Origin of the sequence: Enterobacter cloacae complex sp. S2 (genome assembly GCF_015159675.1) — a bacterium.
Lineage (GTDB): Bacteria > Pseudomonadota > Gammaproteobacteria > Enterobacterales > Enterobacteriaceae > Enterobacter > Enterobacter intestinihominis.
Window position 1 is genome coordinate 1 of record NZ_JADDTS010000009.1, and the last position, 57671, is coordinate 57671.

The following is a 57671-nucleotide window of genomic DNA, read 5'->3' on the forward strand; positions in this document are numbered from 1 at the left end:
TCCTCCAACACCGAGCCGGTGGTGCGCCTGAACGTGGAGTCCCGGGCTGATGCGCCACTCATGAAAGAAAAAACAGAGGAAATTCTTGCGTTGCTAAGAAAGTGATTATCAACGCCTGCATTTTTTGGCGGTTTAAATGTACCAGGATTATGCAATCGATGTGACATAGGTCAGCAAAAGCTATTCTTATCATCCGATCCTGAGTTAACATCAGATACACATTTCAAGCCGCGCAACAGTCGCGGCGACCACACCTGACAGGAGTATGTAATGTCCAAGCAACAGATCGGCGTTGTCGGTATGGCAGTGATGGGGCGCAACCTGGCGCTCAACATCGAAAGCCGTGGTTATACCGTCTCCGTTTTCAACCGCTCCCGTGATAAGACCGAAGAAGTCATCGCTGAGAATCCAGGCAAAAAACTGGTTCCTTTCTATACGGTTAAAGAGTTCGTTGAGTCTCTGGAAACGCCTCGTCGTATCCTGTTAATGGTGAAAGCGGGCGCAGGTACCGATGCAGCTATCGATTCACTGAAACCGTATCTGGATAAAGGCGACATCATTATCGATGGCGGCAACACCTTCTTCCAGGACACCATTCGTCGTAACCGTGAACTGTCTGCTGAAGGCTTCAACTTCATTGGTACCGGCGTATCCGGCGGTGAAGAAGGCGCTCTGAAAGGTCCATCCATCATGCCTGGCGGTCAGAAAGAAGCGTATGAACTGGTTGCGCCAATTCTGACCAAAATCGCTGCGGTTGCGGAAGATGGTGAGCCGTGTGTGACTTATATCGGTCCTGATGGCGCTGGTCATTACGTGAAAATGGTTCACAACGGCATTGAATATGGCGATATGCAGCTGATTGCTGAAGCCTACTCTCTGCTGAAAGGCGGCCTGAACCTCTCCAACGAGGAGCTCGCAGAGACCTTCACCGAGTGGAACAAAGGCGAGCTGAACAGCTACCTGATCGACATCACCAAAGATATCTTCACCAAGAAAGATGAAGAGGGTAAATACCTGGTTGATGTGATTCTGGATGAAGCCGCGAACAAAGGCACTGGTAAATGGACCAGCCAGAGCTCTCTGGATCTGGGTGAGCCATTGTCCTTAATCACCGAATCCGTATTTGCACGTTATATCTCTTCTCTGAAAGAGCAGCGTGTTGCGGCATCTAAGGTGCTGTCTGGTCCTCAGGCCAAACCCGCTGGTGATAAAGCGGAGTTCGTTGAGAAAGTCCGTCGTGCACTGTACCTGGGTAAAATCGTCTCTTACGCGCAGGGCTTCTCTCAGCTGCGTGCGGCATCAGACGAGAACAACTGGGATCTGAACTACGGTGAGATCGCGAAGATCTTCCGTGCCGGCTGTATCATTCGCGCTCAGTTCTTGCAAAAAATCACCGATGCCTATGCTGAAAACGCGGGTATCGCAAACCTTCTGCTGGCACCTTACTTCAAACAAATTGCTGACGAATATCAGCAGGCGCTGCGTGATGTTGTTGCGTACGCGGTGCAGAATGGTATCCCGGTTCCGACCTTCTCCGCTGCGGTGGCATATTACGACAGCTATCGTGCTGCCGTTCTGCCAGCGAACCTGATTCAGGCACAGCGTGACTACTTCGGTGCGCATACCTATAAGCGTACGGATAAAGAAGGTGTGTTCCACACCGAATGGCTGGATTAATCTGATTTAACTCAGTCTGATAGCATGGCCCGGTGAGACTCACCGGGCTTTTTTTATCGCTTTCAGTCCCATGTTGACTTACTTTCTCCAGCCAACCACTTTCATTGCCGCATAAATCACTACGTTTATCCCTTTCTGAAGCAAGGCATTCGCCTTGACAGTCCCTCAACTTAAGAGGTAAAAACCTCAACAGTTGTTTATTGCGGTGGTGTGCTTACGCCTCCAGAAACTCAAACTTGAAGAAGTTAAACGAATGAAAATAACCATCTCCGGAACAGGCTATGTTGGTCTCTCAAACGGTATTCTGATTGCACAAAACCATGAAGTGGTTGCGCTGGATATCGTGCAGGCAAAAGTGGACATGCTTAACCAGAAGAAGTCCCCGATCGTCGATAAAGAGATTGAAGAATACCTCGCGACCAAACCGCTGAACTTCCGCGCTACCACGGACAAAGAAGATGCTTACCGCGATGCGGATTTCGTCATCATCGCCACCCCAACCGACTACGATCCTAAAACTAACTACTTCAATACATCAACCGTTGAAGCGGTGATTAAAGACGTTACGGCAATCAACCCGAACGCAGTGATGATCATCAAGTCGACAATTCCAGTGGGTTTCACCAAATCGATTAAAGAAGAGTTGGGTATTGATAATGTCTTCTTCTCGCCGGAATTTCTCCGCGAGGGCAGGGCGTTATACGATAACCTGCACCCATCCCGTATCGTGATTGGCGAGCGTTCCGAGCGCGCAGAGCGTTTTGCTGCGTTGCTTCAGGAAGGCGCAATCAAAAAAGATATTCCGGTCCTGTTCACCGATTCCACCGAGGCAGAGGCCATTAAGCTTTTCGCCAATACCTATCTGGCGATGCGTGTGGCTTACTTCAACGAACTTGACAGCTATGCCGAGAGCTTAGGTCTGAACACCCGTCAGATCATCGAGGGCGTGTGTCTTGACCCGCGTATCGGTAACCATTACAACAACCCGTCCTTCGGTTACGGTGGTTACTGCCTGCCAAAAGATACCAAGCAGCTGCTGGCTAACTATCAGGCGGTGCCGAACAACCTGATTTCCGCCATTGTGGATGCCAACCGCACGCGTAAAGACTTCATCTCGGATTCCATTCTGGCGCGTCAGCCGAAAGTGGTGGGCGTGTATCGCCTGATCATGAAGAGCGGTTCCGATAACTTCCGCGCTTCTTCCATTCAGGGGATCATGAAGCGTATTAAGGCGAAGGGCGTACAGGTCATTATTTATGAACCGGCCATGCAGGAAGACGAGTTCTTCCACTCTCGCGTCATTCGCGATCTGGATGCATTCAAGAAAGAAGCGGATGTAATTATCTCCAACCGTATGGCGGAAGAGCTGGCGGACGTGAAAGATAAAGTCTATACCCGCGATTTGTTCGGCAGCGACTGATTAAAATCGTGATATAAAAAAACCCGGCAATCTGCCGGGTTTTTTGTTTTTAAACGTTATAGAAGTTGCGGTACCAGTCGACGAAGTTTTTCACGCCTTCTTTGACTGAGGTTTGTGGTTTAAACCCAATAACGTCATACAGCGCTTTGGTGTCCGCACTGGTCTCCAGCACGTCCCCCGGCTGGATCGGCATCATATTTTTCACCGCTTCTTTGCCCAGCGCCTCTTCAAGCGCGGTGATGTAATCCATCAGTTCGACAGGTGAACTGTTACCGATGTTATACACGCGATACGGGGCAGAACTGGTTGCTGGCGAACCGGTTTCGACCGTCCAGTCGGCATCTGCCTGAGGAATGACGTCCTGTAGGCGAATAATCGCCTCCGCAATATCATCGATATAGGTGAAGTCGCGCTTCATCTTGCCGTAGTTGTATACGTCGATGCTGTTGCCTTCAATCATGGCTTTGGTGAATTTGAACAGCGCCATGTCCGGGCGCCCCCACGGGCCATAGACGGTAAAGAAGCGCAGGCCAGTGGTCGGCAGGTTATACAGATGCGAATAGGTATGCGACATCAGCTCATTGGCTTTTTTGGTTGCGGCATACAGCGATACCGGATGATCTACGGAGTCGTCAGTAGAAAACGGCATCTTACGGTTGAGGCCGTACACAGAGCTGGATGACGCATACAGAAGATGCTGAACCTTATTGTGGCGACAGCCTTCCAGCACGTTCAGGTGACCTACCAGGTTCGCATCAGCGTAGGCATGCGGGTTTTCCAGCGAGTAACGCACGCCCGCCTGTGCGGCAAGATGGATTACGCGGTCAAATTTCTCATTGGCGAAGAGCGCAGCCATGCCGTCGCGGTCCGCTAAGTCCAGCTTGTGGAAGGTGAAACTCTCGGATTTGAGCAGTTCGAGGCGAGCGAGCTTGAGGTTAGGATCATAGTAATCATTCAGATTATCAATCCCAACAACCTTATGCCCTGCATCAAGCAGGCGCTTGCTGACATGAGAACCGATAAAGCCCGCCGCGCCCGTTACCAGAAATTTCATAGCTTCCCTCATTCACAGTGTTCTTGTTGATGTCCCAGGACATCAGAATCCGACTATGATAGCGCGTCGCACTTCACTTACATAACCCATCTTTCCGATATAACTCATCGGATTCTTATAGAAAATTCTTCAGCAACAGATACACTAAGGAAACAAGATTGTTTTTGCCCTTTTTCATCTGTTAGGGATTGTATGACGCACAACAACGATAACCTGGTCACACGTAACAATGACCCGGAGCAAATTGATTTACTGGATTTAGTGCTACAGCTGTGGCGTGGTAAGTGGGTAATAGGGGCATTTGTTGCTGCTTTTATCGTTCTCGCCGTTATTTATATCACTGTAGCCAAAGAGAAATGGACGTCATCTGCTATCATTGCTCAACCTGATGCTGCACAAATAGCTACCTATTCCAATGCGTTGAATATTCTTTATGGCGGTGCTGCACCGTCGATGCTTGATATTCAGAATCGTGCAATAGGTCGTTTCAACTCCTCGTTCTCTGCATTAGCCCAGGCGCTTGATAATCAGGAAGATCCAGAAAAACTGACAATCGAACCGACTGTTAAAGGACAGGGATTACCCTTAACGGTGACCTATCAGGGCGAATCGGCTGAAGCGGCTCAAAAACAACTTGCTCAGTACATCCAGCAGGTCGACGAACAGACGGCCAAAGAGCTGACGCTTGACCTCAGAGACAACCTCAAGCAACAGATCACAACCCTGAACGACTCTCTTCTGAACCAGGAGAAAGTGGCACAGGAGCAAAAAGATCTGCGTATCAAGCAAATTTCTGAGGCGCTTAAGAACGCGGAAGCGGCGAAAATTAGTACACCGCAGCTCCAGCAAACGCAGGATGTTACTCAGGAAACCATGTTCCTGCTGGGCACCGTAGCGCTCAAATCAATGGTTGATAACGAGGCGTCCCGTCCGCTGGTCTTTCCTGGCTCTTACTATCAGACCAAAAAGAACTTACTGGATATTGAAAACCTCAATGTTAACCCAGACACAGTACACGTGTATCGTTACGTGATGAAACCAGATCTGCCAATCAAGCGTGACAGCCCTAAAAAGGCCCTTACCCTCATCCTTGCCGTTCTCCTCGGCGGGATCATCGGTTCTGCTGTCGTCCTCGGCCGTAACGCGCTGAGAAACTACAAGCCAAGAGCCTGATTTACGCACAAAAAAAGACCGGGTCTCCCCGGTCTTTTTTTATTTATGTCGTTTCCGCAAATTCTCAATCACCGTCGTTAAATCCAGCTCCTGATCCTGAAGCAGCACCAGCAGGTGATACATCAAATCCGACGCTTCGTTCGTCAGCTCCTCACGGTCATGCACGGTGGCCGCCAGCGCCGTTTCAACGCCTTCCTCACCCACCTTCTGCGCAATACGCTTGGTGCCGCTGGCGTACAGTTTCGCCGTGTACGAGCTCTCGGGATCCGCTGATTTACGCTCTGCCAGCAGCTGTTCCAGCTGATAGAGGAACAGCCACTGGTGGCTCGCCTCGCCGAAGCAGCTGCTGGTGCCTTTGTGGCAGGTAGGCCCAATCGGGTTGACCAGCACCAGCAGGGTGTCGTTGTCGCAGTCTGGCGTAATGCTGACCACATTCAGGAAGTGACCCGAGGTTTCCCCTTTCGTCCACAGGCGCTGTTTGGTGCGCGAGAAAAACGTCACCTTGCCGCTGTCGATCGTTTTTGTCAGTGCCTCCTGGTTCATGTATCCCAGCATCAGCACTTCGCCTGAAACGGCATGCTGTACAACCACCGGCAGTAATCCGTCAGTTTTTTCCCAGTCCAGCTGCGCCTGTTGTTGCTCTGTTAACATACCCTGATCTCCACGCCCTGGTCGGCCAGGTACGTTTTTAACTCACCAATATTGATAATCTGTTTGTGAAATACGGAAGCGGCCAGCGCGCCGTCTACGTTCGCATCGCGGAAGGCTTCCAGGAAGTGTTCCATGGTGCCCGCGCCGCCGGAGGCAATCAGCGGAACCTGGCAGACCGCGCGCACTTTTTTCAGTTGCTCTAGGTCGTAACCGTTGCGTACGCCGTCCTGGTTCATCATGTTCAGCACAATTTCACCCGCGCCGCGTTTTTGCACTTCCTGCACCCAGTCCAGCGTCTCCCATTGGGTGACGCGCGTGCGGCTTTCATCGCCGGTGTACTGGTTAACGTGATATTTGCCCGTCGCGGTATCAAACCAGGTGTCGATCCCCACGACAATGCACTGCACGCCAAAGCGGTCCGCCAGACGCGTAATCAGTTCCGGATCTGCAAGCGCAGGGGAGTTAATCGAAATTTTGTCCGCACCGAAAGAGAGAATTTTCGCCGCATCGTCAGCAGATTTAATCCCGCCCGCCACGCAGAAGGGAATATCAATCACCTCTGCCACGCGCGCCACCCAGCTTTTGTCCACCACGCGGCCATCGCTGGAGGCGGTGATATCGTAAAATACCAGTTCGTCTGCGCCTTCTTCGGCATAACGTTTTGCCAGCGGAACGATGTCGCCAATGATCTCGTGGTTGCGGAACTGCACGCCTTTTACAACCTGACCATCACGCACGTCCAGGCAGGGAATTATCCGTTTTGCCAGCATTGAATCGCCTCCTTCACCGTAAATTTGCCTTCAAGCAGCGCGCGACCCACGATCACGCCACGTACACCGGTTCCGCGCAGAGCGGCGATATCCGCCAGGTCGCCGATACCGCCAGAGGACTGAAACGCCACCTGCGGATAACGCGCGCAAACCTCTTCATACAGCGAGACGTTAGAGCCTGCGAGCGTACCATCGCGTGAAATATCCGTGCACAGGACGTGCTTCAGCCCTATGGGGAGATACATCCCGACCAGCTCTTCCAGCGTTACGCCGGAGTTTTCCTGCCAGCCGCTGACCGCGACCTGCTTGTTACCCTGCGCGTCAATGCGCACATCCAGCGCCAGCACCAGCGCATCCGCACCGAAGCGGCGGAACCAGCCCTTGACACTCTCAGGATCTTTCACAGCGGTCGAACCCACTACCACGCGCGCCACGCCCGCGTCCAGTAAGGCGGCAACATCGGCTTCCGTACGCACGCCGCCGCCCACCTGCACCGGGACGTCCACGCCAGCCACCAGTGTTTTAAGCAGTGGGATCTGGCGTTTGGCCGGATCTTTCGCGCCGGTCAGATCGACCAGGTGCAACACCTCAGCGCCCTCGGCGGCGTAAGCCTGTAACCGCGGCAGCGGGTCGTTGCCGTAGTCGCGCTGCTGCCCGTAATCGCCCTGGTGGAGACGAACAACCGTGCCGTCAATTAAATCTAAAGCGGGAATTATCATCACATCTCCAGGAAATTTTTCAGCAGTTGCGCACCGGCGGCGCCGGAGCGTTCCGGGTGAAACTGCACGCCGTAAAAGTTATCTTTCTGCACGGCGGCGGTGAACGCCTCGCCGTAATTGCACTGGGCGATGGTGTAGGCATTCACGGGCATGGCGTAGCTGTGAACGAAATAGAAGTACGCGCCGTCGTCAATACCCTGGAACAGCCTGTTGCCCGCCTTCGGATAAACGCGGTTCCAGCCCATGTGCGGCAGCGGCAGGCCGTGGTCGGTCATTTTCGGCACGTCTTCTTCAATAATGCCCAGCAGATCAACGCCGTTGCTCTCTTCGCTGCGGCGGCCAAGCAGCTGCATGCCGAGGCAAATGCCCAGCACCGGTTGAGTACAGGCTTTGATGAGATCTACCAGCTCGCGCTCATGGATCTGATCCATCGCCGCCTGGGCGGTGCCAACGCCCGGCAGAAAGAGTTTATCCGCACGCAGCACCACGTCCGGGTCGCGGCTCACCACCGGCTCGTAGCCGTGGCGCATAATCGCCGACTGTACGGAGTTCAGATTGGCGCATCCGGTGTCCAGAATCACCACGTTCATTACAGCACTCCTTTCGACGAGGGCAAGGCGTCACCTTCCACGCGAATCGCCTGGCGCAGGGTACGGCCAAAGGCTTTGAACAGGCTCTCGACGCGGTGGTGATCGTTTTTGCCTTTGGTTTTCAGGTGCAGCGTCAGGCCCATGGTGTAAGAAAGCGAGCGGAAGAAGTGTTCCACCATCTCGGTGCTGAGATCGCCCACGCGCTGGTAGGTAAAGTCGGCTTTGTATTCAAGGTGCGGACGCCCGGAGATATCCATCGCGCAGCGCGCCAGGCACTCGTCCATCGGCAGAACAAAGCCGAAGCGGTTGATGCCGCGCTTGTCGCCGAGCGCCAGCTTCAGGGCTTCGCCCAGCGCCAGGCCGGTATCTTCCACGGTGTGGTGATCGTCGATATACAGGTCGCCCTTAACGGTGATCTCCATACGGAAGCCGCCGTGAGTGGCGATTTGATCCAGCATGTGGTCAAAGAAACCGACGCCGGTGTGGATCTTGCTGCCGCCTTCGCGGTCGAGCCAGACCTTCACGTCGATCTGCGTCTCTTTGGTGTTGCGTTCAACGTGGGAATAGCGGTCGCGTCGGGTGAGCTGCTCGCCAATCATCGCCCAGTTTAGCGTGTCGCGGTTATAGCGCAGGCCCGCAATGCCCATGTTGTCCGCCAGCGTGATATCCGTGACGCGATCGCCGATCACATAGCTGTTGCTTTTATCCAGCGCCTCTTCCGCCAGATAACGTTCAACAAGCTTCACTTTTGGCTTGCGGCAGTCGCACTCGTCGGCAGGCATATGCGGGCAGATCAGCACCTCGTCAAAGGCGATACCCTGCGAGGTCAGCACCTGCATCATCAGGTTGTGCGGGCCGTCAAAGTCCGCCTGCGGGAAGCTGTCGGTGCCCAGACCGTCCTGGTTGGTGATCATCACCAGCTTATAGCCTGCTTTCTGAAGCTTCAGCAGCACCGGGATCACGTCGGGTTCAAACGCCAGCTTGTCGAAACGATCGACCTGAAAATCGCTGGGTGGCTCCGAGATGATGGTGCCGTCACGATCGATAAAGAGATACTTCTGACTCATACTTTCTCCGCTTTCAGGGCGTCAATCACGCGCTGGCTCTCTGCACGGGTGCCGACGGTAATACGCAGGCAGCCGCTCAGGGTAGGTTGTTTATTCTGGTCTCGTAAGATAATGCCCTGATCCCACAACGATTTAAATATCGCGCTTGAGGCGGTGAAGCGCACCAGGATGTAGTTGGTTTCCGAGTCGAACACCTGCTCCACGCACGGAATCGTTTTAAGGGCATCAACAAGATACTGACGCTCTTCCAGGATCTGCGCCACACGCTCGCGCATCGCGCTGATGCCCTGCGGGGCCAGCGCCTGTGCCGCAATATCGGCAACCGGCGTTGAGAGCGGATACGGGGCAATCACTTTCAGCAGCAGGTCGATAACCGCTTTATTCGCCAGCGTAAATCCACAGCGAAGGCCGGCGAGGGCGAAGGCTTTGGAAAGGGTACGCAGCACAACGAGATGCGGATACTCCTCAAGCCAGCCTGTCAGCGTCGCCTGCGGGCAGAACTCAATGTAGGCTTCATCAGCGACGACCAGCGCCTTGCCGCGCGTCATCTCCAGCAGGGTGCGGATATCCTGCGGATGAATAATCTGCCCGGTGGGGTTGTTCGGGCTACAGACAAACACCACCTTCACGCCGTCAAGGTTATCGGCGATGCCCTGCAAATCCAGCTGCCAGTTGTCGAGCGCCTGCACGTTGCGGCAGGCCACGCCAAAGGTTTCGGCGCTCACGCTGTACATCCCGTAGGTGGGCTGGCAGTACATCACCGCGTCTTTACCCGGCTCACAGAAGGCGCGGATCAGCAGCTCAATCCCTTCATCAGCCCCACGGCTGACCAGCACCTGCTCAGGCTTCACGCCTGCATACTGCGCATAGTTCTCGATCACCGCTTTCGGCTGACACTCCGGGTAGCGGTTCAGCGTCTGCTGCGAAAGCTCAAAGACCACCGCCGTGGGATATTCATTGGCATTCAGCCAGACGTCACCGTTCCCGCCCAGACGACGCGCAGACTGATAGGGCGTCAGGCGACGGACATTTTCGCGGGCTAATTCTTCGATGTTCATGCTTGCTCCTTCAGGGCGGCAACGCGCAGCGTCACGGAATTTTTGTGGGCAGTCAGGCGCTCGGCGGCGGCCAGGGTTTCAATGGTCGACGCCAGCGAGGCAAATCCCTCGCGGGAGAGTTCCTGCACGGTCATGCGCTTCTGGAAATCCGCCAGCCCCAGGCTGGAGCAGGTTGAGGTATAGCCATACGTCGGCAGCACGTGGTTGGTGCCGGAGGCGTAATCCCCGGCGGATTCCGGTGACCAGTCGCCGAGGAACACCGAGCCTGCGCTGGTTATGCTGTCGACCAGTTCGCGCGCGTTGCGGGTCTGAATAATCAGGTGCTCAGGACCGTACTGGTTGGAGATGGCGATGCACTGGTCAAGATCGCGGGCCACAATCAGGCGGCTGGCGGATAGCGCCTGACGCGCCGTTTCCGCACGCGGCAGGTCAGCCAGCTGACGCTCAACGGCGTCGCCCACGCGTTTTGCCATGTCGGCATCTGGCGTCAGTAAAATCACCTGCGAGTCAGGGCCGTGTTCGGCCTGCGAGAGCAGGTCAGAGGCCACGAAATCCGGTGTAGCGCCGCTGTCGGCAATCACCAGCACTTCAGAAGGACCGGCAGGCATATCAATCGCCGCGCCGTCCAGACGCTGGCTGACCTGACGCTTCGCTTCGGTCACGTAGGCATTGCCCGGGCCAAAGATTTTGTCGACCTTAGGAATGGATACTGTCCCGAACGCCAGGGCAGAAATCGCCTGCGCACCGCCCACTTTATAGATCGCCTGCACGCCGCACAGCTTCGCCGCGTACAGGATCTCATCGGCGATCGGTGGCGGAGAGCAGAGCACCACCTTCTGACAACCGGCAATACGTGCCGGGGTGGCCAGCATCAGGACGGTCGAAAACAGCGGGGCAGAGCCGCCGGGAATATAGAGGCCAACGGACGCCACCGGGCGTGTCACCTGCTGGCAGCGTACGCCGGGCAGGGTTTCCACATCCACCGCCTGCAATTTCTGCGCGGTGTGGAAGGTATCAATATTTTTCACCGCGACGGCCATCGCCTGTTTGATGTCATCACCCAGACGATTGCTGGCATCAATGATTTCCTGCTCGGTAACCTGTAACGCGTCGACCTCCGTTTTATCAAACTTCGCGCTATACTCGCGCAGCGCGTCGTCCCCGCGGGCTTTGACGTTATCAAGGATCTCCGCCACGGTGCGGGTGATGCTCTCCGAGGCGGAAATTGCCGGGCGCATCAGCAGCTCGCGCTGTTGCGCGTCGCTACAGGTATTCCAGTCGATGATTGTGTTAAAGCTCATGGTCGTTACTCCATCATCTTCTCAATTGGCAGCACCAGAATGGAGCTTGCGCCCAGCGCCTTCAGTTTTTCCATGGTTTCCCAGAACAGGGTTTCGCTGCTCACCATGTGCATCGCCACGCGCTGCTGGTCGCCCGCCAGCGGCAGAATGGTTGGGCGCTCAGCGCCCGGCAGCAGGGCAATCACTTCCTCCAGGCGCTCGGTTGGTGCATGCATCATGATGTATTTGGATTCACGCGCCTGAATCACGCCCTGAATGCGGGTCAGCAGTTTGTCGATGAGCTGCTGTTTGGCGTCGGCCATCTCGCCGTCGCGCTGGATAAGGCACGCTTTGGAGCGGTAGATCACTTCCACTTCGCGCAGGCCGTTCGCTTCGAGCGTGGCGCCGGTGGAGACGAGGTCACAGATGGCATCGGCCAGGCCCGCACGCGGCGCCACTTCAACAGAGCCATTCAGCAGACAGGATTTAAACTGCACGCCTTTTTGATCGAGGTAACGCTTCAGCAGGTGAGGGTAAGAGGTGGCGATACGTTTGCCGTTCAGCGCGGCCGGGCCGTCCCAGGCTTCATCGACCGGCGTAGCCAGCGACAGGCGGCAACCGCCAAAGTCCAGACGACGCAGGGTAAAGTAGCGCGGATCTTCGCCCTGCGCGCGGCGGGTTAATAACTCTTCTTCCAGTACGTTTTCGCCGATGATGCCGAGATCAACGACGCCATCCATCACCAGGCCCGGGATATCGTCATCACGTACGCGCAGAATGTCGATCGGCATATTTTCAGCCAGGGCGATCAGGCGCTGGGTGTGCAGGTTGATTTTAATCCCGCAGCGGGCCAGCAGTTCGCGTGAATCGTCGCTTAAACGGCCTGATTTTTGAATAGCTATGCGTAAACGTGAGTTATCTAACATTCTGTGTTCCTCGTTAACCTGTTTTAACCTGTCTGAATGCGGTCCAAAAAAAAGCCCCCGGAAGAAGATCTTCCGGGGGCTTTTTCATGCGTTCATGCACCACTGGAAGATCCAAACGTCTTCCAGCACACATCGCCTGAAAGACTAGTCAGGATGATGGTGATGATGGTGGTTTTTAAAAGGAACGCGTGTCATATAAATTCTCGTTGAATGCTTATGCATTTGATGTCTTTTAACCTAAACCAGTTGTACTCCATAAAGCAAGGGCTTTTTTTGATCATTAATTCATTTCATATTGATGGTATGAATTGTGCGTTCCACCAGGCTGGCGTAGCCTTATAACAGGCATCGTTAAGCGGAGAATGTAATGAAAAAGGTCGCGATTGTCGGGTTAGGATGGTTAGGAATGCCACTGGCGATGTCATTAGCCGCGAAAGGCTGGCAGGTGACAGGGAGTAAGACCACCCGAGATGGGGTTGAAGCGGCACGCATGTGCGGCATTGATGGTGTCGAGCTGCGTCTCGAACCCGAGCTTATCTGCGATACCGACGAGCTGGATGAACTGATGAATGTGGACGCGCTGGTCATTACCTTACCGGCGCGGCGCAGCGGCCCGGGTGAGTCTTTTTACTTGCAGGCGGTGCAGGAGATCGTCGACAGCGCCCTGGCGCACCATATTCCGCGTATCATTTTCACCAGCTCCACCTCCGTCTATGGCGATATCGACGGTACGGCGAAAGAAAACACCGAGCGCCGTCCGGTGACCGCCAGCGGCCGGGTACTGAAAGAGCTGGAAGACTGGCTGCACAATCTGCCTGGCACGCAGGTGGATATCTTACGTCTGGCCGGGCTGGTGGGGCCGGGCCGTCATCCGGGGCGCTTCTTTGCCGGTAAATCTGCGCCGGATGGCCAGCACGGGGTGAATCTTGTGCATCTTGAGGATGTTATCGGCGCAATAGAACTGCTTTTGCAGGCTCCGAAAGGGGGGCACATCTATAATATATGTGCGCCTTCGCATCCGCCGCGCAGTACCTTTTATCCGCTGATGGCGCGCCAGCTGGGTCTGGCGCCGCCGGTATTCAGCGAGGCGCAGGGGGAACGCAAAGGCAAAATTATTGATGGCAATCGTATTTGCCATGAACTGGGATTTGAATATCAGTATCCCGATCCGCTGGTTATGCCCATGGAATAATTGCGCCGGCGGAGACAATCGCACACCGCAAGGGGGCGAATATGAAACCGCTGCTGGATGTTCTTGTTATTCTGGATGCGCTGGAAAAAGAGGGGAGCTTTGCCGCCGCCTCGGCGAAGCTCTATAAAACCCCTTCGGCTCTGAGCTACACCGTGCAAAAGCTCGAGAGCGATCTTAATATCCAAATCCTTGACCGCACCGGGCATCGCGCGCGTTTCACCCGTACAGGGCAGATGCTGCTGGAAAAAGGGCGTGACGTGCTGCATACGGTTCGCGAGCTGGAAAAACAGGCCGTCAAACTTCACCAGGGTTGGGAAAATGAACTGGTGATTGGGGTTGATGATACATTCCCTTTCTCCCTGCTTACCCCGCTTATTGAGGCGTTCTATCAGCGCCACAGCGTCACCCGGCTGGTTTTTATCAATGGCGTGCTGGGCGGTTCCTGGGAGGCCCTGACGCAGGGCAGGGCGGATATCATCGTTGGGGCGCTGCATGAGCCTCCCCAGTTGAGCGAATTTGGTTTTGCGCGGCTCGGTGTTCTGGAGCAGGTTTTTGCCGTTGCGCCTCATCACCCGCTGGCGAATGAACCGGAGCCTGTTACCCGACGCGTCATTAAAAACTATCGCGCCATTGTGGTTGGAGACAGTTCTCGCCCCGAATGCGGCATTTCATCGCAGCTGCTGGATGAGCAGGAGGCCATCACCGTTTTTGATTTTAAAACCAAGCTGGAGCTGCAAATAAGCGGCCTGGGGTGCGGTTACCTTCCCCGTTATTTAGCGCAGCGGTTTATTGACAGCGGAGCGCTGGTGGAAAAACAGGTTTTAGCGCAAAGCAGTAACGAATCGGTATGGGTAGGCTGGAATGAACAGACCGCCGGGCTTGCCAGTGCCTGGTGGCGAGACGAAATTTTAGCAAATAGTGCTATCGCCACAGTTTACGCTCAGGCAGGTGATGGGAAATCAATCAGTTAGTAAAATTAATTTATGGGCAGGTTTCTCAATGTATTGCCTTTTGTATCTGGAATAGGGCAAAATGCCGCCGCTGCAAACAAATGAATAATCGACGATATAAAAGGCGTCGGTTATTTTTTTTTGCATGTACGAAACGAAACTAAAAACCAAGAGGCCGGGCTTCGTACCGGATAGATATTTACTAAAATCCGACAGTTGTTGTCGCTGAGGAAGAAAGAAATGGGGCAATTTTTCGCTTACGTGGCGGTTATCACCGTAAAGGAGAATAACTATGTCGCATAACGCAACTCCAAACACCTCTCGCGTGGAATTACGTAAAACGCTTACGTTGATTCCGGTTGTTATGATGGGCCTTGCCTATATGCAACCGATGACGCTGTTCGATACATTCGGTATCGTATCAGGCCTTACTGACGGTCACGTTGCAACGGCGTACGCCTTTGCGCTGGTCGCCATCCTCTTTACAGCGCTGAGCTACGGTAAACTGGTTCGCCGTTTCCCGTCCGCAGGCTCTGCGTACACCTATGCTCAGAAATCCATTAGCCCGGCGGTTGGCTTTATGGTGGGCTGGTCATCACTGCTGGACTACCTGTTCATGCCGATGATCAACATTCTGCTGGCAAAAATTTACTTCGAAGCGCTGGTGCCTTCCGTGCCGTCGTGGATCTTCGTTGTGGCGCTGGTGGCCTTTATGACCATCTCTAACCTGCGCAGTATCAAGACCGTGGCTAACTTCAACACCCTGATTGTGATCCTTCAGATGGGGATTGTTGCGGTTATCGTTGGGCTGATCATCTACGGCGTTTCCCACGGTGAAGGCGCAGGTACGCTGACCAGCACCCGTCCGTTCTGGTCTGAAGGCGCTCACGTAGTGCCAATGATCACCGGTGCGACTATCCTGTGCTTCTCGTTCCTGGGCTTCGACGGTATCTCTTCTCTGTCTGAAGAGACCAAAGACGCTGAGCGCGTGATCCCGAAAGCGATTTTCCTGACCGCGCTGATTGGCGGCCTGATCTTCATCGGTGCGTCTTACTTCTTACAGCTGTACTTCCCGGATATCTCTCGCTTTAAAGATCCGGATGCATCACAGCCTGAAATTATGCTGTACGTGGCGGGTAAAACCTTCCAGTGGGGCGTGCTGATCTTCTCCAGCGTCACCGTACTGGCTTCCGGTATGGCTGCGCACGCGGGCGTTTCTCGTCTGATGTACGTGATGGGCCGTGACGGTGTGTTCCCAACCCGCTTCTTCGGTTACGTGCATCCTAAATGGCGTACCCCGGCGTGGAACGTGCTGCTGGTGGGCGCTATTGCCCTGCTGGCGATTAAATTCGACCTGGTAACGGCCACGGCGCTGATTAACTTTGGTGCGCTGGTGGCGTTCACCTTCGTTAACCTCTCCGTGATTTCGCAGTTCTGGATCCGTGAGAAGCGCAACAAGACGCTGAAGGACCACATCAACTATCTGGTGCTGCCAGTGTGTGGTGCCCTGACGGTGGGCGCCCTGTGGATCAACCTGGAAGAGAGCTCAATGGTTCTGGGTCTGATCTGGGGTGCAATCGGTCTGATTTACCTGGCTTGCGTGACCAGAAGCTTCCGCAACCCGGTTCCTCAGTACGAAGACGTCGCGTAAGACTGTGTCGGGTGACGGCTATGCTCAACCCGACCTACAGTTTCGTAGGCCGGGTAAGCGTTAGCGCCACCCGGCAAAAAAAAGCCGGAGACATCGCCTCCGGCTTTTTTGTACCCGCTACTCAGACAATTTCTTGCGCATACTGGAACAGCGCTTTCAGCAGCGCCTGCTTCTCAGCATTCCCTTCATACTGACCGTAAAGCATCTCCAGCTCCTGGGCGTAGCTATTAAGAAACTCCGGCGTAAACACGTTGCGCCGATGCTGTAACCAGCGTTCCTGCTCTGCTTCATCCAGCGTGCCGGGATAGTTGCGCGCGCGATAATTAAACATCAGCTTCTCAATGCGCTTATCTGCGAAGGTGATATCCAGCGCGGGCAGGTTACGCGGGTCGGTTTGCAGCACGATATTCATCGCCGCGCGATCGGCGTCGCTGAAGAAGCCGTTATAAAGCTGCGCATCCACATTCTCAGACGGCACGAACGGCTCTGCTTCGGCAAAAATGGCGACGACTTTCTCGCGCACATGCGGGTTGTCGCGCAGCACTTTCAGGTTATCGAGGCAGTGCTGACGGTTAATCCCCAGCCGATCGGCGTCTTCCGGGCGCAGCGTGTTGGCCTGCGCCAGCACCGGGCACTTATTGATGTGCACCAGTTTTACCGGTACGGCTGGCAGGTCACCCAGCGCCTCTTTCGGCGTATAGAGCCGTTCACGTAAGGTGTCGCTGTCGAGCTCAAGCAGCGGGGAGATATCTCCGGCGAGATCCACCATGATGACGGCGTTACGGTTGTCCGGATGCCAGGCAAGCGGCGCCACCCAGCTTGTATTCCCGCGCCACGCACCGAACATCCCTGAAATATGCACCAGCGGTTTCATCTGCGGCACGTCAATTAGCGTCATCAGCTTTTGCTTGCTGCGATGGCTCAACAGATACTCAAACAGGCGCGGCTGCGCGGTTTTTACAAGTTTCGCCATAGCGATGGTCGCGTAAACGTCTGCCATCGCGTCGTGGGCGTTGCTGTGCTCAATGCCGTTGGCCCGCGTCAGGTGCTCGAGCCTGAAGCTCGGCAAGCCGTCGTCGTTCTCCGGCCAGTTAATCCCCTCCGGGCGCAGCGCATAGCAGGCGCGCATGATATCCAGCAAATCCCAGCGTGAATTACGGTTCTGCCAGCTCCAGGCATACGGATCGTAGAAGTTGCGGTAGAAGATATTGCGCGTCACTTCATCGTCAAAACGGATATTGTTGTAACCCACCACGCAGGTATTGGGCACCGTGAACAGGTCGTGGATGCGACGGGCAAATTCTGCTTCGCTAACGCCTTTATCCCGCGCTTCCTGAGGCGTGATGCCCGTCACCATTACCGCGCCCGGCTGCGGCAGATAGTCATCGGCGGGCTTACAGTAAAACACCTCGGGTTCGCCGATGACGTTAAATTCGTCATCGGTACGGATAGCCGCAAACTGCGCCGGTCGGTCCAGCGCCGGATGGGTGCCAAAGGTTTCGTAATCGTGGAACAAAAAAGTCGGGCGCGCGGCAGAGTCAGACACCAGTAATCTCATCCTGTTAAAAATTGACGTCTCTATGGTAAACGATTGGGGTGAGCAGTCCGAATAAAAAGCACCGTCAGGCAAGAAATTTGCGAGATTTGTTCCGAAAAAATCTGCGTGCTGTCACATTTTTTTGCAATTAAGGCAGGTAACGACATCAGAACTCCCGTAAAAAGGTCATCGATTTTTACTGACCTGAGGATATACCGTTGAAACGCCGTCTGTTTATTGCTGTTTCTTTACTCGCTTCGAGTATTTCATCCGCGCTGGCTGCCGAGCCGCTGGATTTTTCACCTCAGCCGCCTGCCATCCAGGCTGGCTCCTGGGTATTGATGGATTACACCACGGGTCAAATCTTAACGGCGGGCAACGAACATCAGCAGCGTAATCCGGCGAGCCTGACCAAACTGATGACGGGGTACGTTGTCGATCGTGCTATTGATAGCCACCGCATCAGCCCCGATGACATTGTGACGGTCGGACGTGACGCCTGGGCAAAAGGCAATCCGGTCTTTGACGGTTCGTCGCTGATGTTTCTGAAGGAGGGCGATCGGGTTTCCGTGCGCGATCTCAGCCGCGGCCTGATTGTTGATTCCGGCAATGACGCCTGCGTGGCGCTGGCGGATCACGTGGCGGGCGGTCAGCCGCAGTTCGTCAGGATGATGAATGACTACGTTGAAAAGCTGAACCTGCGCGATACCCACTTCGAAACCGTACACGGGCTGGATGCACCGGGTCAGCACAGCTCCGCTTACGATCTCGCCGTGCTTTCCCGGGCCATCATTCACGGCGAGCCTGAGTTCTATCACATGTACAGCGAAAAGAGCCTGACCTGGAACGGCATCACCCAGCAGAACCGCAACGGCCTGCTGTGGGATAAGACCATGAACGTGGATGGCCTGAAAACGGGACACACCTCGGGCGCGGGCTTTAACCTGATTGCCTCCGCGGTGGACGGTCAGCGTCGACTGATTGCGGTGGTGATGGGGGCTGACAGCCCGAAAGGACGTGAAGATCAGGCGCGCAAGCTGCTGCACTGGGGACAGCAAAATTTTGATACGGTGCAGATCCTGCATAACGGTAAAAAAGTGGGAACCGAGCGCATCTGGTACGGCGATAAAGAGCAGATCGCGCTGGGCACGGATCAGGACTTCTGGCTGGCATTACCCAAATCGGAAGTGCCGAACATCAAGGCGAAATACGTGATGGATAAAAAAGAGCTGGAAGCGCCGATCGCCGCGCATCAGCGGGTAGGGGAGATCCAGCTGTACGATCGTGACAAGGTGGTAGCGCACTGGCCATTGGTTACGCTGGAAAGCGTTGAAAAGGGCGGCCTTTTCTCCCGCCTCGGCGATTATCTGCATCATAAACTCTGACCTTTTTGGGCAGACTGGCAGTGTTGCGAGTCTGCTCACATAATAAACACTCCTGGTTTGCCGATAATCTCGATTCTTCTTTACAGTGTATATATATACAGTAATGAACGGAGGCAGCATGGACTACAGCATCAGGCAGCAACAGAAACGTACGATCGCTGGCTTTCATCTCGTGGGGCCGTGGGAAAAGACGGTCAAGCAGGGATTTGAACAGCTGGTCATGTGGGTAGACGGGCGTCATATTCAGCCGCAGGAGTGGGTGGCCGTTTATTATGACAATCCGGATGACGTGCCGGCAGAAAAGCTCCGCTGCGTTACCGCCGTAACGGTAACGGACGATTTCACTATCCCTGAGAACAGCGAAGGGGTGATGATGACCGAAATTGCTGCCGGAGAGTATGCGATTGCCGCCGCGCGCGTCGAAAATCATGATTTCGCCACTCCGTGGTATCAATTCTTCAACTCCCTGCTGGAAGACAACAAATTCCAGATCGCGGCAAAACCCTGCTTCGAACGTTATCTTAACGATGGCAATGCTGACGGCTACTGGGATATTGAGATGTTTGTACCGGTAGAGCACAAAGTGGGATAATCCTGCGGAATGCAGGGTTTTTCAGCCGGGCGCGATCCACCCGGCTGAAAACACAGTACAATTGTGGTTTGCCGTAGAGCTGGAGACGGGTGTGCGCCCCGACAAGTCATTAACCCCTTTTGAAATTCGGTTATACAAACATTATCGCGTGGTGCACGGTTGCCGCATTGCGCTGGCGTTTGTGTTGACCTTCGTACTGGTTCGTCTGCTGGATATCCCGGAAGGGACGTGGCCGCTGATCACGCTGGTGGTGGTGATGGGGCCGATCTCATTCTGGGGGAACGTGGTCCCGCGCGCTTTCGAACGCATAGGCGGCACCGTTTTAGGCTCAGCGCTTGGGCTTATCGCCCTGAAGCTGGAGCTGATTTCGTTTCCGTTCATGTTGCTGTGGTGCGCGGTGGCGATGTTTCTTTGCGGGTGGCTTGCCCTTGGCAAGAAACCGTATCAGGCGCTGCTGATTGGCATTACGCTCGCGGTTGTGGTCGGCGCACCGGCGGGCGATATGACCACCGCATTGTGGCGAAGCGGGGATGTAATCCTCGGCTCGTTGCTCGCCATGCTGTTTACCGGCATCTGGCCGCAGCGCGCCTTCCTGCACTGGCGCATTCAGATGGCAAACTACGTCACGGCATTTAACCGGGTCTACCAGGCCGGGTTTTCGCCGAATCTGATTGAGCGCCCGCGTCTGGAAAAGCACCTGCAAAAAATCCTCAATGATGTGGTCAAAATGCGCGGGTTGATTACCCCGGCAAGCAAAGAAACCCATATCCAGAAAGCCATTTTTGAAGCTATTCAGACGGTCAGCCGTAATCTGGTCTGTATGCTTGAACTGCAAATCAATGCCCACTGGGCCTCACGCCCTAGCCATCTTCTGATGCTCAACGCGCATACGCTGAAAGAGACGCAGCAGATGACGCAACAAACCCTGCTGACCATCGCCCATGCGCTATATGAAGGTAACCCACAGCCGATACGGGCGAACAGCGAGCGGCTGAACGAAATCGTCGCCGAGCTTAAACAGCTGATGAATGAGCGCCAGGGCGACAATGTGGCGGAAACGCCCATCCATGGTTATGTCTGGCTGAGTATGGAGCTGGCGCGACAGCTGGAGTTGTTATCGCAGCTGATTTGCCGGGCGCTGCGCAAATAAAAAGCGTATGTGATGCCTGCTGCTTCGATTCAGCAACAATTAGGGTTATGATGGTTTTAAACGATATACTCATTGTCATTCGCAGCCGCTGTCTGTTAAAACGGTTGCTTTAACGAATCCGAATCTCACATTATCAGGGGTGTAAAAATGGAAACTACCAAGCCTTCGTTCCAGGATGTTCTGGAGTTCGTCCGCCTGTTCCGCCGCAAAAACAAGCTACAGCGCGAAATCCAGGACGTAGAGAAGAAGATCCGTGACAACCAGAAACGTGTCCTGCTGCTGGACAACCTGAGCGACTACATCAAGCCTGGCATGAGCGTTGAAGCTATTCAGGGCATCATCGCCAGCATGAAGAGCGATTATGAAGATCGCGTTGATGACTACATCATCAAAAACGCTGAGCTGTCCAAAGAGCGTCGCGACATCTCCAAGAAGCTGAAAGTGATGGGCGAAATCAAAAACGTCGACGCTAAAGGCGAGTAATCGCACACTCTGTTGCCCGGTGACGCTGCGCTTACCGGGCCTACAGGACTGTTATCACGTAGGTCGGGTAAGGCGAAGCCGCCACCCGACAATTTCACGAACGCAAAAAAGCAAAAAGCCTGCTCTAAAAGCAGGCTTTTTAAATTTGGCTCCTCTGACTGGACTCGAACCAGTGACATACGGATTAACAGTCCGCCGTTCTACCGACTGAACTACAGAGGAATCGTTGTGGAGGCTTATCTTAGCGGCGAAAAAACTTTTGTCAAACCTGATCTCAGGCAAAAGCGTTTGTTTGATGATTCTGTCGTCATTTTGTTGTAAATCCAAACATAATTTTATGGAAAATACTTTGCAGGATACGCATTTCTGCCCCATCATTTGAAATGGAGTTTCAACTTTCTCTCTAAGGTCCATTTTGAACGTCACCGCACCCCTACGCCAGGCGATTATGCGCACGCCCTGGTATGCAAAACGTAAGAGCTATCGAGTTCTGTTCTGGCGTGAAATCACCCCCCTTGCCGTGCCTATTTTCCTGGAGAATACCTGCGTCCTGCTAATGGGGGTGCTGAGCACTTTTCTGGTGAGCTGGCTCGGTAAAGAAGCCATGGCCGGGGTAGGGCTGGCGGACAGTTTCAATATGGTGGTGATGTCCTTCTTTGCCGCTATCGATCTCGGTACGACGGTGGTGGTGGCGTTTAGCCTGGGCAAGCTTGATCCGAAGCGTGCCCGCGAAGCGGCCAGACAGTCGCTAATGATCATGACCCTCTTTTCGATCATCCTTGCGGCGGTTATCCATTATTACGGCAAAGAAATCATCGACATTGTCGCGGGAGAAGCGACCAGCGAGGTGAAGGATCTGGCTCTCACCTACCTGGAAATGACGGTGCTGAGTTATCCGGCGGCTGCCATCGCGCTGATTGGTAGCGGTGCGCTTCGTGGAGCAGGAAATACCAAAATTCCGCTGCTGATCAACGGCGGCATGAACATCCTGAACATCATTATCAGCAGCGTTTTGATTTACGGCGTCTTTTCCTGGGAGGGGCTGGGCTTTGTCGGCGCGGGTTTAGGGCTGACCATTTCCCGCTATATTGGTGCGGCGGCGATAATTGGCGTACTGATGGCGGGAATTACGCCATCGCTGCGTCTGACGCTGAAAAGCTATTTCCGTCCGCTTAACTTCGCCATTATCTGGGAAGTGATGGGGATCGGGATTCCGGCCAGCATCGAATCCGTGTTGTTTAACGGTGGGAAACTGCTGACGCAGATGTTTGTTGCCGGGATGGGAACGGACGTCATCGCCGGCAACTTTATTGCCTTCTCCATCGCCTCGCTCATTAACCTGCCGGGAAACGCGCTGGGGTCGGCGTCGACGATCATTACCGGCAGACGTCTCGGAAAGGGGCAGATAGGGCAGGCGGAACGGCAACTTCGGCACGTCTTCTGGCTTTCAACTATTGGACTGACGGCGATTGCGTGGGGAACTGCGCCTTTTGCCGGGCTGATGGCCTCGTTCTATACGCATGAAAATGACGTGAAAGAGGTCGTGAAGGTGCTCATTTGGCTCAACGCGGCGTTTATGCCAATTTGGGCCGCGTCCTGGGTACTTCCTGCCGGGCTGAAAGGGGCGCGCGATGCCCGGTTTGCGATGTGGGTCTCCATGCTCGGCATGTGGGGCTGTCGCGTTGTGGCGGGCTACACGTTGGGGGTAATGTTGGGTATGGGCGTTGTCGGCGTCTGGCTGGGGATGTTCCTTGACTGGGCCGTGCGCGGGGCGCTGTTCTACTGGCGCATGGTGAGCGGGCGCTGGCTGTGGAAATATCCGCGAAAAAAACCGGAGCAGGAGGTTTCGGAAACGGCAAGTGCCTGACAAATGTGCGAAGTGGAGAATAAATCGGCAAACGATTGAAAATCTGCATTCACCCTTTGACATCCTCAGGGCGCATCGATAATATGCGCCCCGTTCACACGATTCCTCTGTAGTTCAGTCGGTAGAACGGCGGACTGTTAATCCGTATGTCACTGGTTCGAGTCCAGTCAGAGGAGCCAAATTTAAAAAGCCTGCTTTTAAAGCAGGCTTTTTGCTTTTCTGCGTTCGTGAAATTGTCGGGTGGCGCTCCGCTTACCCGACCTACGGAATCCCAGGCCGGGTGAGTGGGTCCTTGTTATCAGCGGAACGGTGGCTCATTGAAGGTGCGCAGCTTGCGGGAATGCAGTTTGTCGCCCTCTGCACGCAGTAAATCGATGGCGCGAATGCCAATCTGAAGATGCTCTGAGATCGCCCCTTCGTAAAAACGGTTCGCCTGGCCCGGCAGTTTGATCTCGCCGTGCAGCGGTTTATCGGACACGCACAGCAGCGTGCCGTAAGGGACGCGGAAGCGATAGCCCTGCGCGGCAATGGTGGCGCTTTCCATATCGATTGCGACCGCACGGCTGAGATTGAAACGCAGGGCGGAGGCGGAATAGCGCAGCTCCCAGTTACGATCGTCGGTGGTGACGACCGTACCGGTACGCAGGCGCTGCTTCACCTCTTCACCCGGCATGCCGCTCACCTCTTTGGTGGCGTCGTACAGGGCGCGCTGCACTTCCGCGATACTCGGGATAGGAATATCCGGCGGCAGAACCGCGTCAAGGACATGGTCGTCACGCAAATAAGCGTGGGCGAGGACGTAATCGCCAATCAGCTGACTTTCACGCAGGCCGCCGCAGTGGCCGATCATCAGCCAGACGTCCGGGCGCAGTACCGCCAGATGGTCGCAGATGGTTTTCGCATTCGACGGGCCAACGCCGATGTTAATCAGCGTAATGCCCTGACCGTCGGCGGTGATCAGGTGCCAGGCTGGCATCTGGTGCTTTTTCCACGCCAGGTCGGAGATGGCCTCTTCCGGTGCTTCGGTTTCGGCGGTGATCCATATCCCGCCCGCGCAGGATAGGGCGATGTAAGGGCTATCCGGATCGAGGATCTGGCTACAGCCCCAGCGGACAAATTCGTCCACATAGCGGGTGTAATTGGTAAACAACACGAACGGCTGGAAATGTTCGGCTGGGGTGCCGGTGTAGTGGCGCAGGCGTGCCAGCGAGAAATCGACACGGCGGGCATCAAAGTGCGACAGCGGTGAAAACTCTGCCGGGTGATAGATCCCGTCCGCCGTCTCATCGCCAATCTGCGACAGCTCAGTGGTCGGGAAGTGGCGGGTCAGCCCCGCGCTCATGGAGCGATCCAGCGTCAGCGCTGAACCGTCTATCACGTACGGGTAAGGGATCTCGTGCAGGGACGGTTCAACGCTGATATGCGCGCCGTAATCCTGATACAGCAGGGTAAGCTGCTCTTCCAGGTAGGGGCGGAACAGCGCAGGTCGCGTGATGGTCGTGCTGTAACAGCCGGAGTGGGTGAAACGCGCATAGGCGCGGGTTTTCGGATTGCTGCTGGCGCTGCCGTCCCAGGTGACAGAGAGCGATGGATAAACAAAAAGGCCCTGGGTTCTGGCCTTTTCATCGGGAAGCTTCCCTGTTTCGATATAGTCACTGATGGCGCTGCGCAGTGCATTGACGGACTGTTCATACAGCGCGTCGAGTTTTTCCAGCGCCTGAGCCGGGGTCAGGCTGGAGCCCTTATTATTCATGTCTGTCTCCTTGTTCCACAGGTGTGCGGCTTTACCCGATAGTATGTCACACGCCTGTGAAACAAAAGTGAGGAGATCAGCTGTGCGCGGTTTCCTTCATCAACAGGGCGGTGGCGGCAGAAAGCAGGCAACCCGCCAGCAGATAAATCGCCACGCTATGCCAGTTACCGCCTGAGAACGTCACCAGCGCGGCGGCGATAAACGGCGTAAACCCGCCGCCGACCACGCTCGCCACCTGATACCCCACGCCCGCGCCGCTGTAGCGGTAGCTTGCGCCAAACAGCTCGGTGAACATTGGCTGCTGCACGCAGACCACCATATCGTGAGCGATGTTCGCAAGCATGATCGCGAAGAAGACAATCCAGAAGACCGACTGTGCCTCCAGCGCCATAAAGAACGGCCAGGCGCTGAGTGTGCCGATGAGCGCCCCGGTGATATACACCCGTCGACGGCCAAAGCGATCCGCCAGCCAGGCGAAGCAGGGGATGGTCAGGCAGCTGATCCCGCCCACCACCAGGCCAATATTCAGGAACAATTCCCGCGGCAGGCCGAGGTTTTGCGTGGAGTAGTTCAGGGCAAAGGCGGTGACGATATACATCGTTAGCAGTTCGCACAGGCGCAGGGCAATGATTTTCAGAAAAGCGCCAGGGTGCTGCACCAGCGCTTCCATCACCGGCAGCCGTTTTTTCGCGACCGGTTTTTCGCGCTGCTGCCGCTCAAACTCAGCCGACTCTTCCATGCCGTTACGGATCCACAGGGCCACCACGACCAGCACAATGCTGAAGATAAACGGAATACGCCAGCCCCAGCTCAGGAACTGCTCGTCTGTCGTGAGCTGACTTATGAGCGACACCAGGCCCGTGGAGAGCAGCAGACCCACGCCATAACCCACCTGCACGCCGCTGCTGTAAAACGCTTTCTTGTTCTTCGGCGCGCTTTCCACGGACAGCAATGCCGCGCCGCCCCATTCACCACCGACGGCAAAGCCCTGAATGGCGCGCAGCGTCACCAGCAACACCGGAGCCCACCAGCCAATCGAGGCAAAGGAGGGCAAAATACCGATCAGCGCGGTGGCAATGCCCATCATCCAGACGGTGAGCATCAGCATACGTTTCCGGCCAAGGCGGTCACCGAAGTGGCCGAAAATTATCCCGCCCAGAGGACGAAACAGAAAACCGACGCCGAAGGTGGCAAACGCAGCAAGCGTGCCCATGGCGGGGCTGATCTGGGGAAAGAATTCACGGTTAAAGACCAGCGCAGCGGTAATACCGTAGAGCAGAAAGTCATACCAGTCGACGACGGCGCCTGCGAAGCTACCTAAAGCGGCGCGGCGGGCGCGGTTAAGCGAAGGTGTCTCCTCGTTGCGGCGAGCGGAGATAAGGGTGGAGTCCATAGTTGTCCTGTCTGTACTGATTTTTAATTATTGGTATAAGAAAAGGTCACTCACATCACGGCCGTCATATTGACGGAATGTATGAGACTACCGCGACAGGCGGCCTGAGAAAACGTTTTTATCTTTCCTGAAAGCGCAGAATAAATAAATTTCATCTTATCGGGCGACAACATAAATCAGCCTGTTTGGCTCCGGTTAGGGCTGAATGGTTTACAGTAATAACGATCGCTGCGTGACGTAAGCTGAGGGTATAACGATGCAACGCCTCTTTCCTGCACTATGGGTAGTCCTGTTTTTAGTCGTATCTCCGCTGCATGCGGAGCCGAAAGTCTATGGCGAACAGCGTATTCACCGCTGGTGGGATGCAGTAACGGACGATATTGCGCAAACCTGGGAACAGCCGGATCGTTACGATCTCTACCTTCCGTTTCTGAGCTGGCATGCTCGATTCATGTATGACAAAGAGAAAACCGACAATTACAACGAAATGCCGTGGGGCGGGGGGCTGGGCGTGTCCCGCTACAACGACGAGGGCAACTGGAGCGCGCTCTTTGCCATGATGTTCAAAGATTCACATAACGAATGGCAGCCTGCGATGGGCTACGGCTGGGAGAAGGGCTGGTATCTGGATAACGCAAAAGATTTCCGTCTGGGGCTGGGGGCCGCTGCGGGGATCACGGCACGCGACGACTTTGCCAACTATGTCCCGCTGCCGTTTATCTTCCCGCTTTTCTCTGCCGGATATAAGCGCGTCACCGTCCAGTTCACCTATATTCCTGGGACCTACAACAACGGCAACGTGCTGTTTGCCTGGCTGCGCCTGGGCTTTTAGAGGGTGATCACTTTTTTGGCCACTGCGTTGGACAGGATCAGCAGCGAAAACAGGACCGACGTAACAAACGTAAGCACAATCAGAGCAAGTTTGGTGCTCAGGGACGTCACCGGAATGAGCGCGGTCAGCAGGTGAAACACCGAGTAGTGCATAATATAGACCCCGGTCATGGTTTTGCTAATGGCGGCCAGCACGGACTCTTTAAACTCCGCATTGCGGCGAAACCGCACGCCGTTGGCCGCAATCACCAGGGCAATAATCAGAATGTAGATTTGCGATCCGGTGAGAATAAAGGCGTTTCTGTCTGCTTTAAATAGCGCAAAAAAGAAGTGCCGTTCGTAAAACCACGTGAAGAGATAAATAAACGGTATGGCGATGACCGCTGCCCTGACCACATTTTTGCGGCCGATCCACGCCGCGATCTGCGGATCGCAAAAGAGCTGCCCCGTCAGATAAAACAGCAGCCACGTCCACAGGCGATACTGCGGCGACAATGAAAGGACGTGGGCATCAGGATAGAGGGCTGACAGCAAATCGTACCCGTATGAGAAAAGCAGCAGGGTGGCAATGACCCCGCAAAAGAGCGTTCGTCGCTGGCTGAGCCACTCCACCACCGGGTGAAACGTGTAAATCACGATAAACGCGAACACGAACCAGGGCTGGATCAGATATCCGCGCTGATAGGGCTCCCACAGGTAGTAAATCGTTACCCAGAACAGAAAGACGATCACCAGACTTTTGATCTTATCCAGCTGCCAGCGCGTGCCGTGTCGGGATTGCCCGTCCAGATACCCTGCAACCACAAAAAATAACGGCGTGGCGATGGTCGAAATGAAGGTTAAAAAACCGAGGATCCAGTGATAGTCATAATCGTAATGATCCCAGGTGTTGTAGATGGTGAAAAAGGTAACCGCCGTCATACACCCCAGCGTCTTGATGATATTCAGCCCTGTCGCATTCATTGTTGTTCAGCTTTGTCCTTACGATGGAAACACGCGTAAATTACGGGGAGTACCAGCAGCGTCAGGATTGTAGCAAACCCAAGCCCAAACATAATCACAACGGCCATGCTCTGGAAGAACACATCCAGCAGCAGAGGGGCGAGGCCGAGTACGGTCGTAAAGGCGGTGAGGAGGATGGGACGCAGGCGCGACGTGGCGGCGTAAACGATCGCACTGTGCTGATCCTGCTGCACTTTCTGCTGTTCTATCTCTTCCACCAGCACAATGCCGTTGCGGATCAGCATCCCGCTCAGGCTCAGCAGGCCAATCAACGCCATAAAGCCAAAAGGGATGCCGGTAATTAAAAACCCCGGCGTCACGCCGATCAGCGCCAGCGGCACGGTCAGCCAGATGGCGACGGCGTTTTTCACCGAACTGAATATCAGCACCGTGATCACAAACATCACCAGATAGCCGAGCGGCAGCGTGGTAAATAGCCCCTGCTGCGCTTCGCTGGAGTTCTCCGCGTCCCCGCCCCACTCAATGGTGTAGCCGTGGGGCAGGGGAAGGGCATCTATTTGCGGCTTCACGCGGGCGAGAATATCGCCGGAGGTTTGCTGGCTTAGCGGGTCAGGGTCGGTCTGCACGGTCAGCACGCGGGAGCGGTCACGGCGCAGGATCAGCGGATCTTCCCACTCCAGCGCGAAGCCGCTGATGACGTTGCTCAGCGGAATATACTGCTGCCGGGTCTGGCTCCAGACCAGAACGTTATTCAGGTGATTGGCGTCCAGCCGCTCGCTTTCCGGCGGGCGCACCACCACGGGCAACAGGTCGCTGCCTTCTCTGTACAGTCCTGCCCGACTGCCGGAGAAATTCATCTCCAGTGCGTTATCGACGTCCTGCTTATCCACGCCAAGCTCACGTCCCAGCGCAGTGACGTACTGCGGGCGGATCACTTTGCTGCGATTTTGCCAGTCGTTCCTGACGCTGTCCGTCGCCGGATCGCGCGTAAGGATGTTGTCTACCTGGCTGGCGATCAGACGCAGCCTGTCCGGATCGGGGCCTTTAATACGTATTTCAATGGCGCTGTCGCCGGAGGGGCCAAACATCACCCGCTTCGTGCTGGCGTTAACCTGCGGATAGTTCCGTGCGATGTACTCATCCACGTGGCGGGTCAGGGCGGGGATGTTACGCTGGTCGTCCATTCTCACCATAATTTGCGCATAGTTGCTGTACTGCCGCTGTCCGCTGTAGGTCAAAATAAATCGCATACTTCCCTGACCAATCGTCGAGACCGTAGTTTCCACGCCTGGCTGGCCGTTAATGGTTTTCTCGATATCACCGGTCATCTTCTCGGTCCAGTTAATGTCGGTACCGTAAGGGAGCCAGAGGTCGACAAAGAAAATTGGCGTACTGGAGGAGGGGAAGAAGTTCTGCCGCACCGAGCCAAAGCCCCAGATGGCGGCGGCCAGCAGTGCGGCCATCACTACCAGCGTTGGCGCTTTACGCCGTAACAGCGCGTTGAGCACACCCTGATAGATCCGATAGATGCGTTTGTCATAGGGATCCGTTTCGTCGGCCTTTGGCGGTGCAGCATCTCGTTTAAACAGCCACCACTTAATCAGCACTGGCGTAATGGTGAGGGCTGAGAACCAGCTCAGCATGAGCGAAATCAGCAGGACCTGAAACAGCGACTTACAGTATTCGCCGGTGGAATCCTGTGACAGCCCGACGGGCGCAAAGGCCAGGATGGCGATGACCGTTGCACCCAGCAGCGGCAGCGCAGAACGGCGAATAATGTCGCTAATGGCGTTCATCAGGGACGAGCCCTGCTGCCGGGCTACCAGTACCCCCTCGACAATAACAATGGCATTGTCGACCAGCATGCTGAGGGCGATGATCAGCGCACCCAGTGAAATGCGCTGTAGTTCAATACCCCAGAGATACATGATCAGCAGCGTGCCCAGCACGTTGAGGGCGAGGGAAAAGGCAATAATGATCCCGCTGCGTAAGCCCATAAAGATCAACAACACGCCGATGACAATCGCCAGCGCCATCAGGAAGTTAATGATAAATCCGTTAACGGAATGCCCGACCTCCGCCGCCTGATCGTAAAACAGGTCGATATGGATACCTGCCGGTTTCTCGGCTGACATCTGCTCTAGCTTCGCCTCCAGGGCATGTCCCACGTCGATCACGTTAACGCCGGGGATAAAGGAGACGCCCATGGTGACGGCTTTTCTGCCGTTGGCATGGTAGATGCTGGCAGGGGACGCATCCAGCCCGCGTGACAGGGTGGCAATATCCCGTAAGCGGGTAGCCGCCCCAACGCCGGGCGGGGTCACGATGAGATCGGCCAGCTCGTCAATACTTTCGAATTCACCGGTAGGATGCAGACGAATTGACTCGGTACCGGAGGGGATCTCTCCCGCGCTGGAGACCACGTTCAGCCTGCTGAGCTGGGCAGAAAGCTGGTTCAGCGTTATCCCGCGCGCGGCCATTTTGCTCAGAGAAATGTCCACGTTAATCTGCTGAGTGAGGGCTCCGCCGATGGCCACTTTGCCCACGCCTGGCACGAGGACCAACTCCCGGCGCAGCTGCTCGGCATACCGGACCAGTTCCGGATTGCTGAATTCATCTCCGGAAATGGCAAAGAAAAAGCCGAACACATCGCCAAAATCGTCATTCACAAACGGGGTCACTACGCCGGGTGGAAACTGTCTGGCGGCATCTCCCACCCGGCGACGCAGTTCATCCCAGATTTGCGGCAGTGCATTTGAGTGGTAGCGCGAGGCTATATTGACCGTGATCTGCGACAGGCCGCTGGAGGAGATGGAGCTGACGTTATCCAGATAAGGTAACTGCTGAAGCGCATTTTCCAGCGGCAGGGTGACCTCTTCCTCAACCTGCTGCGCCGACGCGCCCGGATAATGGGTGATCACCACCGCCGTTTTGATGGTAAACGCCGGATCTTCCAGTCTGCCAATGTTCAACAGGGCAATAATGCCGCCTACGCCCAGCAGCAAAATAGTCAGCCAGACGCGAACCGGGTTGCTGATAAACTGACGAGAGATATCCATTACAGTCCCCGTTCACGCGTCCAGATACGTACCGGCTGGTTGGGATGTAGCTCCCCAACGCCTGCGGCCACCACGCGTTCACCGGCCTTAAGCCCACCGACGATGACGACCCCCTCAGCGCTGACTTGCCCCACGCTGACCTTACGATCTTCAAGGTGCAACGTATCGCCTTCGCCCGTCACCACCCAGACATGTGGCTCATTGCGCGGGCGGTTATCCGGGTTAAAGACCGCTTCAACCGGCACTACCAGCGCCTCACTGCCCACATCAGCCGGAAGGTTGGTTAAATTGATGGTGACCGTTCCGCTGACGCCGCCCACGACGGGAAAATCATCCGGGCGGGGCATGGTTAAAATCACCTGCCAGGTCAATGTGTTGCTGTCGCTACTGCCTGAGTGCTCTTTGTACACAGCGGTAAACTCGCGACCGGGCAGGGCATTGATCCTCACTACCGGTTTGTACTGCGCATTGCGAATATCGAAGGTGTTAAACAGGTTCTCTGGAAGGCTGAACACCCCGTCCAGCAGATCGGTACGGGTCAAAGTGACGACGGGCTGGCCGGCGGAGACGACCTGATGATTTCGCACATGGACGCTGGCCGCTGTCCCGCTAAAGGGGGCGACGAGCGTCATCTGGCTTAATTCTTCGCGCGCAATCTGTAGCGCGGCGTTTGCTGAATCGCGGTTGGCGCGCTGGACATCCATCTCGGCTTTCGACACGGCCTGGCGTCCCGCCAGGGTCTGGAAGCGGTCGAATTGCCGCTGAGCCAGGGTCGCCGCCGTTTGCCTGTCGTTCAGGCGCTGCCGGGCTTCACGGGCGTTGAGGCTGGCGAGTCGTTGCCCCTGTTTGACAATGGCACCCTGGCGAATGTCCAGGGTCTCAATCTGCCCGGCTCGTTTGAACGCGAGATCCGTGGCGTCGCCGGATTCAATACGGGCGGGAAACACGCGCTGCTGCGCGTTGCCGGCCTTGACCACCTCTGCGACTTTTACCATTTTCGGCAGGGGCGCGGCGCGGTCGGGTTTCGGATCGCACGCCGTCAGCAGCAATAAAACAGCAGGCAGAAGAGAGAGGTAGCGCTTCACAGTATTCCCCTGATAATAATTGTTTTATTTATTTCGTCATCAATGCTGGGGTGGCGCTATTCTGCCAGGGCCGAGACGACCACATAGGTAAATAGACCGATTGCTGTGCTGGCGATAATGGCGAGCGCAATAAACAAACCAAGGCGAATCAGGCTTAAACCGTACATGCATTCCTCCATGAGGTTGAAGGTGGCGCGGGATAAAGAGAATAAACGTGTTGCATGCCTGACTATGAGCATAGTCGGTGAATAAATAAATGTTAAATAACCATTATTAGTGGCGTGACATACTCAAGCGAAACAAGCGTTACGATGGTGTATCCCCTTTGAATAACATCCTGATATTCCTGTGCTACGTTTAATAGCATCCATTCCTTTTTTCCAAGGCATTCACGCCTGTACCCATGGGTTTGATGCGATCTCTCCTGATTCACTCACTGTTGTGTTGGTTATAAAAAGGATGCTTGATATGTATAAAACGATTCTGGTGCCGGTGGATGTATACGAAACAGCATTGTCTGATAAAGCGCTACAGCATGCCCAATTCCTGGCGCAAAGCGCATCGGGTAATGTCCATCTGCTGTACGTTATGCCAAAGTTCTCGGCGGAACTGACCCGCGGTTTTATTGCAGACGCGAGAAAGATGGATGAATATATGATTAATAATGCTAAAGAAAAACTGGCTGCGCTGGTAAAAAAAATCAACCTGGCCGAAGCAAATGTCCATCTACATGTTCGCAGCGGGAATATACGTGATGAGGTAATCAAACTGGCGGATGAGCTTAACGTCGGTGCGATTATTGTGGGATCACGTAATCCAAATATTCAAACTCATTTATTAGGATCAGAGGCGGCGAGTATCGTTCGTTACGCGCATGTTCCTGTTTTCGTTATTCGTTAATGTCATGAAAGCAAGGTGATTTCTGAAAAGAACCTGAGGAAGGAACGATGATAACAGAAAAGCCTCACCGTCCGTATTATCAACAGACCGTTGATGAAACCCTGACAAATATCCAATCCAGCCTCGACGGACTTAGCAGTACAGAAGCCACCGCCAGGCTGGAAAAATACGGTGAAAATGCCTTACCGAAAAAACCGGGTAAACCTGGCTGGCTGCGCTTTCTGGCCCATTTCAACGATGTCCTTATTTACGTCCTTCTGGCGGCGGCGCTGCTGAAGCTGATAATGGGACACTGGGTGGATATGTTTGTCATTCTTGGGGTAGCCATTATTAACGCCCTGATTGGCCATATTCAGGAGAGCAATGCGGAGAAGTCGCTGCAAAGTATTCGCAATATGCTCTCCAGCGAGGCTGTGGTCATCCGGCAGGGCAACCATGAAACTATCCCGACGACAGCGCTGGTGCCCGGAGATATCGTCGTGATACGCGCCGGGGATCGCATTCCTGCCGATCTTCGCGTGACAGAGGCGCACAATCTGCGGGTGGAAGAAGCTATTCTCACCGGCGAATCCACGGTAGTGGAGAAAAGCAGCGATGCGCTCCACGGGGAGTTGCCGTTAGGCGACCGTTACAACCTGCTTTATTCTGGCACCACCGTCAGCTCCGGCGCGGGAAAAGGGCTGGTGGTGGCGACCGGTGGGGAGACCGAACTCGGCCATATCAACCAGATGATGTCAGACATTGAAAAACACCGTACCCCGTTGATGGTGCAAATGGACAAGCTCGGCAAGACCATTTTTATCACCATTCTGGTAATGATGCTGGCGCTGTTCGTTTTCAGTCTTATCTTCCGTGATATGCCCGTATCAGAGCTGGTGCTGTCGTTGATTAGCCTTGCGGTAGCGGCGGTGCCGGAAGGATTACCGGCCATTATCTCGATCATCCTCTCGCTGGGCGTGCAGGCGATGGCGCGTCGCAAGGCGATTATTCGCAAGCTGCCTACCGTGGAAACGCTGGGGGCGATGACGGTTATCTGCTCGGATAAAACCGGCACCCTGACCATGAATGAGATGACGGTAAAAGCGGTGATTACCGCGGACACCACCTACCGCGTGGACGGAGACAGCTACGAGCCGGTGGGCGCGATTCACCCCGTTGACGATCCGACACCGGTCACCGTGACCCAGGGATCTGTGCTGGAGCGCTATCTGCGCACAGTCGATCTCTGTAATGACAGCCAGCTGATCAAAGATGAGCAGGGGCTGTGGAAAATCACCGGCGGTCCAACCGAAGGCGCGCTGAAGGTGCTGGCGGCCAAAATCCCGCTTCCGGCAATTGACGCCGAGTTGCGCAGTAAAATCCCATTTGATTCGCAATATAAATACATGTCCACCCTCTATCGCCTGGGCGACGAAGAGGTGATGTTAATCACCGGTGCGCCGGACGTCCTTTTCCGTCTTTGCCAGCACCAGCAGACCCAAAACGGGCTGGAGCCGTTCAACCTGCACTACTGGGAAGAGAAGATTGAAGAGTATGCGCGCGAGGGATTGCGCATGGTGGCTGCGGCCTGGAAACCGGCTGCCAGCGGGCAGCGCGAGCTGACGCATGCGGATCTGCAAGAAGGGGTCATACTGCTCGGCATTGCGGGCATGATGGATCCCCCGCGCCCGGAAGCCATTTCGGCCATTGCCGACTGCTTGCAGGCGGGCATTCGCGTGAAAATGATTACCGGGGATCATCCACAAACGGCGATGAGCATTGGACAGATGCTGGGTATTGGCAACGCGGCGAGCGCCATCACCGGGCGCGAGCTGGAGGCGATGGACGATCACCAGCTGAGCGAGGCGGCGCAAAAATACGATATCTTTGCCCGCACCAGCCCGGAAGATAAATTCCGCCTGGTGCAGGCGCTGCAAAGTAAGCAGGAAGTGGTCGGAATGACCGGGGACGGGGTGAACGATGCGCCGGCGCTGAAGCGGGCGGATGTCGGCATCGCGATGGGGATCAAAGGTACTGAAGTCACCAAAGAAGCCGCCGATATGGTGTTAACGGATGATAACTTTGCCACCATTGCCCGGGCGGTCCATGAAGGGCGTCGGGTCTACGACAACCTGAAAAAGACCATTTTGTTCGTTATCCCGAGCAACATCGCCCAGGCCTTGCTGATCATTATTGCCCTGCTGGCGGGGAACCTGATCCCACTAACGCCGGTACTGATCCTGTGGATGAACATGGCAACCTCGGCAACGCTGTCGTTTGGCCTGGCGTTTGAAGCGGGTGAGAAGGACATCATGAACCGGCCGCCGCGTAAGTCTAACCTGCATGTGATGGACGGTTATGCCATCTGGCGAGTAGTGTTTGTCGGCCTGATGATTGCCATCAGCGCCTTTGTGCTGGAGGCCTGGCTGCAACCACGCGGCTACTCACCGGAGTTCATCCGCACCGTGTTGCTGCAAACGCTGGTCACCGCCCAGTGGTTTTACATGCTCAACTGCCGCGTCACCGACGGCTTCTCCCTGAGTAAAGGTCTGCTGGCTAACAAGGGGATATGGATCGTGAGCGGCGTACTTCTGGCCCTTCAGCTTCTGATCATCTATGCGCCGTTCATGCAAATGCTGTTCGGTACCGAAGCGCTACCGTTCCGCTACTGGATCATTACCTTCCTGATTGGGTTTGCGATGTTCATGATTGTTGAAGCAGAAAAAGTCCTTACCCGGAGATGGCGCACGACGAAAAGATGACTGAATGAGTAGGCTAAGCCTGCCCACTGGCAGGCTTTCTCTTTGACTGAGTACAGAACACTATGATTCGATTTGCCTCGTTCGTTTTTACGCTTGGTATTCTGGTTCCCGCTGCATCTGCTGTAACCTATCCCCTCCCTCCCGAGGGCAGCCGTCTGGTGGGGGCGCCGATCACCATCACCGTGCCTGAGGGCAATACCCTGCCGCTCGAAGCGTTTGCAGCGCAGCACGGACAGGGGTTGATCAATATGCTGGAAGCCAACCCGGGGGTGGATCCGTTTTTACCGCGAGCCGGAACACAGCTGGTGGTACCCCAGCAGCTTATTCTGCCGCCAACCGTGCGCGAGGGAATTGTGGTGAACGTCGCGGAAATGCGACTTTACTATTATCCACCCGGCAGCAACACGGTTGAGGTGCTGCCTATTGGCATCGGTCAGGCCGGGCGCGAAACGCCGCGTAACTGGGTAACCGCCGTTGAGCGCAAACAGGAAGGCCCAACCTGGTCACCCACGCCAAATACGCGACGCGCTTACGCGAAAGAGGGGAAAACGTTGCCCGCGTTCGTTCCCGCCGGGCCGGATAACCCGATGGGGCTGTATGCCCTCTATATCGGCAGGCTGTACGCGATCCACGGTACCAACTCAAATTTCGGCATTGGTCTGCGCGTCAGCCAGGGCTGCATTCGCCTGCGTAATAACGATATCAAATACCTGTTCGATAACGTTTCGGTGGGGACGAGGGTACAGCTTATCGATCAGCCCTTAAAGGTGACCACCGAGCCGGACGGTAGCCGTTGGGTAGAGGTTCACGAGCCGCTGTCACGCAATCGCGCGGAATTTGAATCGACAAATAAGGTGCCGCTGCCCATTTCAGCCGCACAAAGGACGCAGCTAATAAGTGAAGGGGCGGGGGCTGAGCTGGAACGGCGGTCGGGGATGCCGGTGAAGCTTGCTATGCCCGGTGGCGCTGCGCTTACCGGGCCTACAGGACCGTAGGTCGGGTAAGGCGAAGCCGCCACCCGACAATTTTACCGAACGCAGAATGTAGGTCGGGTAAGCGCAGCGCCACCCGACAAACTGACCGAACGCAGAAAAGCAAAAAGCCTGCTTTAAAAGCAGGCTTTTCAAATTTGGCTCCTCTGACTGGACTCGAACCAGTGACATACGGATTAACAGTCCGCCGTTCTACCGACTGAACTACAGAGGAATCGTGTGAACGGGGCGCATATTATCGACCTGCGTACGCCTTGTCAAAGGATGGATCGCCGACTTTGAACTGTTTGCTGACAAAACCAGCAAAGTGACGTTTTTGCCAACGGAATGCACCATTATTGTGCAGATATACCCCGAATGGGGCAGATCGGAAACCGTTGTCCCCGTCTCAAAACAGGCACCAGTGATTGGCTTTCCTTATTTTCAGCCGCTTAGCAGCGACATACACCCGCTGCAAAAAACTGGCATCCATATTGCAAAACCTGTTTAACAACACAGCCGTTACCGGCACGCTATTTTCGAACAGGGGGCAACATGAACTTAAGACGACTGAAATACTTCGTAAAAATCGTCGATATCGGCAGCCTGACCCAGGCGGCTGAAGTGCTGCATATCGCGCAGCCTGCGCTGAGCCAGCAGGTCGCGACTCTGGAAGGCGAAATGGACCAGCAACTGTTGATCCGCACCAAGCGCGGCGTAACGCCTACCGAAGCGGGAAAAATTTTATATACCCATGCCCGCACGATCCTGCGTCAGTGTGAACAGGCGCAGCTGGCCGTGCACAATGTGGGTCAGACCCTGAGCGGCCATGTCTCCATTGGCCTGGCGCCGGGAACGGCCGCATCGTCTGTCACCATGCCGCTGCTACAGGCAGTGCGCGCGGAGCTACCGGAAGTGCTGGTTTATCTGCATGAGAACAGTGGTTCCGTGCTCAATGACAAACTGCTCAACGGTCAGCTGGATATGGCGGTGCTGTACGATCGCTCCCCGGTTGCCGGGATCACCAGCCAGCCGCTGCTGAAGGAAGATCTTTACCTGGTCGGTACCCGTGATTGCCCCGGCCAGAGCATTGATTTAACCGCTGTGGCAGAGATGAATCTGTTCCTGCCGCGCGACTACAGTGCCGTGCGCGTGCGCGTTGACGAAGCGTTCTCGCTGCGCCGTCTGACGGCGAAGATCATCGGCGAGATTGATTCCATCTCCACGCTGACTGCCGCCATTGCCAGCGGCATGGGTGTAACGGTTCTGCCCGAGTCTGCCGCACGTTCACTGTGCAGCGCGGCGAACGGCTGGATGGCCCGCATCACCACGCCATCCATGAGCTTACCGCTGTCGTTGAATATGTCCGCGCGCGGCTCCCTGTCGCCGCAGGCGCAGGCGGTGAAAGAGATCCTGATGTCTCTGGTCAGTAAGCCGTCGCTGGAAAATCGCGAGCTGCAACTCGTCAGCTGATATTCCAAATAAGCATAAGATGCTGGTTTTTATTATTTGTTCTCCAGCCCGCCTGACTCTAACAATAGCCTTATGTCAGATGCGCCGGAGTGAATTGTGAATTTCCAGCAACTTAAAATTATTCGTGAGGCGGCCAGGCGGGATTACAACCTGACCGAAGTCGCCAATATGCTTTACACCTCTCAGTCGGGTGTCAGCCGACATATCCGCGAGCTGGAGGAGGAGTTAGGCATTGAGATTTTTATCCGTCGCGGCAAGCGCCTGCTGGGTATGACCGAGCCAGGCAAGGCATTGCTGACCATCGCTGAGCGCATTCTCAACGAGGCCAGCAACGTTCGTCGGCTGGCGGATCTCTTTACCAACGACGCTTCGGGTGTGCTGACTATCGCCACCACCCATACACAGGCGCGCTACAGTCTTCCGACGGTTATCAAAGCATTTCGTGAGATCTTCCCGGACGTACGTCTCGAACTGATCCAGGGCACGCCGCAGGAAATTGAAGTGCTGCTGCATAACGGTGGGGCCGATATCGGTATCGCCAGTGAACGGCTGAGCAATGACCCGCTGCTGGTGGCGTTCCCGTGGTTCCGCTGGCACCACAGCCTGCTATTACCCGCCGAACACCCGCTGAACCAGGTTTCACCGTTGACGCTGGAAGAGATCGTCAAATGGCCGCTTATCACCTACCGGCAGGGCATTACCGGGCGTTCGCGCATAGATGAAGCGTTCAAGCGTAAAGGGCTCACCCCGGACGTGGTGCTGGGCGCGCAGGATTCCGACGTGATCAAAACCTACGTCGAGTTAGGACTGGGGATTGGCCTGGTGGCCGAGCAGTCTGGCGGCGAATATGAAGCCGGAAATCTGGTGCGTCTGGATACGCGTCACCTGTTCGATGCGAATACCGTCTGGCTGGGGCTAAAGCGCGGGCAGCTTCAGCGTAACTACGTGTGGCGTTTTATTGAGCTATGCAACGCGGGGCTTTCCGTGGATGAGATCAAACGCCAGGTGATGGAGCCGGAAGAGGTGGCGATCGATTATCAGATTTAACTACGCGTTTGCCCGGGTGCGCTGCGCTTTCCGGGCTTGTATTCCCCCTTCACCCTGTTTCTCCTTTATTTCTGAAGACGGCTTCCATATTTTGCATCCTTAACCTGCATACCAGCCAATCTGTCTGCATAATCGGCACTATAGTTTTGCATCTATATAGTTTTTGATCTATGTTGTACAAGGAGGTCCCGTGTGGGCGATTAAAACTACGGACAGGTTTGACGACTGGTTCACCTCATTAAACGATAGCGAGAGAGCCAGCGTACTGGCCGCGCTACTTGTTTTGCGGGAGAGGGGACCGGGTCTGTCCAGACCGTATGCCGATACGCTGAAAGGCTCCCGCCACAGCAACATGAAAGAGTTGCGTATCCAGAGTAAGGGTGATCCGCTGAGGGCATTTTTCGCTTTCGATCCGAACCGTACGGGTATTGTACTGTGTGCGGGCAATAAGGTCGGTAATGAAAGGCGATTTTACGATGAGATGCTCCTCGTTGCGGATCGGGAATACACTCGCTGGCTGAACACATTAAAAGAGAGGAATTAACGCGATGGGCAGAACCCTGGAGCAGCTTATTGCAGATGAAAAACCTGAGGTTGTTGCCAGCGCACAGGCAATGGCAACGGATATTTTGCTCAATATCCATCTGGCCGAGTTACGTGAAAAAGTGCAAAAAACGCAGGTAGATATGGCCAGGGCGTTGGGTATTAAACAACCTACTGTCGCCGTCATGGAAAAGGCAGGACGCGATATTAAGCTTTCTTCTTTGAAACGCTACGTTGAGGCCGCCGGAGGGAAGCTACGGCTGGATGTAGAACTACCCGATGGTTCTCACTACGAGTTTGTGTTGTAACCCACAAAAGCAAAAAGCCTGCTTTAAAAGCAGGCTTTTCAAATTTGGCTCCTCTGACTGGACTCGAACCAGTGACATACGGATTAACAGTCCGCCGTTCTACCGACTGAACTACAGAGGAATCGTGTGAACGAGGCGCATATTATCGACCTGCGTGCGCCTTGTCAAAGGGGAAAACACCGTTTTTGTTCGTTTGCCGAGAATTTCAGCAAACCGATGATTTAATAGCAAATTTGCTTTCAAATTGCACAGCAAATCGCGCCGCCCGCAGGCGGCGCGCAGGATCAGAACAGAACGGAGTAGTTCAGGCCAAACGTACGTCCACGGCCTTTATAAGTATAAAGACCCGGTGAGCCATAGGTTGGGCTATACAGCCCCGGTGCGCGCTGGCCCCAGGCGGTGGTGTAGTCTTTGTCCAGCAGGTTTTCCACGCTGAAGCTGACTTTGCCCACCGGCAGGGCGTAGCTGCCCAGGAAATCAACGGTGTTATAGCCATCAATCTTCTTACCGTCGGCGTCAGACACGTCGAAGGTTTGTGTGCTCTGCACGCGCAGGGCCCAGTCGCCCGGCGCCCAGTTAACCCATGCGCTGGCTTTAGACGGGCTGGCGCTGTCGACCGTCAGCTTCTCCCATTTCCCGTTTTCACGCGTTTCGGACTTGATGGCGTTAAAGTTCGCCCCGGTGCTCCAGTCGCTGTCGGTGAAGAAATAGTCCACCTGGCCTTCAACCCCATAGATACGACGTTTATCGTCCTCCAGATTGATGGTCATGTCGCTCTTGTTGATGGTGATGGTTTTATCCGAGAGCGAGTAGTAGGCCGCCACCTGGGTACGCAGGTTATCGCCGGTGAAGCGCCAGCCCAGCTCGTAAGCATTGACCTTAATACCGTCCAGCGTTGAGTCGTTCACGTTGACGCTGTTTTGCAGGCGATAGTGACCATCGACCAGCTGATAGGTGCCGGAGCCGTAGTACTTCGCCAGGTCCGGGATCTCGAAGCCTTGGGAGAAGTTAAACCACAGCTGCTGCTGTTCGGTAAGACGTCCAAGGATCCCGGCGTTAAACAGGAAGTTGTTGTAGTCGGTTTTCCCGCCCGGCACCGCGTCAGCGGAGGTCGCTTTGCCCGTGGCGATTGCCTGCTGCTGGGCGTAGCCGACAAAATCGTCCACCTTGTTTTCGGTGTACTGGTAACGCACGCCGCCGCTCAGGGTGATGGCGTCAATGTCATAGCTGGCTTGCAGGAACGGCGCGAGGTTGGTAATGCTGTAACCCGGATAACGGCCCACGTTGTAGGCATTGTCCAGCTCCATGCCGCCGCTCGCCGCCGCTTTGCTCAAGTCAAAGAACTGCTGGTTGGCATCGAACGTTTCGTGGTCGGCGTCCACACCCCAGGTGAGGGTCAGGTCGTCCATCGGCTTGCTGTTCAGCGTCAGCTTGCCGCCGTAAAAATCGGTTTTCTGCTGGGACGCGCCAATGCTGGTCACCGCGCCTTTGCTCAGCGTCGGGAACGGGTAGTAGGTCAGGCTCTCGTCACGGTAGTAAATCTGCGCAACCAGATCCTGACCCCAGAAATCGGTGTTCGAGTATTGCAGGTTGATCAGGTGACGCTCTGTGCCCGGGATACGGTCAGAGTTCAGGTTATCTTTATTATAGGCTTTGGCATCGCCCGTGACCGCAGCGAAATTCTCCCCAAGGAACAGGCCGTGCTTGCCGTCGGATTCGCTCTTGTAGTACTGCGTGGTTAACTGGAGCTGCTGATGATCGTCGATGTTGATGGTGCCTGTCCCCATCACGTCGATACGGTCGGAATACTGCAAGCCGGTCTGGGTGTTATCGATAATCACCTCGTCGCCGTTGCCGTCATACCAGCCGCCGTAGCGCTGATAGGAGACCGACAGACGGCCAGAGGCGTTGTCATTGCCGCCGCTCACGGCTGCGGAGACGTTCTCATCATGGTCGTTATGGCTGTTAAAACCGCTTTTTGCCCCGGTCTGGAACTCCACTTCGGTCTCCGGCTGGCCTTTTTTGGTGACGATGTTCACCAGACCGCCGGTACTGCCGCCGCCGTACAGCGAGGTGGCGCCGGAGATCACTTCGATGCGGTCAATGTTGAACGGATCGATAGAGTCGAGCTGGCGGCTGTCGCTGCGGGAAGAGTTCAGACGTACGCCGTCCACCATCACCATCATGGAGCGACCGCGCAGGTTCATGCCGTAGTTGGTACGTCCCTGGCTGCTGACGTCCATGCCGGGGATCAGCTGGGCCAGCACGTCTTTAATCTCTTTCCCGCCCTGAACCTGCTGCTCAATTTCCGCCCGCTCAATAACCCAGGTGGTTTGCGCCATCTCTGCCACGCTGCGATGTGCCCGGCTGGCGGAGACCACAATATCTTCTTCCTTTTGTTCTTCCGCCCACGCAGAGGTAGAAAGCATGGCAAGCAAGCACGGATTTAAAACCCAAAGATGAGAACGTTTCATTGTTATGTTGATCCTGAATGTGTGTGTCAGTACTCGGTGGTCTTCATTAATGATTTAAAAACCTGGCTGCTCTCCGGGCTGGTGGTGCTCCGCCAGTGGATCACGCCGGGGGTGGTTGCCAGCTCAAACGGCTCGTCATCGTGAGCGCGATTCAAAATTCGCGCCGCGCGCCAGGCCATCAGGCTGAGCTGGGGTTCGGCAATACCGAGACGGTGCATCCCGGCATTGACGGCAAACAGGCGGTTGCTCTGCGGGCCGTCCCATTCAAGGGTGAAATCGTTGTTGATGCAGAAGGCTTCATCCTCATCCAGACGCAGTCGGGAAGAGAGCGGGGCGAGAAACGCGGGCTGCACGGCGCGGTAGCCGGTGGCGAAAATCACCACGTCGCTCTCCAGCTGTTCGCGCCCGCCGTCCAGGTGATGCTGGATGCTGAGGCGATGTCCGGTTTCCTGGCGCGTCAGCGCCGTCACCGAGCGGGACGGCATCAGATGCGCCCAGGGTTTTTCGCGCAGCACTTCGAAGCGGTGATACATGGCGCGATAGATGGCCAGCAGCGACTCGGTGGTGATCCCGTCGGAGGTCATCTTCTGCTCCTGCAACATCTGACGTCGGGCGTCGTCACCAAGGGTCGAGAAGCTGTCCACGTACTCCGGCGTGAAATACTCATTGGCAAACGCGGCTTCATCCAGCGCGTTGTAGTTGTTGCGGCGCGACACCCAGTTGAGGCTCAGCGGCTGCCCCCACTCCCCACGGAAGATATTTAAAAACAGATCCGCACCGCTCTGGCCGCCGCCGACGACGGTGACGCGCTTGCCCGCTAAATCCGGCGTGCGCAGCATCATTTCGCTGGCGTGGAAGCAGGTGTCGTCCTGCGCGGTGACGCAGTCTGGGAGATTGATCTGCTTCCCAATCCCCACGCAGACGTGGCGCGCCAGGAAGCGATCCCGCTGGGTCACGACCTCAAACAGGCCGTTTTGCTCATCAAAGCTGACCTGCTGTACCTGCTGGCTGAAGGCCAGGTTAGTGAGGTTATCCGCCGCCCAGCACAGGTAGTCGGCAAACTCCTCGCGCGACACGGTGCGCTGCTCGGTGGTGAGGAAACGGTAGAACTTTTTGCGCTGTACCAGATAGTTCAGGAAGCTATGGCGGTTGGTTGGCTCCACGGCGCTGACCAGATCCTTCAGGAAGCTGGTCTGCATATGGCAGTCCGGCACCATCATCCCCGGGTGCCAGGAGAAGTGCGGCTTGCGTTCAAGAAACAGCGAGCTAAAACCGTCCAGCCCCTCTGCCAGCGCGGCAATACTGAGGTTGAACGGACCGATACCAATGCCGATGAAATCATAGGTTTTCATTGCGCTGACTCCTGCGAGACCAGAAAAAGAGGGTTATCAAGATCGCAGACGTAGTTCGGCAGCATGCGGCTGCCGCCGTCGTGTTCTGAGAAGGTCAGTTTGACCGGGTTGAGGATCACGCGAATAATCTGCGGCTTAAACAGGTCGAATTTGGCGAAGCGCGCCGCAAGATCCGGATGGGCGGCCATATAGCGACGTAACACCAGCGCCAGGATCTGATAGAAGCGGGTTTCGCTCACGCCGCATTGCAGGGTGAGGCGGGATATAAAGCGCAGCACCGTGACAAAGTTGCCGGTTTGCAGGTCGTGGATGATGTAATCCGCGCTGAGGCGCGCCGTCACCGCTTTTACCTGCTCCGGCAGGCTCTGCGCCTGCGGGAAATCTTCATCCACCAGGCGCATGTCGCCCTGGAAATCCTTCAGCAAAATGCGCTGCGGAACGTAATCTTTCATCACCAGCGTGACGTTCTGGCCGTGGGCGATGAGCGCCACCCCGTAGCGACAGAGCAGGTGATAGAAGGGGATCACCGTCGCCTCAAACAGCTTTTCCAGCCATGCGTCAGCGGTTAACCCCGAGCGTTTGATCCACGCGTCAATCAGCGGGCGCCCCTGGTTATCGGTTTCCATCAGCGCCGCCATCAGCACCGCCTGTTCGCCATCCTGTAAATAGCAGGATGGGTTCTCGCGCCAGATCACCCCCAGCATCTCCTGATAGCGGTACGGCGCCTCAGGCAATGCGGCATAACCCGGATGCGACAGATATCCGGCTGCGGGTTCGCCAAGCACCTGCGCCCCGGAGTGAATCAGCGTGGCATCGCTGGCGAACTGCTGCTGTAGCCAGCGCGAGGCCAGCGGACCGGCGGCGATATACTTGCCCGGAATACCGCGATAGCAGGAGGTGTTGTAGATAGTCAGCGGCAGCTTGATGTCATACGGCGCGCGACGGCTGGCGTTGGTCAGCGTGCGCAGGGACTGCTGCGCCAGATACTCATCGCCGAACTCACCCAGCTCTACCATCTCACCGCGCGCGAGCTGCGCCAGGAAATGAATGGCAATTTTTTGCTGCCACTGCCACGGGTGCAGCGGCACCGGCAGCCAGCTGTCGTCCAGATCCAGCTCCTGCCAGCGGGCGTCGAACCGCTCGTGCTCGGCATCGTCCATGGCGCTGGAGAGCAGGGCGTTAATATCGCAATCGGCGTCGCTGCTCCAGACCAGACGCTCGCGCTGCACGGCGACCCAGTGCAGGCGGAAACGCCCGCGATATTCCGGCGCGTACAGGCGCAGGGCATCCAGCCCCCAGCCGCGGCGTCCCTTGTTGAAAATAAACTTCGGGTGACCGCGCATCAGGCACTGTAGTTCGTCCGGGTCGAGGTGGATCAGCGCATCGGCATCCAGCGTTTCACGCGCCTGCAACAGCTGCATGTCACCCCGCAGCGTGGCGTAGAGATCTTCCATGTGCTCCGCCGTTTGCGCGTCGCTCATCTCCAGCACGGTGGCCAGTTGCAGCAGCGCGTTTTCCGCTTCGACCGCCGCGCCGCTGGTGGTGGTCAGGGTATCAGGGTCAATATGCAGCCAGCCCCATATCCCACGCGTGGCGCGAAACTGCCAGCACGCGTTGCCCATACTGATGCGCCAGTTGTCCGCCGAAACCGGCTCGGCGCGCAGGGTGCGTTCATATTCCAGTTCGGCGAGGATCTTCGCCACCATCTCGCGGTTCACTTTCTGCCAGAGTGCGTTCACAGTTCCACCTCGTGGAAGAAGCGGTGACGCTCGCTCATGATCAGACGGGAGCGTTTGTGCGGGAAGTCGAACTCTTTCACCGTGTCGAAACCGGCGGACGCCAGATGGCGGAACAGACGCTGGTTGTCGAAGCGCGGCTCGGCGACAATGCGCGTGGTGCGCGGTTCATCGAGATACAGATAGTGGCTCAGGCCGCGCAGCCAGCTGCGGATGTATTGCGCGCCGCGCCAGTTTTCTTCACCCACCAGCATGTGCAGCCCGCGGTCAAAGGGCTGCCAGCGGTAGTGGCGGCCAATGCGATCTTCTGCCGCCCAGTAGAGTTCAAAATAGCCGAACGGCTGGTCATCGAAGCAGCCGATAACCGGGTAGCAGTACGTCGAATCAAGCTGGCGGCGCAGGTAGTTTTCCTGCTCGGCCTGCGGTCCCGCCATCTCCCAGAAAGCGTTCACGCGCGGGTTGTTCATCCAGCGGGTAAAACGCTCGCCGTCCAGCGCCACGTCCGCCACGCGGAAGCTCAGGGTGCGCTTAATCTGCGGATCGTAACGGCGGTACACCTCGCTCTGCGGGCGGTGAGGGCGCAGCGGGAAGTACAGCTGACGGCTTTCGTCAAACTGCATTCCGCCGCTCGCCTGCGGACGTTCGCCTTTCAGCCACAGCGGCAGCTGCCAGAAAATTTCACGCGCCAGATAATCCCCGTGAACGAGGCTAAACAGCACCTGCGCCTGAGGTTCATCCTGCCAGGCTGCCCACGGCAGGGTAATGCCGGTCAGGGCGGGCGCGGCAACAAACAGCTGGTCGAGGGCGTCCACCAGCCAGCCGTCCGGGAGCCCGGTCAGCCGCTCCAGCACCGCGCTGCCGTCGAGACCCAGCGTCAGCGGCAGGTTTTGTTCCGTGACCGTGCAGCGAAAGCCGTAGCCGGAATGGACGATATTCGCGTTTGCCATCACGCCTTCTCCTTATAAAACGGGTTGCTAAAGTCGAAATAGATCACCGCCGGATCGACGATGGTGTTTTCGTTGCGATCGTGCAGATAGCAGAAGAAGTTGCCTTTGCAGTTCCAGGTCGGGCTGTCGAGCACGTAATCGAGGCAGCGGGTCTGCTTCGCCGTGGTGCGCAGTTCGGCCAGCGCGTCACGCACGCGGGACATCAGGTTCTCTTCGCTGTCGAAGCCGGCGGCGGCGAGCGCGGCGGTGACGGCAAGGGTAGAGTTCAGCAGCAGGTAATAAGGGAAGTAGCGCAGCAGCTGGCTCTCACCGAAGCGGTTTTCCACCTCGGTTTCACCTGCCTCTTTCAGCCACGCGTCGGCCCCTTCGGTCCAGGCGCTGCCCTGGCAGTCGCGGTAGATCAGCCCAACGGGGAAATCCTGCTGCATCTCAACGAGGATATTTTGCTGGTGCGCCAGCAGGACCAGACCGTAGTCCGCCTCGGCGCTGAACAGCGGAAGCAATACCCGGTCGCAGTAAGCGTCCAGCCAGCAGCGCGCGGCCTGGGCGAGCGGGAGATCCAGACGCTGGCTCAGACGACGCACCGCCGCGGCGAGCAGGCTGTCGCCGCCGTCCGGCGCGGCCTGGGTCAGGCTCACCAGCACGTTGGTTTGCGTTTCAGGGGTATCGAACAGCAGGTTGACGCGCAGGGCCATCAGGCTCTCTTCCTGAACGACGCCGTGCTCATCGCACAGCCCCGCCCAGCCGTCCTCCTGCATCACGCGCATGGTCGGGTAGCGCGCCTGAAGTTCCTGCCAGCGTGCCGTTTTCGCCAGGCGTGCCAGGCGCATGCCGCGCTTAACCTCTTTCACCGACAGCGTGCGCACGGAGTTGGTCAGCCGCACGCTCAGGGAAAACTTAATCATGTCGCTGTTGGTTTCACTGTACAGCGAGCGGGAAGAGCTGGTGGGCAGCCATTGCGCACCGGCTTCGCCCAGATCGCGCAGGGCGCCTTTTTCTACCAGACGCTGGCACCAGTCCTGCTCCAGCAGATAGTCGGCCTGCCACGGGTGCATCGGCAGCAGCCAGCAGGTGTCGGTGAAGTGACCGAGAAGGGCCGGCGCGCTCTGCGCTGCAAAGCGCAGCAGACGTTCCCGCAGGGAGACATTCAGGCTGTCGCCGGTAATCAGCTCATGCTCAACCGCAAACCAGCGCAGCGGGAAGCGGGAGGCGAAATCCGGCAGATAGCGACGCGCCTCGACCTCGTTAAACGGCTCGTGCGACTTTGGGGCAGGATGAAAAGCATGGCCGACCAGCAGCGCCTGTTCCGCTTCGGCAAACGTCAGCGGCTTATCGCGCAGGTTTGCCCAGTTGTGGCGTAAATCAATGGCCTGCCAGGTGTGCGTATGGCTTTCCAGGACGCGCTGCTTAAAGCGAGCCAGCGTATCGGCATCCAGCTCGCCTTTTATCGTCTCTTTTTGAAGAATGAAATCAATCAGTTGATGAAATGTGACCGTGTCACCGCCGTCGCTGTCGGCCTGAATCAGCGTTGCCGGAAAACGATACTGGTGATGCTGCGTGGGGGAGAAATAGCGTACCGGAACCCGAATGGCCTGGGTTGGGGAAAGCGGGATATGAATCTGTGATAACTCATCCGCACGGGTTGCGGGAAGATAATGCCAGTCCTTCGTTTCGCGCAGCAGCGCGTTCAAAAAACACTGGGCCGCAACATCTGTACCGGCGGAGCGGGGCAGAGTACGCATAGTTGTACCTCATTCCATGACTGATAATAATTCTCGTTATGATATTCATTCTGTTTACAGTGGCAACTATTTTTGCAATATTTGTTTTCATAAACTTCATAATTTCCACACATTTATTGACATTATCTTCACAATTTTATGCGCACCCGTACTGAGAATCTCACTGACGTTGTGACCCCTAAAGCTAACTGGCCCCTGGCACTGGGCGCCGGTTTATTAGGTATTGGGCAAAACGGTTTGCTGGTTATGCTGCCGCAGCTGGTCTCCCTGACCGGACTGTCGCTCTCCGTCTGGGCCGGGCTGCTGATGTTCGGCTCGATGCTCTTTTTACCCGCATCGCCCTGGTGGGGACGCCAGAGCGAGCGGCACGGCTGTAAGATCGTTATGCTGGCCTCGCTGGGAGGCTATCTGGCGAGCTTTGTCGTGATGGCGCTGGTGGTCTGGGCGATGGCGAACGGCGCGCTGAATGCTCTCTGGGGAATGGCAGGCCTGGTGCTGTCGCGCATGCTGTACGGCCTGACGGTATCAGGGCTGGTGCCTGCGGCCCAGACGTGGGCCATTCAACGCGCGGGGCTGGATAAAAGGATGGCGGCGCTGGCGACGATAAGCTCTGGCCTTAGCTGCGGGCGTCTGCTGGGACCGCCCCTGGCCGCGCTGATGCTCAGCGTCAGCCCGGTCGCACCGCTCTGGCTGATGGCGCTGGCGCCGTTTATCGCGCTTCTGCTGGTGCTGCGCGAAGCCGCCGATCCCCCGCTGCCGCCGGTGGCGCACCAGTCGACGCGGTTACAGGCCTCCATGCTGCCTTTCCTGGTGCTGGCACTGCTGCTGGCGGCGCTGGTCAGCCTGATGCAGCTTGGTTTATCGCCGCATCTTCACCCGTTATTTAATGGCGATGCCGTGCAAATCAGCCATCATGTCGCGCTGCTGCTGAGCCTGGCCGCGCTGGCGACCCTGGCGGCGCAGTTTCTGGTGGTACGCCCGCAGCATTTTACCCCGAGAGTTTTACTCTTAATTGCCGCGGTCTTGATGGTGGCGGGTCTTGGGCTGATGTGTCTCGCCAGTTTAGCCCTGTTCTACGTGGGAATTGTCATCACTTCGCTGGGGGCCGCCATGGCAACGCCGGGATACCAGCTTTTGCTCAACGATCGGCTGACGACGGGCAAAGGCGCAGGGGTGATCGCCACCAGCCATACGCTGGGGTACGGGGCCAGCGCGCTGCTGGTACCTGTGGTGACGCGCTTTTACGGTGAGCAGTTTTTGATTACTGCCGCATGGGGAATGGCGCTGCTGTTTCTCGCGGTGAGCCTGTGGGTACGATCGACCGATCGTACCCCTTAAACATTAGTGGAACGGATGAGGGGAGGTGCTGGCTGCGTCCTCACTTTGCCGCAGACGCTGGAGCGGATCCTGCTGATAAAACTGGCAAAAACGCTGCCACAGCGCCGGGAAGCGCGGAGCGAAAAGCTCAGGTGCGCTAAAGAAATACTCGGACAGTACCGCAAAACACTCGGCGGGATCGGTCGCGGCATAGGCATCAATGCTGGCCGCGCTTTCACCCACCAGGTCTATCTCATCCTGAATGTTTTCCATCGCCGCGTGCAGGTCGTGCTCCCATCCCGCGACTTCACGCAGCGGGATCAGCGGCACGCCGCTGGCGCGATCGCCGTTGCGGGTATCCAGCTTATGCGCCACTTCGTGAATGATCAGGTTGAAGCCCGAGGCATCGAACGAGTCCTGAATATCCAGCCAGTTGAGGATGATTGGCCCTTGCTGCCAGCTTTGCCCGGACTGCACCATACGCTGGTTGTGCACCAGCCCGATGTCATCCTCCCACTCATCATCGACGATAAACGGCGCCGGGTAGATCAGCACTTCGTGGAAGCCATCCAGCCATTCGATACCCAGCTCCAGCACCGGCAAGCAGAAGAGCAGGGCGATGCGGGAATTTTTAAGCGGATCCAGTTCGAAGCCCTGTAGCGGTACCAGCCGTTTTTGCTGTAAAAAACGCTCGGCCAGCTGAATCAGCTTTGATTGCTCTTCAGGCAAGAGATTCGCCAGCACGGGGATCGCCAGAGCCTCATCCCAGGGCAGCGCCATATTTCGACCAGCGTCGTTCGTTTTCCAGGGCCACTTAATCATCGCTTTGCTCGTTACTCGCACGTGAACAAAATGGAAAGGTCAGGGGCTGTTAGCATGCCAACATACTCTGTTAAGCAGTATGACACTCCTCTTCGGCTGCATGCAGACTGGCAGCCTGTTTAAGAGGAATCCAGCCCGCATAAACTATCACTATGTGCCGTCAGGTTGATAGCGCTTTAGGGGTATCCCCTTCATTTTGTGAAGTATGTCGTGCGCGACTATGATAAATCTCTTCTTACCCTACCGTGCTTAAGGATCCCGTCAGTATGCCCGTCAATTTTGACCTCAACGATCTCTATGCCTTCCGCGCTTTACTGGAATATGGCAATTTCCGTCTTGCGGCGGAGTCTATCTGCCTTTCCCAGTCGGCGTTGAGTCGCAGAATTGAAAAGCTGGAGGCGGCACTGGGGACAAAACTGTTCGACAGAACCACCCGGCGCGTCACGCTGACCCTGTATGGACAGACCTTTGCCGACCGGTGCGGACAGCTGCTTGCTGATGTGGAGTCCATGCTTTCGGATATCGATAAGGCCAGCGAGGAGCGTACGGGGCTAATCACCGTGGCGACGGTGCCGTCCGCCGCCTGTTACTTTATGCCGGATGTTATCCGCCGCTTTCAGTCCCGTTACCCCCGCGTGCGCATAAAACTGATCGACAGCAGCGCCGGAAATGTTATCGAGGCCGTCACCCGCGGACAGGCGGATTTTGGTATCTGCTTTGCCCGGAGTTTGCAGCCCGACATCGAGTTTGTCCCGCTGGTGGAGGATGTCTACGTGGCTGCCTGCCGGCGCGACAGCCCGCTTGCAAAAAGAAAAAGCCTGACGTGGCAGGCTTTTTATCAGCAGGATTATATCGGTCTGGATAAGACCTCCGGCAACCGCAATCTTCTCGACCAGCGGGTCGGGCATATTCGGCCTGAGCGCCCCAGCATCTGCGAAACGCGGCACGTGACGACCATGCTGGGGATGGTTGAAGCCGGGATCGGCATTGCGGCCGTTCCCGCCATGTCAATGCCCCGCGCAGAGCATTCGCTGCTGACGTCGGTACCTTTAACCGAGCCTGAGGTCAGGCGAACCGTGGGGCTGATCCGCCGCCGCGGGCGGATCCAGTCCTATATTGCTGCCGAACTCGAAACGCTGATTACCGAGCAGTATCGCGAGGTGCACTGACGGGCGTTAAGCCCGTTGCCGTAATGACGCTGGCGGCCTGTGGCGAAGAGAGAAAGGCCAGCAGAGCTTTTCCCTGTTCGGGATGGTCAGCCTTCTGCGTTACGGCTCCGGCGAAACGGGTAATGTACTGCATGTCGTCAGGCAACTTACCCACAAACGTCACCCCCGGGACCGGCAGAAGCTCGCTCACCTGCTGAAAGCCGAGATCGTATTTCCCTTTTGCCACTTCAGACGCCACCGGGATGCGCTCAACCCGGTGCGCTTTATCGTGGACCTGGCCGTCGATGCCCAGCTTACGGAACAGCTGGCTCTCTACATACCGGCCGCTGGCGCTGTCGGAATAAGCCATGGAATGCGCCTTCAGCAGCGTTTGCCGCAGGGCAGGCACCGTACTGATATCCGGCACCGGCGCGCCCGCTTTGACGACCATCCCGACGGGCGAATCCGCCAGCTCCACGCGAGAGCCCGCCGCCGTCCTGCGATCCTGTTCCAGTTTCGCCAGCGCATCGCCCACCATAATCACCACGTCCGCTTTTTCGCCCCGGGCGAGCCGGGCCGGAATGGCCTGCGGCGTTTTGCCCATCGACGGGCCGGAGATCACAATGAGCCTGTCACCGCTTTGCGCTTCGTACTGCGGCGTCAGCTTCTCCAGCGCCGCTTTGAAGCCGCCAGAAATCATCACCGTCACATCCTGCGCAAGCGCGCCCGCGCTGAGGGTGGCGAAGGTCAGGGCGGCAATCACCGTTCTGAATGTAAGCATGAGGGATCACTCCTTAACGGCAGTTTGCAGGATTAACGTGCGACGACGATAGAGATAAAGCGTTGCCAGCAGGGCGCAAACGGCGGCAAAGCTCATCCAGTAGCCCGGAGAGGCTTTGTCGCCGGTGTACTCGATTAAGGCAGTCGAAATCACCGGCGTGAAACCGCCAAAGACCGCCGTTGCCAGGCTGTAAGCCAGTGAGAAGCCCGCCACGCGCACCTCTGCTGGCATGATCTCCGTCAGGGCCGGGATCATCGCGCCGTTATACAGGCCGTAGAGGAAAGAGAGCCACAGCAGCACGGTCAGCATCATTGAGAAGCTCGGGGCTGCGGCCAGCATCGTCAGTGCCGGATAGCTGGTCGCCAGCGCCAGCAGCGTCATGGCGATCAGCACCGGTTTACGCCCGAAGCGATCCGACAGCGCGCCGCCCACCGGAAGCCAGATGAAGTTGGACACCGCCACCAGCAGCGTGACCAGAAGACTGTCCGACGCGCTAAGCATCAGGACTTTTTTACCGAAGGTCGGCGCGTAAACGGTGATCAGGTAAAACGCGGTGGTGGTCATCGCCACCATCAGCATGCCCGCGACGACTACCGGCCAGTTGGCGAGCAGCGTTGTGAAGACCTGACGCATTGCCAGATGGTGGCGACGGGCGCTGAATTCCTCGGTCTCTTCGAGCTTGCGGCGCAGGAAAAAGATAAACGGCACAATCAGACAGCCAAACAGGAACGGAATACGCCACCCCCATTCGCGAATGGCACTCTCTTCCAGCACCACATTCAGGGCGAAGCCCATCGCCGCCGCGATCATAATGGCGACCTGCTGGCTACCCGACTGCCAGCTGGTGTAGAAACCCTTGTGGCCCGGCGTGGCGATCTCCGCCAGATAAACCGAAACCCCGCCCAGCTCGGCGCCTGCCGAAAAACCCTGCAACAGGCGGCCGGTCAGCACCAGCAGCGGCGCCCACAGGCCAATGCTCTGGTAAGAAGGGATCAGCACGATCAGGAAGGTTCCGGCGGCCATAATTGACAGGGTGACGATCAGCCCTTTACGGCGACCCACTTTATCAATGTAAGCCCCCAGCACAATGGCCCCGATCGGACGCATCAGGAAGCCCGCGCCAAAGACGGCGAAGGTCATCATCAGGGACGCAAATTCACTGCTTGCCGGAAAAAAAGTATGGGCGATGTAGGTGGCATAAAAGCCGAACAGAAAGAAGTCGAATTGCTCAAGAAAGTTGCCCGACGTGACGCGGAAAATCGCGCCCGCTTTGGCACGAAGCGTTGCAGGTGAGGTTGAGGAAACCATGATTATCTCCAGTTTTATAGTGACGTTATGCTCGTCTGTTTCTGAAAACTGGATCAGGAAGTGGAAATTAATAAGCGCAAATAGCGCATGGACTGATGCGTGTGGTGCATTAATGACAAAGCGTTGACCAGTATTTACATATTCAACAATAACTTAACATTTCGGTGATCTTTTATTTACTCGATTTCGCTAAGTTGCTGATATATCGGTTTTGTGACATCGCGCAGGTGAGAAGCCAGGCGGGGCCTGGCTTGGGATTATCAGCGCAGCGCGTTCGCAATCGCGCTAAACATCAGCGACGCTTCCAGCGGCTGGGCGCTGAATGACGGCTCTGCCTGCGGCCAGGTGGACCACTGGACGATAACCAGATTTTCTTTCTGATTAACCATGATCATCTGACCAAATATACCCAGCGCCCACAGGGAATCCTTCAGCGAATTTTCGACTTTCGGCTCCACGTGGGTGGCGGTGGCTGGTACTTCGTTGTTCCACCACTGGTAGCCGTATAACCCCTTCGGATGCGCGTCGGACACCGATCCTTTGGCCTGTGTCCAGGCTGAGGACTGTTTCACCCAGCCCTCGGGGAGGATCTGCTTCCCGTCCGGCAGCGTACCGTTATGCAGGATAAACTCCCCGAAACGCCCCCAGTCTTCCAGCGTGGCGTTGAACCCATGCGCACCCACGTCGTGCTGGCCTTTGCTGTAGGCATGCCACACGCCGTCGCTCGCCATGCCGTACGGCTGCCAGATGGTCTTCTCCAGATACGCCGCGAGCGTCATGCCGGTGGCGCGCTCAAGCACATCGCCTAACAGCCAGGCGCCACCCGAGGAATAGGACCAGTTTTCGCCCGCCGGGTGTTCACGGTGTAACCCCTCCACCAGGGTGCGCACGCAGTTGTAGGTGCCCGGCTTCGCTTCGCATTCGGTAAGCCGGGCGAAGTCAGATTGCGGGTTGGTGTAATCTTCGTTCCACGCCACGCCAGAGGTGTGGGTGATGAGCTGTTTTAGCGTTACGCCCTCCCAGGCGGTGCCTTTTAAGTCAGGTTCGTATTGGGTGACAAGGTCGTCCAGGGAGTGGATTTTCCCTTCTTTAATTGCAGCACCCACCAGCGCGGAGACCACCGATTTGCCCACGGAACGCGACGTCCAGAGCGTTGAGTCGGTATTGCCTTCACCCAGGTATTTATAGGCCACTTTGCCGTTTTTCAGCACCAGCATGCCGCTGACGTTCTGGCGTTTCAGGTAATCCTGAAGAGTGTAACTCTTACCCTTCACCTGATAGCGGGCATCGGTGAGCGGTTTTTCTGCGGGCAGCAGCGGCGTAGCGTTGCCGTGGCGGAACACATCCCCTGCGTAGTTGCGGTAGTCATTGCGAAAGCCCACCACGCGATCGGTCTGGTTCCAGGTGAGCATGGTATGCGCGTCCGGGAGTCTGGCATCGAAAGGCGCCGGACAGGTGGTGAGGTCGGTACCGTTGCAGGCCGCCATAACGGCGGGCGAGAGCAGGCTGCTGACAACCAGCGCCGCGAGCAGCGTGCGGTTTGTTTTGATTTTCATATTTATCTCGTTTGGCTCAGGAATGACTTCAGTTTAAGAACCTGCGGCCTATAATAAAAAACGCGTTATGGGGGAAAATCCCCCGTAAAAATTGCGTGGAGAATGGCGTGGCATCACTGATCTATTCCTTTGCCCAGCTTGAGGCGTTCACTGCCGTCGCTGAACACGGCAGCCTGATGAAGGCGGCCAGTAAACTCGGCAAAGATCGTACTACCCTGCGGGATCTGATCGATTTCCTTGAGGATGGGCTGGGTTATGCTCTGTTCCTGCGGGAGGGGCGCAGCCTGCGCCTGACGCCGGAGGGGGAGCAGCTTCAGCGGCAGGCGCACCTGCTGATGCGCCAGGTCAAAGCGTTTGAGGCGTTTGCCAGATCGGTACCGGACAGCGCGACGCAGGACATCGCCCTCGCTTACGATCCGTTCACCCCCAGAGCTTTTTTACAGGCGCTGATTGCCACACTGGCGACGAAAAAGATCCGCCTGAGCCTGACCAGCGCATCGCGCGATGAGGCGGAAGCGATGCTGGCAAACGGTCAGGCCGATCTGGGGATCTGCCAGGCGCGCAACCGCAGCGTGGGCAATGAGATGGAGTGGCGGGCGCTGGGGGCGATCGAAATGGATTTTTACGCCGCAACGGCGCTTTTTGCGGAGGTTGCGTCGCCGGTGTCGCTGCTCGATCTCTCTCTGGTGCCACAGGTGATTATGCATCCCGCGTCAGACGAGCCGGTTGCCCGTCGCCTGCAAATTTCAGGGCACACGCTTTTCACTAACGAACTGGAAATGCTGCGCGGCCTGCTGGAACAGGGCTGCGGCTGGGGGTTTTTACCGACCCATCTTCAGGCAACGCAGTGGAAAAATGTAAAAAGGCTGCCCACCGAAGTGGGCAGCCAGGGGATAAGCCAGACGATGGTCACTATCTGGAAGCCGGGCAGCGACAAGCGCGGGTTGATCAACGATACGCTGTCGCTGCTTCCGGCGTTATGGAAACGTTCAGCGCTGTGAGCACCCTTTGCACTGTTTATTCTGGATCTGCTGGAAGAAGTCGTTGCCTTTGTCATCTACCAGGATAAACGCCGGGAAGTTCTCCACTTCAATTTTCCAGATGGCTTCCATTCCCAGTTCAGGATACGCCACGCACTCCAGACTCTTGATGCTGTTTTGCGCCAGCACCGCCGCCGGGCCGCCGATGCTGCCGAGGTAGAAGCCGCCGTGCTTATGGCAGGCGTCGGTGACCTGCTGGCTGCGGTTACCTTTGGCCAGCATGATCATGCTCGCGCCGTGGGATTGCAGTAAGTCCACATAGGAGTCCATACGTCCCGCAGTGGTCGGGCCGAGTGAGCCAGACGCGTAACCTTCTGGCGTTTTCGCCGGGCCTGCGTAGTAAATCGGGTGATCTTTAACGTACTGCGGCAGTTCTTCCCCGTTGTCGAGCAGCTCTTTCAGCTTCGCGTGGGCGATATCGCGCGCCACGATGATGGTGCCGCTCAGCGACAGGCGGGTGGATACCGGGTGCGAGGAAAGCTGCGCCAGAATGTCGGGCATCGGCTTGTTCAGATCAATGCTTACCACGTCGCCTTCTCCCTGCTGGCGCAGGGATTCAGGAATATACTGGCCCGGATTGTGCTCCAGCTTCTCAATCCAGATCCCCTCGCGGTTAATCTTCGCCTTGATGTTGCGGTCAGCGGAGCAGGAGACCCCCATGCCGATCGGGCAGGAGGCGCCGTGGCGCGGCAGACGGATCACGCGAATATCGTGCGCGAAGTATTTCCCGCCGAACTGCGCGCCAAGGCCGAGGTTTTGCGCTTCCTGAAGCAGTTCCTGCTCAAGCTGGACGTCGCGGAACGCCTGGCCGTGTTCGTTGCCTTCGGTTGGCAGCGCATCGTAGTAGCGGGTAGAAGCCAGCTTAACGGTTTTCAGCGTGGCTTCCGCTGAGGTTCCGCCGATAACAAAGGCAATGTGGTACGGCGGGCAGGCTGCGGTACCCAGGGTGCGCATCTTCTCAACCAGGTAGTTTTTCAGCTTCGCCGGAGTGATCAGCGCTTTGGTTTCCTGGTAGAGATAGGTTTTGTTGGCAGAACCGCCGCCTTTCGCCATGCACAGGAATTTATACTCGTCGCCGTCCACGCTGTAGAGGTCAATCTGCGCGGGCAGGTTGGTGCCGGTATTCACCTCTTTATACATATCCAGCGCCGCATTCTGCGAGTAGCGCAGGTTATCTTCAATGTATGTG

Annotated in this window: 49 protein-coding genes, 4 tRNA genes, 1 pseudogene and 1 other annotated feature (1 of these 55 running past the window's edge); of the genes and pseudogenes, 25 read left to right on the top strand and 29 right to left on the bottom strand. The window is 56.3% G+C overall.

Annotated features, from left to right (window positions below):
• From IPZ49_RS05555 to ugd, 3 genes and pseudogenes are all read left to right on the top strand, one after another.
• A pseudogene (locus IPZ49_RS05555) lies at nt 1-105 on the top strand (phosphomannomutase); the annotation flags it as partial.
• Between the two features lie 165 nt (nt 106-270).
• A complete protein-coding gene (gene gndA, locus IPZ49_RS05560) occupies nt 271-1677 on the top strand; it encodes an NADP-dependent phosphogluconate dehydrogenase (protein ID WP_023303973.1) in 1407 nt (468 codons plus the stop codon).
• A gap of 253 nt (nt 1678-1930) precedes the next feature.
• Nucleotides 1931-3097 (top strand): UDP-glucose 6-dehydrogenase, encoded by a 1167-nt coding sequence (gene ugd / locus IPZ49_RS05565; protein WP_003859477.1) that lies wholly within the window; start codon nt 1931-1933, stop codon nt 3095-3097.
• Between the two features lie 49 nt (nt 3098-3146).
• Here the strand turns inward: ugd and IPZ49_RS05570 are convergent, their stop codons facing one another.
• A complete protein-coding gene (locus tag IPZ49_RS05570) occupies nt 3147-4151 on the bottom strand; it encodes an NAD-dependent epimerase (protein WP_063847871.1) in 1005 nt (334 codons plus the stop codon).
• Between the two features lie 192 nt (nt 4152-4343).
• Here IPZ49_RS05570 and wzzB point away from each other — a divergent pair, with 192 nt between their 5' ends.
• On the top strand, nt 4344-5324 hold the full coding sequence (wzzB, locus tag IPZ49_RS05575) for an LPS O-antigen chain length determinant protein WzzB (RefSeq protein WP_062937950.1): 981 nt from the start codon (nt 4344-4346) through the stop codon (nt 5322-5324).
• 39 nt (nt 5325-5363) lie between these two features.
• Here wzzB and hisIE read toward each other — a convergent pair whose 3' ends face one another.
• From hisIE to hisL, 9 genes are all read right to left on the bottom strand, one after another.
• Nucleotides 5364-5975 carry a bifunctional phosphoribosyl-AMP cyclohydrolase/phosphoribosyl-ATP diphosphatase HisIE gene (hisIE, locus tag IPZ49_RS05580; RefSeq protein ID WP_045348858.1) on the bottom strand — a complete coding sequence of 204 codons (612 nt, stop codon included), beginning with the start codon at nt 5973-5975 and terminating at the stop codon, nt 5364-5366.
• On the bottom strand, nt 5969-6745 hold the full coding sequence (gene hisF / locus IPZ49_RS05585) for an imidazole glycerol phosphate synthase subunit HisF (RefSeq protein ID WP_003859481.1): 777 nt from the start codon (nt 6743-6745) through the stop codon (nt 5969-5971). Before hisF ends, hisIE begins: the two co-directional genes overlap by 7 nt.
• The gene (hisA, locus tag IPZ49_RS05590; protein WP_058700238.1) at nt 6727-7464 is read right to left on the bottom strand and encodes a 1-(5-phosphoribosyl)-5-[(5-phosphoribosylamino)methylideneamino]imidazole-4-carboxamide isomerase; all 738 of its coding nucleotides are present in this window, start codon (nt 7462-7464) and stop codon (nt 6727-6729) included. Before hisA ends, hisF begins: the two co-directional genes overlap by 19 nt.
• Nucleotides 7464-8054, bottom strand: a complete 591-nt coding sequence (gene hisH / locus IPZ49_RS05595) for an imidazole glycerol phosphate synthase subunit HisH (protein WP_063932719.1) — start codon at nt 8052-8054, stop codon at nt 7464-7466. Before hisH ends, hisA begins: the two co-directional genes overlap by 1 nt.
• On the bottom strand, nt 8054-9121 hold the full coding sequence (gene hisB, locus IPZ49_RS05600) for a bifunctional histidinol-phosphatase/imidazoleglycerol-phosphate dehydratase HisB (RefSeq protein WP_032654190.1): 1068 nt from the start codon (nt 9119-9121) through the stop codon (nt 8054-8056). Before hisB ends, hisH begins: the two co-directional genes overlap by 1 nt.
• The gene (hisC, locus tag IPZ49_RS05605; protein ID WP_063932720.1) at nt 9118-10179 is read right to left on the bottom strand and encodes a histidinol-phosphate transaminase; all 1062 of its coding nucleotides are present in this window, start codon (nt 10177-10179) and stop codon (nt 9118-9120) included. Before hisC ends, hisB begins: the two co-directional genes overlap by 4 nt.
• Nucleotides 10176-11480 (bottom strand): histidinol dehydrogenase, encoded by a 1305-nt coding sequence (hisD, locus tag IPZ49_RS05610; protein ID WP_063151651.1) that lies wholly within the window; start codon nt 11478-11480, stop codon nt 10176-10178. Before hisD ends, hisC begins: the two co-directional genes overlap by 4 nt.
• Before the next feature lie 5 nt (nt 11481-11485).
• On the bottom strand, nt 11486-12385 hold the full coding sequence (hisG, locus tag IPZ49_RS05615; RefSeq protein ID WP_003859492.1) for an ATP phosphoribosyltransferase: 900 nt from the start codon (nt 12383-12385) through the stop codon (nt 11486-11488).
• A gap of 45 nt (nt 12386-12430) precedes the next feature.
• Nucleotides 12431-12554: a sequence feature (His leader region), on the bottom strand.
• Nucleotides 12530-12580 carry a his operon leader peptide gene (hisL, locus tag IPZ49_RS05620; protein WP_099516347.1) on the bottom strand — a complete coding sequence of 17 codons (51 nt, stop codon included), beginning with the start codon at nt 12578-12580 and terminating at the stop codon, nt 12530-12532. It overlaps the preceding feature by 25 nt.
• A 172-nt stretch (nt 12581-12752) precedes the next feature.
• Here hisL and IPZ49_RS05625 point away from each other — a divergent pair, with 172 nt between their 5' ends.
• From IPZ49_RS05625 to IPZ49_RS05640, 4 genes are all read left to right on the top strand, one after another.
• Nucleotides 12753-13577 carry an SDR family oxidoreductase gene (locus tag IPZ49_RS05625; protein WP_017383300.1) on the top strand — a complete coding sequence of 275 codons (825 nt, stop codon included), beginning with the start codon at nt 12753-12755 and terminating at the stop codon, nt 13575-13577.
• 41 nt (nt 13578-13618) lie between these two features.
• Entirely contained in the window at nt 13619-14548 is a 930-nt protein-coding gene (locus IPZ49_RS05630; RefSeq protein WP_040117829.1) for a LysR substrate-binding domain-containing protein, read from the top strand.
• A gap of 219 nt (nt 14549-14767) precedes the next feature.
• The gene (gene yoeI / locus IPZ49_RS05635; protein ID WP_099458931.1) at nt 14768-14830 is read left to right on the top strand and encodes a membrane protein YoeI; all 63 of its coding nucleotides are present in this window, start codon (nt 14768-14770) and stop codon (nt 14828-14830) included.
• Entirely contained in the window at nt 14820-16178 is a 1359-nt protein-coding gene (locus tag IPZ49_RS05640) for an APC family permease (protein ID WP_006811203.1), read from the top strand. Before yoeI ends, IPZ49_RS05640 begins: the two co-directional genes overlap by 11 nt.
• Before the next feature lie 121 nt (nt 16179-16299).
• Here IPZ49_RS05640 and sbcB read toward each other — a convergent pair whose 3' ends face one another.
• On the bottom strand, nt 16300-17736 hold the full coding sequence (gene sbcB / locus IPZ49_RS05645) for an exodeoxyribonuclease I (RefSeq protein ID WP_369700083.1): 1437 nt from the start codon (nt 17734-17736) through the stop codon (nt 16300-16302).
• Between the two features lie 191 nt (nt 17737-17927).
• On the opposite strand from sbcB, the gene dacD reads away from it, so the two are divergent.
• The 4 genes from dacD to IPZ49_RS05665 all read left to right on the top strand — a co-directional run bounded on the left by dacD (nt 17928) and on the right by IPZ49_RS05665 (nt 21325).
• Nucleotides 17928-19100, top strand: coding sequence for a serine-type D-Ala-D-Ala carboxypeptidase DacD (gene dacD / locus IPZ49_RS05650; RefSeq protein WP_047740833.1), 1173 nt, complete (start codon nt 17928-17930; stop codon nt 19098-19100).
• Between the two features lie 118 nt (nt 19101-19218).
• Nucleotides 19219-19692: a DNA gyrase inhibitor SbmC gene (sbmC, locus tag IPZ49_RS05655; protein ID WP_017383302.1), complete on the top strand. Its 474-nt coding sequence runs from the start codon at nt 19219-19221 to the stop codon at nt 19690-19692.
• Nucleotides 19693-19783: 91 nt separating this feature from the next.
• Nucleotides 19784-20842 (top strand): FUSC family protein, encoded by a 1059-nt coding sequence (locus IPZ49_RS05660; RefSeq protein WP_003859506.1) that lies wholly within the window; start codon nt 19784-19786, stop codon nt 20840-20842.
• Between the two features lie 147 nt (nt 20843-20989).
• Entirely contained in the window at nt 20990-21325 is a 336-nt protein-coding gene (locus IPZ49_RS05665; protein WP_000450410.1) for a DUF496 family protein, read from the top strand.
• 146 nt (nt 21326-21471) lie between these two features.
• Here the strand turns inward: IPZ49_RS05665 and IPZ49_RS05670 are convergent.
• Nucleotides 21472-21547, bottom strand: a tRNA-Asn gene (locus IPZ49_RS05670).
• A 226-nt stretch (nt 21548-21773) separates the two neighbouring features.
• Between IPZ49_RS05670 and emmdR the strand changes: the two genes are divergently transcribed.
• Nucleotides 21774-23192, top strand: coding sequence for a multidrug efflux MATE transporter EmmdR (gene emmdR, locus IPZ49_RS05675; RefSeq protein ID WP_023294986.1), 1419 nt, complete (start codon nt 21774-21776; stop codon nt 23190-23192).
• Nucleotides 23193-23295: 103 nt separating this feature from the next.
• Nucleotides 23296-23371, top strand: a tRNA-Asn gene (locus IPZ49_RS05680).
• A 119-nt stretch (nt 23372-23490) separates the two neighbouring features.
• Here IPZ49_RS05680 and IPZ49_RS05685 read toward each other — a convergent pair.
• Both IPZ49_RS05685 and shiA read right to left on the bottom strand, forming a co-directional pair.
• Nucleotides 23491-24945, bottom strand: coding sequence for an AMP nucleosidase (locus IPZ49_RS05685; protein WP_015572404.1), 1455 nt, complete (start codon nt 24943-24945; stop codon nt 23491-23493).
• A 76-nt stretch (nt 24946-25021) separates the two neighbouring features.
• Entirely contained in the window at nt 25022-26338 is a 1317-nt protein-coding gene (shiA, locus tag IPZ49_RS05690) for a shikimate transporter (RefSeq protein WP_017383305.1), read from the bottom strand.
• A 256-nt stretch (nt 26339-26594) separates the two neighbouring features.
• On the opposite strand from shiA, the gene pagP reads away from it, so the two are divergent.
• Nucleotides 26595-27170: a lipid IV(A) palmitoyltransferase PagP gene (pagP, locus tag IPZ49_RS05695; RefSeq protein WP_003859516.1), complete on the top strand. Its 576-nt coding sequence runs from the start codon at nt 26595-26597 to the stop codon at nt 27168-27170.
• On the opposite strand, the gene IPZ49_RS05700 is transcribed toward pagP, so the two are convergent.
• The 3 genes from IPZ49_RS05700 to IPZ49_RS05710 are packed head-to-tail and all read right to left on the bottom strand — an operon-like array spanning nt 27167 to nt 32276.
• Complete coding sequence (locus IPZ49_RS05700) at nt 27167-28090, bottom strand: acyltransferase (RefSeq protein ID WP_162268915.1); 924 nt, start codon at nt 28088-28090, stop codon at nt 27167-27169. The genes pagP and IPZ49_RS05700 overlap by 4 nt on opposite strands.
• 38 nt (nt 28091-28128) lie before the next feature.
• On the bottom strand, nt 28129-31191 hold the full coding sequence (locus tag IPZ49_RS05705; protein ID WP_063932721.1) for an efflux RND transporter permease subunit: 3063 nt from the start codon (nt 31189-31191) through the stop codon (nt 28129-28131).
• On the bottom strand, nt 31191-32276 hold the full coding sequence (locus IPZ49_RS05710) for an efflux RND transporter periplasmic adaptor subunit (protein ID WP_063932722.1): 1086 nt from the start codon (nt 32274-32276) through the stop codon (nt 31191-31193). Before IPZ49_RS05710 ends, IPZ49_RS05705 begins: the two co-directional genes overlap by 1 nt.
• A 468-nt stretch (nt 32277-32744) precedes the next feature.
• On the opposite strand from IPZ49_RS05710, the gene IPZ49_RS05715 reads away from it, so the two are divergent.
• From IPZ49_RS05715 to ldtA, 3 genes are all read left to right on the top strand, one after another.
• Nucleotides 32745-33176, top strand: coding sequence for a universal stress protein (locus IPZ49_RS05715; protein ID WP_063932723.1), 432 nt, complete (start codon nt 32745-32747; stop codon nt 33174-33176).
• Nucleotides 33177-33223: 47 nt separating this feature from the next.
• Nucleotides 33224-35917, top strand: a complete 2694-nt coding sequence (locus tag IPZ49_RS05720) for a cation-transporting P-type ATPase (RefSeq protein WP_063932724.1) — start codon at nt 33224-33226, stop codon at nt 35915-35917.
• A gap of 62 nt (nt 35918-35979) precedes the next feature.
• Nucleotides 35980-36912, top strand: a complete 933-nt coding sequence (ldtA, locus tag IPZ49_RS05725) for a L,D-transpeptidase (protein WP_063932725.1) — start codon at nt 35980-35982, stop codon at nt 36910-36912.
• A 135-nt stretch (nt 36913-37047) separates the two neighbouring features.
• On the opposite strand, the gene IPZ49_RS05730 is transcribed toward ldtA, so the two are convergent.
• Nucleotides 37048-37123: transfer RNA gene (locus IPZ49_RS05730), tRNA-Asn, on the bottom strand.
• A gap of 320 nt (nt 37124-37443) precedes the next feature.
• On the opposite strand from IPZ49_RS05730, the gene nac reads away from it, so the two are divergent.
• The 4 genes from nac to IPZ49_RS05750 all read left to right on the top strand — a co-directional run bounded on the left by nac (nt 37444) and on the right by IPZ49_RS05750 (nt 40259).
• Nucleotides 37444-38361, top strand: coding sequence for a nitrogen assimilation transcriptional regulator NAC (gene nac / locus IPZ49_RS05735; RefSeq protein WP_003859531.1), 918 nt, complete (start codon nt 37444-37446; stop codon nt 38359-38361).
• 96 nt (nt 38362-38457) lie between these two features.
• Nucleotides 38458-39408, top strand: coding sequence for an HTH-type transcriptional regulator Cbl (gene cbl / locus IPZ49_RS05740; protein ID WP_193762836.1), 951 nt, complete (start codon nt 38458-38460; stop codon nt 39406-39408).
• A 190-nt stretch (nt 39409-39598) separates the two neighbouring features.
• A complete protein-coding gene (locus tag IPZ49_RS05745; protein ID WP_017383312.1) occupies nt 39599-39952 on the top strand; it encodes a type II toxin-antitoxin system RelE/ParE family toxin in 354 nt (117 codons plus the stop codon).
• 4 nt (nt 39953-39956) lie between these two features.
• A complete protein-coding gene (locus tag IPZ49_RS05750; RefSeq protein ID WP_017383313.1) occupies nt 39957-40259 on the top strand; it encodes a helix-turn-helix domain-containing protein in 303 nt (100 codons plus the stop codon).
• A 45-nt stretch (nt 40260-40304) separates the two neighbouring features.
• Here the strand turns inward: IPZ49_RS05750 and IPZ49_RS05755 are convergent.
• The 6 genes from IPZ49_RS05755 to IPZ49_RS05780 all read right to left on the bottom strand — a co-directional run bounded on the left by IPZ49_RS05755 (nt 40305) and on the right by IPZ49_RS05780 (nt 48510).
• Nucleotides 40305-40380: transfer RNA gene (locus IPZ49_RS05755), tRNA-Asn, on the bottom strand.
• Nucleotides 40381-40543: 163 nt separating this feature from the next.
• The gene (locus IPZ49_RS05760) at nt 40544-42733 is read right to left on the bottom strand and encodes a TonB-dependent siderophore receptor (RefSeq protein ID WP_032654151.1); all 2190 of its coding nucleotides are present in this window, start codon (nt 42731-42733) and stop codon (nt 40544-40546) included.
• Between the two features lie 26 nt (nt 42734-42759).
• On the bottom strand, nt 42760-44085 hold the full coding sequence (locus IPZ49_RS05765) for a lysine N(6)-hydroxylase/L-ornithine N(5)-oxygenase family protein (protein WP_023303945.1): 1326 nt from the start codon (nt 44083-44085) through the stop codon (nt 42760-42762).
• Nucleotides 44082-45824 (bottom strand): IucA/IucC family siderophore biosynthesis protein, encoded by a 1743-nt coding sequence (gene iucC / locus IPZ49_RS05770; protein ID WP_063932726.1) that lies wholly within the window; start codon nt 45822-45824, stop codon nt 44082-44084. The genes IPZ49_RS05765 and iucC overlap by 4 nt, the downstream gene beginning before the upstream one ends.
• Nucleotides 45821-46768 carry a GNAT family N-acetyltransferase gene (locus tag IPZ49_RS05775; protein WP_063932727.1) on the bottom strand — a complete coding sequence of 316 codons (948 nt, stop codon included), beginning with the start codon at nt 46766-46768 and terminating at the stop codon, nt 45821-45823. Before IPZ49_RS05775 ends, iucC begins: the two co-directional genes overlap by 4 nt.
• Nucleotides 46768-48510, bottom strand: a complete 1743-nt coding sequence (locus IPZ49_RS05780) for an IucA/IucC family siderophore biosynthesis protein (RefSeq protein ID WP_063932728.1) — start codon at nt 48508-48510, stop codon at nt 46768-46770. The genes IPZ49_RS05775 and IPZ49_RS05780 overlap by 1 nt, the downstream gene beginning before the upstream one ends.
• A 138-nt stretch (nt 48511-48648) precedes the next feature.
• Between IPZ49_RS05780 and IPZ49_RS05785 the strand changes: the two genes are divergently transcribed.
• Nucleotides 48649-49848 (top strand): MFS transporter, encoded by a 1200-nt coding sequence (locus IPZ49_RS05785; protein WP_063863683.1) that lies wholly within the window; start codon nt 48649-48651, stop codon nt 49846-49848.
• 3 nt (nt 49849-49851) lie between these two features.
• On the opposite strand, the gene mtfA is transcribed toward IPZ49_RS05785, so the two are convergent.
• Nucleotides 49852-50649 (bottom strand): DgsA anti-repressor MtfA, encoded by a 798-nt coding sequence (mtfA, locus tag IPZ49_RS05790; RefSeq protein ID WP_017693127.1) that lies wholly within the window; start codon nt 50647-50649, stop codon nt 49852-49854.
• Between the two features lie 266 nt (nt 50650-50915).
• On the opposite strand from mtfA, the gene IPZ49_RS05795 reads away from it, so the two are divergent.
• Entirely contained in the window at nt 50916-51818 is a 903-nt protein-coding gene (locus tag IPZ49_RS05795) for a LysR family transcriptional regulator (RefSeq protein WP_003859540.1), read from the top strand.
• Here the strand turns inward: IPZ49_RS05795 and IPZ49_RS05800 are convergent.
• The 3 genes from IPZ49_RS05800 to IPZ49_RS05810 all read right to left on the bottom strand — a co-directional run bounded on the left by IPZ49_RS05800 (nt 51790) and on the right by IPZ49_RS05810 (nt 55442).
• Nucleotides 51790-52578, bottom strand: a complete 789-nt coding sequence (locus tag IPZ49_RS05800; protein ID WP_047365515.1) for a substrate-binding domain-containing protein — start codon at nt 52576-52578, stop codon at nt 51790-51792. The genes IPZ49_RS05795 and IPZ49_RS05800 overlap by 29 nt on opposite strands.
• Before the next feature lie 6 nt (nt 52579-52584).
• Nucleotides 52585-53886 (bottom strand): MFS transporter, encoded by a 1302-nt coding sequence (locus IPZ49_RS05805; RefSeq protein ID WP_045906575.1) that lies wholly within the window; start codon nt 53884-53886, stop codon nt 52585-52587.
• Between the two features lie 260 nt (nt 53887-54146).
• Nucleotides 54147-55442, bottom strand: a complete 1296-nt coding sequence (locus IPZ49_RS05810) for a serine hydrolase (RefSeq protein WP_063932729.1) — start codon at nt 55440-55442, stop codon at nt 54147-54149.
• 95 nt (nt 55443-55537) lie between these two features.
• Here IPZ49_RS05810 and IPZ49_RS05815 point away from each other — a divergent pair, with 95 nt between their 5' ends.
• Nucleotides 55538-56443: a LysR family transcriptional regulator gene (locus tag IPZ49_RS05815; RefSeq protein WP_017383325.1), complete on the top strand. Its 906-nt coding sequence runs from the start codon at nt 55538-55540 to the stop codon at nt 56441-56443.
• Here IPZ49_RS05815 and fumA read toward each other — a convergent pair.
• Nucleotides 56432-57671 carry the 3' portion of a class I fumarate hydratase FumA gene (gene fumA, locus IPZ49_RS05820; protein ID WP_045906578.1) on the bottom strand. 410 nt of this gene lie beyond the right edge of the window, so only the last 1240 of its 1650 coding nucleotides appear in the window; its start codon lies off the right edge, out of view; its stop codon occupies nt 56432-56434. The genes IPZ49_RS05815 and fumA overlap by 12 nt on opposite strands.

What these genes read in the sequence shown, in the direction of transcription:
- IPZ49_RS05765 (WP_023303945.1), bottom strand. Translation starts at nt 44,085, where the DNA reads ATGAAAACCTATGATTTCATCGGCATTGGTATCGGTCCGTTCAACCTC.
- emmdR (WP_023294986.1), top strand. Translation starts at nt 21,774, where the DNA reads ATGCGCACGCCCTGGTATGCAAAACGTAAGAGCTATCGAGTTCTGTTC.
- IPZ49_RS05625 (WP_017383300.1), top strand. Translation starts at nt 12,753, where the DNA reads ATGAAAAAGGTCGCGATTGTCGGGTTAGGATGGTTAGGAATGCCACTG.
- shiA (WP_017383305.1), bottom strand. Translation starts at nt 26,338, where the DNA reads ATGGACTCCACCCTTATCTCCGCTCGCCGCAACGAGGAGACACCTTCG.
- sbcB (WP_369700083.1), bottom strand. Translation starts at nt 17,736, where the DNA reads ATGAGATTACTGGTGTCTGACTCTGCCGCGCGCCCGACTTTTTTGTTC.
- pagP (WP_003859516.1), top strand. Translation starts at nt 26,595, where the DNA reads ATGCAACGCCTCTTTCCTGCACTATGGGTAGTCCTGTTTTTAGTCGTA.
- sbmC (WP_017383302.1), top strand. Translation starts at nt 19,219, where the DNA reads ATGGACTACAGCATCAGGCAGCAACAGAAACGTACGATCGCTGGCTTT.
- IPZ49_RS05750 (WP_017383313.1), top strand. Translation starts at nt 39,957, where the DNA reads ATGGGCAGAACCCTGGAGCAGCTTATTGCAGATGAAAAACCTGAGGTT.
- IPZ49_RS05715 (WP_063932723.1), top strand. Translation starts at nt 32,745, where the DNA reads ATGTATAAAACGATTCTGGTGCCGGTGGATGTATACGAAACAGCATTG.
- IPZ49_RS05570 (WP_063847871.1), bottom strand. Translation starts at nt 4,151, where the DNA reads ATGAAATTTCTGGTAACGGGCGCGGCGGGCTTTATCGGTTCTCATGTC.
- hisC (WP_063932720.1), bottom strand. Translation starts at nt 10,179, where the DNA reads ATGAACATCGAAGAATTAGCCCGCGAAAATGTCCGTCGCCTGACGCCC.
- hisIE (WP_045348858.1), bottom strand. Translation starts at nt 5,975, where the DNA reads ATGTTAACAGAGCAACAACAGGCGCAGCTGGACTGGGAAAAAACTGAC.
- IPZ49_RS05800 (WP_047365515.1), bottom strand. Translation starts at nt 52,578, where the DNA reads ATGCTTACATTCAGAACGGTGATTGCCGCCCTGACCTTCGCCACCCTC.
- nac (WP_003859531.1), top strand. Translation starts at nt 37,444, where the DNA reads ATGAACTTAAGACGACTGAAATACTTCGTAAAAATCGTCGATATCGGC.
- gndA (WP_023303973.1), top strand. Translation starts at nt 271, where the DNA reads ATGTCCAAGCAACAGATCGGCGTTGTCGGTATGGCAGTGATGGGGCGC.
- IPZ49_RS05685 (WP_015572404.1), bottom strand. Translation starts at nt 24,945, where the DNA reads ATGAATAATAAGGGCTCCAGCCTGACCCCGGCTCAGGCGCTGGAAAAA.
- IPZ49_RS05810 (WP_063932729.1), bottom strand. Translation starts at nt 55,442, where the DNA reads ATGAAAATCAAAACAAACCGCACGCTGCTCGCGGCGCTGGTTGTCAGC.
- hisB (WP_032654190.1), bottom strand. Translation starts at nt 9,121, where the DNA reads ATGAGTCAGAAGTATCTCTTTATCGATCGTGACGGCACCATCATCTCG.
- IPZ49_RS05705 (WP_063932721.1), bottom strand. Translation starts at nt 31,191, where the DNA reads ATGGATATCTCTCGTCAGTTTATCAGCAACCCGGTTCGCGTCTGGCTG.
- hisA (WP_058700238.1), bottom strand. Translation starts at nt 7,464, where the DNA reads ATGATAATTCCCGCTTTAGATTTAATTGACGGCACGGTTGTTCGTCTC.
- IPZ49_RS05775 (WP_063932727.1), bottom strand. Translation starts at nt 46,768, where the DNA reads ATGGCAAACGCGAATATCGTCCATTCCGGCTACGGCTTTCGCTGCACG.
- IPZ49_RS05665 (WP_000450410.1), top strand. Translation starts at nt 20,990, where the DNA reads ATGGAAACTACCAAGCCTTCGTTCCAGGATGTTCTGGAGTTCGTCCGC.
- mtfA (WP_017693127.1), bottom strand. Translation starts at nt 50,649, where the DNA reads ATGATTAAGTGGCCCTGGAAAACGAACGACGCTGGTCGAAATATGGCG.
- IPZ49_RS05760 (WP_032654151.1), bottom strand. Translation starts at nt 42,733, where the DNA reads ATGAAACGTTCTCATCTTTGGGTTTTAAATCCGTGCTTGCTTGCCATG.
- wzzB (WP_062937950.1), top strand. Translation starts at nt 4,344, where the DNA reads ATGACGCACAACAACGATAACCTGGTCACACGTAACAATGACCCGGAG.
- IPZ49_RS05630 (WP_040117829.1), top strand. Translation starts at nt 13,619, where the DNA reads ATGAAACCGCTGCTGGATGTTCTTGTTATTCTGGATGCGCTGGAAAAA.
- hisH (WP_063932719.1), bottom strand. Translation starts at nt 8,054, where the DNA reads ATGAACGTGGTGATTCTGGACACCGGATGCGCCAATCTGAACTCCGTA.
- ugd (WP_003859477.1), top strand. Translation starts at nt 1,931, where the DNA reads ATGAAAATAACCATCTCCGGAACAGGCTATGTTGGTCTCTCAAACGGT.
- IPZ49_RS05785 (WP_063863683.1), top strand. Translation starts at nt 48,649, where the DNA reads ATGCGCACCCGTACTGAGAATCTCACTGACGTTGTGACCCCTAAAGCT.
- hisF (WP_003859481.1), bottom strand. Translation starts at nt 6,745, where the DNA reads ATGCTGGCAAAACGGATAATTCCCTGCCTGGACGTGCGTGATGGTCAG.
- IPZ49_RS05780 (WP_063932728.1), bottom strand. Translation starts at nt 48,510, where the DNA reads ATGCGTACTCTGCCCCGCTCCGCCGGTACAGATGTTGCGGCCCAGTGT.
- IPZ49_RS05640 (WP_006811203.1), top strand. Translation starts at nt 14,820, where the DNA reads ATGTCGCATAACGCAACTCCAAACACCTCTCGCGTGGAATTACGTAAA.
- hisD (WP_063151651.1), bottom strand. Translation starts at nt 11,480, where the DNA reads ATGAGCTTTAACACAATCATCGACTGGAATACCTGTAGCGACGCGCAA.
- IPZ49_RS05805 (WP_045906575.1), bottom strand. Translation starts at nt 53,886, where the DNA reads ATGGTTTCCTCAACCTCACCTGCAACGCTTCGTGCCAAAGCGGGCGCG.
- IPZ49_RS05720 (WP_063932724.1), top strand. Translation starts at nt 33,224, where the DNA reads ATGATAACAGAAAAGCCTCACCGTCCGTATTATCAACAGACCGTTGAT.
- IPZ49_RS05700 (WP_162268915.1), bottom strand. Translation starts at nt 28,090, where the DNA reads ATGACGGCGGTTACCTTTTTCACCATCTACAACACCTGGGATCATTAC.
- ldtA (WP_063932725.1), top strand. Translation starts at nt 35,980, where the DNA reads ATGATTCGATTTGCCTCGTTCGTTTTTACGCTTGGTATTCTGGTTCCC.
- IPZ49_RS05795 (WP_003859540.1), top strand. Translation starts at nt 50,916, where the DNA reads ATGCCCGTCAATTTTGACCTCAACGATCTCTATGCCTTCCGCGCTTTA.
- hisG (WP_003859492.1), bottom strand. Translation starts at nt 12,385, where the DNA reads ATGTTAGATAACTCACGTTTACGCATAGCTATTCAAAAATCAGGCCGT.